52 protein-coding genes, 1 tRNA gene, 1 other RNA gene and 1 pseudogene (1 of these 55 cut by a window edge) are annotated in these 56,853 nt (G+C 67.8%); 41 read left to right on the top strand and 14 right to left on the bottom strand.

Annotation, left to right across the window (positions count from 1 at the left end):
• The 5 genes from ACIRON_RS27215 to ACIRON_RS27195 all read right to left on the bottom strand — a co-directional run.
• Window positions 1–380: the 5' portion of a hypothetical protein gene (locus tag ACIRON_RS27215; RefSeq protein ID WP_402997425.1), read on the bottom strand. It extends 154 nt beyond the left edge of the window; 380 of the gene's 534 nt are visible here — the first part of the coding sequence; the start codon lies at window positions 378–380; the stop codon falls past the left edge of the window.
• Between the two features lie 289 nt (window positions 381–669).
• Window positions 670–2,001: a hypothetical protein gene (locus tag ACIRON_RS27210; RefSeq protein ID WP_402997423.1), complete on the bottom strand. Its 1,332-nt coding sequence runs from the start codon at window positions 1,999–2,001 to the stop codon at window positions 670–672.
• Complete coding sequence (locus ACIRON_RS27205) at window positions 1,998–2,879, bottom strand: hypothetical protein (RefSeq protein WP_402997420.1); 882 nt, start codon at window positions 2,877–2,879, stop codon at window positions 1,998–2,000. The genes ACIRON_RS27210 and ACIRON_RS27205 overlap by 4 nt, the downstream gene beginning before the upstream one ends.
• Window positions 2,876–3,238: a hypothetical protein gene (locus ACIRON_RS27200; RefSeq protein WP_402997417.1), complete on the bottom strand. Its 363-nt coding sequence runs from the start codon at window positions 3,236–3,238 to the stop codon at window positions 2,876–2,878. The genes ACIRON_RS27205 and ACIRON_RS27200 overlap by 4 nt, the downstream gene beginning before the upstream one ends.
• 103 nt (window positions 3,239–3,341) lie before the next feature.
• The gene (locus ACIRON_RS27195) at window positions 3,342–4,517 is read right to left on the bottom strand and encodes a pyridoxal phosphate-dependent aminotransferase (protein ID WP_402997414.1); all 1,176 of its coding nucleotides are present in this window, start codon (window positions 4,515–4,517) and stop codon (window positions 3,342–3,344) included.
• A 129-nt stretch (window positions 4,518–4,646) separates the two neighbouring features.
• Between ACIRON_RS27195 and ACIRON_RS27190 the strand changes: the two genes are divergently transcribed.
• A complete protein-coding gene (locus tag ACIRON_RS27190) occupies window positions 4,647–6,137 on the top strand; it encodes a potassium/proton antiporter (protein ID WP_402997411.1) in 1,491 nt (496 codons plus the stop codon).
• Window positions 6,138–6,149: 12 nt separating this feature from the next.
• On the opposite strand, the gene ACIRON_RS27185 is transcribed toward ACIRON_RS27190, so the two are convergent.
• Entirely contained in the window at window positions 6,150–6,665 is a 516-nt protein-coding gene (locus tag ACIRON_RS27185) for a LytR C-terminal domain-containing protein (RefSeq protein ID WP_091043315.1), read from the bottom strand.
• Window positions 6,666–6,693: 28 nt separating this feature from the next.
• Window positions 6,694–6,987, bottom strand: coding sequence for a type II toxin-antitoxin system VapB family antitoxin (locus ACIRON_RS27180; protein ID WP_045551249.1), 294 nt, complete (start codon window positions 6,985–6,987; stop codon window positions 6,694–6,696).
• A gap of 50 nt (window positions 6,988–7,037) precedes the next feature.
• Here ACIRON_RS27180 and ACIRON_RS27175 point away from each other — a divergent pair, with 50 nt between their 5' ends.
• Window positions 7,038–8,600 (top strand): helicase HerA-like domain-containing protein, encoded by a 1,563-nt coding sequence (locus tag ACIRON_RS27175; RefSeq protein ID WP_402997407.1) that lies wholly within the window; start codon window positions 7,038–7,040, stop codon window positions 8,598–8,600.
• A gap of 54 nt (window positions 8,601–8,654) precedes the next feature.
• Complete coding sequence (locus ACIRON_RS27170) at window positions 8,655–10,148, top strand: amidohydrolase family protein (protein WP_402997404.1); 1,494 nt, start codon at window positions 8,655–8,657, stop codon at window positions 10,146–10,148.
• 82 nt (window positions 10,149–10,230) lie between these two features.
• Here the strand turns inward: ACIRON_RS27170 and ACIRON_RS27165 are convergent, their stop codons facing one another.
• Window positions 10,231–10,401 (bottom strand): hypothetical protein, encoded by a 171-nt coding sequence (locus ACIRON_RS27165; protein ID WP_168381080.1) that lies wholly within the window; start codon window positions 10,399–10,401, stop codon window positions 10,231–10,233.
• Between the two features lie 192 nt (window positions 10,402–10,593).
• Entirely contained in the window at window positions 10,594–11,481 is an 888-nt protein-coding gene (locus ACIRON_RS27160) for a spermidine synthase (RefSeq protein WP_402997402.1), read from the bottom strand.
• Between the two features lie 126 nt (window positions 11,482–11,607).
• Here ACIRON_RS27160 and ACIRON_RS27155 point away from each other — a divergent pair, with 126 nt between their 5' ends.
• From ACIRON_RS27155 to ACIRON_RS27070, 18 genes are all read left to right on the top strand, one after another.
• The gene (locus ACIRON_RS27155) at window positions 11,608–12,963 is read left to right on the top strand and encodes an RDD family protein (RefSeq protein WP_402997400.1); all 1,356 of its coding nucleotides are present in this window, start codon (window positions 11,608–11,610) and stop codon (window positions 12,961–12,963) included.
• 52 nt (window positions 12,964–13,015) lie between these two features.
• Window positions 13,016–17,521, top strand: coding sequence for an FtsK/SpoIIIE domain-containing protein (locus ACIRON_RS27150; RefSeq protein ID WP_402997398.1), 4,506 nt, complete (start codon window positions 13,016–13,018; stop codon window positions 17,519–17,521).
• Window positions 17,522–17,646: 125 nt separating this feature from the next.
• Window positions 17,647–17,934 (top strand): WXG100 family type VII secretion target, encoded by a 288-nt coding sequence (locus ACIRON_RS27145; protein ID WP_141791345.1) that lies wholly within the window; start codon window positions 17,647–17,649, stop codon window positions 17,932–17,934.
• 333 nt (window positions 17,935–18,267) lie between these two features.
• Entirely contained in the window at window positions 18,268–18,555 is a 288-nt protein-coding gene (locus ACIRON_RS27140; RefSeq protein WP_141791345.1) for a WXG100 family type VII secretion target, read from the top strand.
• 127 nt (window positions 18,556–18,682) lie between these two features.
• A complete protein-coding gene (locus tag ACIRON_RS27135; RefSeq protein ID WP_402997395.1) occupies window positions 18,683–18,985 on the top strand; it encodes a flagellar protein FlgN in 303 nt (100 codons plus the stop codon).
• Window positions 18,986–19,042: 57 nt separating this feature from the next.
• Entirely contained in the window at window positions 19,043–20,275 is a 1,233-nt protein-coding gene (locus ACIRON_RS27130; protein ID WP_402997392.1) for a hypothetical protein, read from the top strand.
• Window positions 20,276–20,425: 150 nt separating this feature from the next.
• Window positions 20,426–20,956, top strand: a complete 531-nt coding sequence (locus ACIRON_RS27125; RefSeq protein WP_402997390.1) for a hypothetical protein — start codon at window positions 20,426–20,428, stop codon at window positions 20,954–20,956.
• The gene (locus ACIRON_RS27120) at window positions 20,953–21,564 is read left to right on the top strand and encodes a protein TPRXL (protein ID WP_402997387.1); all 612 of its coding nucleotides are present in this window, start codon (window positions 20,953–20,955) and stop codon (window positions 21,562–21,564) included. The genes ACIRON_RS27125 and ACIRON_RS27120 overlap by 4 nt, the downstream gene beginning before the upstream one ends.
• Window positions 21,565–21,603: 39 nt before the next feature.
• Window positions 21,604–22,311, top strand: a complete 708-nt coding sequence (locus tag ACIRON_RS27115; RefSeq protein ID WP_402997385.1) for a hypothetical protein — start codon at window positions 21,604–21,606, stop codon at window positions 22,309–22,311.
• A gap of 39 nt (window positions 22,312–22,350) precedes the next feature.
• Entirely contained in the window at window positions 22,351–22,776 is a 426-nt protein-coding gene (locus ACIRON_RS27110) for a hypothetical protein (RefSeq protein ID WP_402997382.1), read from the top strand.
• A gap of 319 nt (window positions 22,777–23,095) precedes the next feature.
• Window positions 23,096–23,383 carry a WXG100 family type VII secretion target gene (locus tag ACIRON_RS27105; RefSeq protein WP_008356172.1) on the top strand — a complete coding sequence of 96 codons (288 nt, stop codon included), beginning with the start codon at window positions 23,096–23,098 and terminating at the stop codon, window positions 23,381–23,383.
• 337 nt (window positions 23,384–23,720) lie between these two features.
• The gene (locus ACIRON_RS27100) at window positions 23,721–24,008 is read left to right on the top strand and encodes a WXG100 family type VII secretion target (RefSeq protein WP_141791345.1); all 288 of its coding nucleotides are present in this window, start codon (window positions 23,721–23,723) and stop codon (window positions 24,006–24,008) included.
• Between the two features lie 102 nt (window positions 24,009–24,110).
• Complete coding sequence (locus tag ACIRON_RS27095) at window positions 24,111–24,467, top strand: flagellar protein FlgN (RefSeq protein WP_355232442.1); 357 nt, start codon at window positions 24,111–24,113, stop codon at window positions 24,465–24,467.
• Window positions 24,468–24,515: 48 nt separating this feature from the next.
• Window positions 24,516–25,616, top strand: a complete 1,101-nt coding sequence (locus tag ACIRON_RS27090) for a hypothetical protein (RefSeq protein WP_402997377.1) — start codon at window positions 24,516–24,518, stop codon at window positions 25,614–25,616.
• Window positions 25,617–25,637: 21 nt separating this feature from the next.
• On the top strand, window positions 25,638–26,309 hold the full coding sequence (locus ACIRON_RS27085; protein WP_402997375.1) for a hypothetical protein: 672 nt from the start codon (window positions 25,638–25,640) through the stop codon (window positions 26,307–26,309).
• Entirely contained in the window at window positions 26,302–27,000 is a 699-nt protein-coding gene (locus ACIRON_RS27080; protein WP_402997372.1) for a hypothetical protein, read from the top strand. Before ACIRON_RS27085 ends, ACIRON_RS27080 begins: the two co-directional genes overlap by 8 nt.
• Before the next feature lie 24 nt (window positions 27,001–27,024).
• Complete coding sequence (locus tag ACIRON_RS27075; RefSeq protein WP_402997370.1) at window positions 27,025–27,654, top strand: protein TPRXL; 630 nt, start codon at window positions 27,025–27,027, stop codon at window positions 27,652–27,654.
• Window positions 27,655–27,834: 180 nt separating this feature from the next.
• A complete protein-coding gene (locus tag ACIRON_RS27070; protein WP_402997368.1) occupies window positions 27,835–28,548 on the top strand; it encodes a hypothetical protein in 714 nt (237 codons plus the stop codon).
• On the opposite strand, the gene ACIRON_RS27065 is transcribed toward ACIRON_RS27070, so the two are convergent.
• Window positions 28,526–28,975, bottom strand: a complete 450-nt coding sequence (locus tag ACIRON_RS27065; RefSeq protein WP_402997365.1) for a DUF3592 domain-containing protein — start codon at window positions 28,973–28,975, stop codon at window positions 28,526–28,528. The two genes, ACIRON_RS27070 and ACIRON_RS27065, sit on opposite strands and share 23 nt — an antisense overlap.
• 24 nt (window positions 28,976–28,999) lie before the next feature.
• Entirely contained in the window at window positions 29,000–29,440 is a 441-nt protein-coding gene (locus ACIRON_RS27060; protein ID WP_402997362.1) for a DUF3592 domain-containing protein, read from the bottom strand.
• Window positions 29,441–29,611: 171 nt separating this feature from the next.
• Between ACIRON_RS27060 and ACIRON_RS27055 the strand changes: the two genes are divergently transcribed.
• The 5 genes from ACIRON_RS27055 (at window position 29,612) to ACIRON_RS27035 (ending at window position 38,016) form a co-directional block, all read left to right on the top strand.
• Complete coding sequence (locus ACIRON_RS27055) at window positions 29,612–30,826, top strand: hypothetical protein (RefSeq protein WP_402997360.1); 1,215 nt, start codon at window positions 29,612–29,614, stop codon at window positions 30,824–30,826.
• Window positions 30,827–30,962: 136 nt separating this feature from the next.
• The gene (locus tag ACIRON_RS27050; RefSeq protein ID WP_402997358.1) at window positions 30,963–31,598 is read left to right on the top strand and encodes a transcriptional regulator; all 636 of its coding nucleotides are present in this window, start codon (window positions 30,963–30,965) and stop codon (window positions 31,596–31,598) included.
• 239 nt (window positions 31,599–31,837) lie between these two features.
• Window positions 31,838–33,424, top strand: a complete 1,587-nt coding sequence (locus ACIRON_RS27045) for an ABC transporter substrate-binding protein (protein WP_402997355.1) — start codon at window positions 31,838–31,840, stop codon at window positions 33,422–33,424.
• Between the two features lie 57 nt (window positions 33,425–33,481).
• On the top strand, window positions 33,482–35,692 hold the full coding sequence (locus ACIRON_RS27040) for a protein kinase (protein WP_402997352.1): 2,211 nt from the start codon (window positions 33,482–33,484) through the stop codon (window positions 35,690–35,692).
• Window positions 35,689–38,016 carry a protein kinase gene (locus ACIRON_RS27035; RefSeq protein ID WP_402997350.1) on the top strand — a complete coding sequence of 776 codons (2,328 nt, stop codon included), beginning with the start codon at window positions 35,689–35,691 and terminating at the stop codon, window positions 38,014–38,016. The genes ACIRON_RS27040 and ACIRON_RS27035 overlap by 4 nt, the downstream gene beginning before the upstream one ends.
• A gap of 72 nt (window positions 38,017–38,088) precedes the next feature.
• Here the strand turns inward: ACIRON_RS27035 and eccCa are convergent, their stop codons facing one another.
• Window positions 38,089–42,120, bottom strand: coding sequence for a type VII secretion protein EccCa (gene eccCa / locus ACIRON_RS27030; RefSeq protein WP_402997347.1), 4,032 nt, complete (start codon window positions 42,118–42,120; stop codon window positions 38,089–38,091).
• Window positions 42,121–42,294: 174 nt separating this feature from the next.
• On the opposite strand from eccCa, the gene ACIRON_RS27025 reads away from it, so the two are divergent.
• From ACIRON_RS27025 to ACIRON_RS27000, 6 genes are all read left to right on the top strand, one after another.
• The gene (locus ACIRON_RS27025) at window positions 42,295–43,668 is read left to right on the top strand and encodes a hypothetical protein (RefSeq protein WP_402997345.1); all 1,374 of its coding nucleotides are present in this window, start codon (window positions 42,295–42,297) and stop codon (window positions 43,666–43,668) included.
• A 154-nt stretch (window positions 43,669–43,822) separates the two neighbouring features.
• Window positions 43,823–44,158 (top strand): WXG100 family type VII secretion target, encoded by a 336-nt coding sequence (locus ACIRON_RS27020; protein WP_091043262.1) that lies wholly within the window; start codon window positions 43,823–43,825, stop codon window positions 44,156–44,158.
• Window positions 44,159–44,205: 47 nt separating this feature from the next.
• Window positions 44,206–44,499 (top strand): WXG100 family type VII secretion target, encoded by a 294-nt coding sequence (locus ACIRON_RS27015; RefSeq protein ID WP_091043260.1) that lies wholly within the window; start codon window positions 44,206–44,208, stop codon window positions 44,497–44,499.
• Window positions 44,500–44,844: 345 nt separating this feature from the next.
• Window positions 44,845–46,215 carry a type VII secretion integral membrane protein EccD gene (gene eccD / locus ACIRON_RS27010; RefSeq protein WP_402997342.1) on the top strand — a complete coding sequence of 457 codons (1,371 nt, stop codon included), beginning with the start codon at window positions 44,845–44,847 and terminating at the stop codon, window positions 46,213–46,215.
• Entirely contained in the window at window positions 46,215–47,621 is a 1,407-nt protein-coding gene (locus tag ACIRON_RS27005) for a type VII secretion protein EccB (RefSeq protein WP_402997340.1), read from the top strand. The genes eccD and ACIRON_RS27005 overlap by 1 nt, the downstream gene beginning before the upstream one ends.
• The gene (locus ACIRON_RS27000; RefSeq protein WP_402997337.1) at window positions 47,603–48,748 is read left to right on the top strand and encodes a hypothetical protein; all 1,146 of its coding nucleotides are present in this window, start codon (window positions 47,603–47,605) and stop codon (window positions 48,746–48,748) included. Before ACIRON_RS27005 ends, ACIRON_RS27000 begins: the two co-directional genes overlap by 19 nt.
• Before the next feature lie 3 nt (window positions 48,749–48,751).
• Here ACIRON_RS27000 and ACIRON_RS26995 read toward each other — a convergent pair whose 3' ends face one another.
• Window positions 48,752–49,117, bottom strand: coding sequence for a winged helix-turn-helix transcriptional regulator (locus ACIRON_RS26995; protein WP_402997335.1), 366 nt, complete (start codon window positions 49,115–49,117; stop codon window positions 48,752–48,754).
• Window positions 49,118–49,194: 77 nt separating this feature from the next.
• On the opposite strand from ACIRON_RS26995, the gene ACIRON_RS26990 reads away from it, so the two are divergent.
• On the top strand, window positions 49,195–49,605 hold the full coding sequence (locus ACIRON_RS26990; protein WP_402997333.1) for a RidA family protein: 411 nt from the start codon (window positions 49,195–49,197) through the stop codon (window positions 49,603–49,605).
• Between the two features lie 93 nt (window positions 49,606–49,698).
• Here ACIRON_RS26990 and ACIRON_RS26985 read toward each other — a convergent pair.
• Window positions 49,699–49,786: transfer RNA gene (locus tag ACIRON_RS26985), tRNA-Ser, on the bottom strand.
• Between the two features lie 124 nt (window positions 49,787–49,910).
• Between ACIRON_RS26985 and ffs the strand changes: the two genes are divergently transcribed.
• From ffs to ACIRON_RS26945, 8 genes and pseudogenes are all read left to right on the top strand, one after another.
• An RNA gene (ffs, locus tag ACIRON_RS26980) (signal recognition particle sRNA small type) lies at window positions 49,911–50,001 on the top strand.
• 66 nt (window positions 50,002–50,067) lie between these two features.
• Window positions 50,068–52,182 carry a DNA polymerase III subunit gamma and tau gene (locus tag ACIRON_RS26975; RefSeq protein WP_402997330.1) on the top strand — a complete coding sequence of 705 codons (2,115 nt, stop codon included), beginning with the start codon at window positions 50,068–50,070 and terminating at the stop codon, window positions 52,180–52,182.
• A 10-nt stretch (window positions 52,183–52,192) separates the two neighbouring features.
• Window positions 52,193–52,588 (top strand): YbaB/EbfC family nucleoid-associated protein, encoded by a 396-nt coding sequence (locus tag ACIRON_RS26970; RefSeq protein ID WP_091043242.1) that lies wholly within the window; start codon window positions 52,193–52,195, stop codon window positions 52,586–52,588.
• A 33-nt stretch (window positions 52,589–52,621) separates the two neighbouring features.
• Entirely contained in the window at window positions 52,622–53,218 is a 597-nt protein-coding gene (gene recR, locus ACIRON_RS26965) for a recombination mediator RecR (RefSeq protein WP_008356228.1), read from the top strand.
• An 86-nt stretch (window positions 53,219–53,304) separates the two neighbouring features.
• Window positions 53,305–53,892 (top strand): DUF5063 domain-containing protein, encoded by a 588-nt coding sequence (locus ACIRON_RS26960; RefSeq protein WP_091043240.1) that lies wholly within the window; start codon window positions 53,305–53,307, stop codon window positions 53,890–53,892.
• Window positions 53,893–53,903: 11 nt separating this feature from the next.
• Window positions 53,904–55,205, top strand: a pseudogene (locus ACIRON_RS26955) (aspartate kinase); the annotation flags it as partial.
• Window positions 55,182–55,739, top strand: a complete 558-nt coding sequence (locus ACIRON_RS26950) for an ACT domain-containing protein (protein ID WP_371113327.1) — start codon at window positions 55,182–55,184, stop codon at window positions 55,737–55,739. The pseudogene ACIRON_RS26955 and the gene ACIRON_RS26950, both read left to right, overlap by 24 nt.
• Entirely contained in the window at window positions 55,736–56,779 is a 1,044-nt protein-coding gene (locus ACIRON_RS26945; protein WP_402997325.1) for an aspartate-semialdehyde dehydrogenase, read from the top strand. Before ACIRON_RS26950 ends, ACIRON_RS26945 begins: the two co-directional genes overlap by 4 nt.
• Window positions 56,780–56,853: the final 74 nt, after the last annotated feature.

Raw genomic sequence — 56,853 nt, 5'->3', positions numbered from 1 at the left:
ACATAGCGGTGTGTGCGCGTCGGCTTTCCGGTACAACGGATCGAGATCGACTCGGTCTTTGCGCTGCTGATCCCCAGCTGTCCCGCGACGAAGGCCACGCTGACGCCGGCGGAGACCCCGATCTTTCGGGTTGCGGATCTTGTCACGCTGATGCCGCACTCCACGGTGCTGCTCGGTGAGCCGCACGAGCCCAACTGCTCGCCGTACTGGGTCACGCCACGAGTGACCGACTTGCTGACGACGGTCACTTCGAATCTGTACTGGTCGGCAGAGGCCGACGGCGCGGCAGAGGCCGGTGCAGCCGGAGCGAGCATGAGCGCGACGGCGAGCGCACTGATGATGCCTGCTGCGCCGATGCGCAGGTTGCGTGTTCTTCTCATCTGGTTTCCCTTCGATTTCGGCGGGAGCACCTCAGGCGAAGAATCTGTGCCCCGCTCAGGGGAACGCTAGGGCGAGTGCCGGCATCGCAGTTCCCGTACTCGACCCGTACTCACCCGTACCAGCCGCAGGAAGCGTGGAACGGCGAAGACCCGGGCATGGGATGTTGTCCGAGCTGACCTCGAGCCACATCATCCGGCCACGTTTCTGCGCTCCTAGGCGCCACGCCGACGTGAAGTATCCCGTAGTCCGCCCGTACCTCTGTTCGCGGCCGGTTCCATCTGAGTCCGATTACGCGAGGTACCCCAGACTGCGGATCCGCCCGATCTCGTCCCGGAGCTCGTCGTGGCTGGCGTTGTCGGCGGCCCGTCCACCGGCCACGTAGTGACTCTCCTCCGCCGTGGTGCCGTCGTAGACGACCGTGAACCGGTGTCCGACGCCCGCGTTGATGAGCCCGCCGAGGAGCGCGACCGGGTCGGAGCGGTCCTCCAGCGACAACACCCGCGTGGTCTCCGGAACCCGCGGCGCTGCCGCGCCGGGAGCACCCACGGTGACCACCTGGTCCACGACGTACGCAGCCCCGGCCGTCGCCGCGATCGAGGCCGCCGCGGTGCCACCGGCAGCGGCGCCGACCAGCATCACGTGCGAGCCGGCCGCGACCGCCTCCTCGATGGTCCGCGACGCGGTGGCGATGTAGTCGGAGAGGTCACCCGAGACGAGCCTCAGGCGCCGGCTGCCGGCGTACGGACCCGGCAGATAGGCGATGTAGCGGCCGGGGGCCGTCTTCTGAACCGCGACGCCGGTCTCGGTGGCCTCGAGTGTGCGGATCAGCTCCTCGATGGTGGCCGGGGTGGCGGCGGTGACGTCTCCGGCGGGGGTGTCCTCCTCGGTGGCGGCCAGCGCCCCACCGACGTCACGCAGCGCGTGCCCGGCGTCGGTCGTGAAGGTGTCGATGCCGGCGGCACGCAGCGCGCCCGCGGTGGCCGCCCCGGCGTCGTCGCCGCGCGGGAAGTCGGCGGTGAGCAGCGAGCGCAGCTCGAGCGACTCGAGCAGCCCGCCGCCGGTGGCGATGTGGTCCATCAGCTCGGGATGACCCTGGGCGAGCTCGCCGAGATAGGCGGAGACGCCCTCACGGTCGAGCGCGTCGGTCTCGATCAGGCCGGCGGACAGCAGCGACCCGCCGAGCTCGACCTCGGGGGCGAGGTAGTCGAGTGCGTTGGCCGCGATGGCGCCCAGCGTGCTGCGGGCGGCGGCCTGGAGCTCGTCGATCCAGCGATAGGTCTGCACGGTAGCCCGCACCGAGAGCGCGTCGGCGTCGAGCGCCTGACCGAGCCCGAGGACGCCACCCTTCTCGGAGATCGCGGCCCGGATCTCCTCCTCGGCCGGCTCCCAGGTCTTCGCGGAGAGCTCTGCGGAGGAGGTGACGTCGTCGTCGGTCAGGATCTCGGCGCCGAGCTCGGCCCACTCGCGCAGCTGCGCGCCGGCGTCGCCGATGGAACTGGCAAGGCCGAGGATCTGCGCGTACTTGTCCTCCGGACCCGCGGGCGGAGGCACCGAGTCGGGGGCGCCACCCGGGACCGGTCCCAGGCGGTTGATCGGATCGTTGGACGACGTAGGGCTCATCGGGCCACCTCCGCGAGAACAGGGGCAAGGTCTGCGGCGAGCTCGGACGGCTCCACGCTGGTGATCAGCAGTGTCAGCTCGCCATCGAGCGACACCGTTCGCATCGAACGCCAGCCGTCGTTGACCAGCGTCCAGGAGACCGCGCCGATCAGCGGGTTCTCCGGATCGGCGGTCGTCGCGACGATGGCGCGCAGCCGGCCGTGGGACTCGGTGTGCAGCGCCTCGAGGGCCCTCGAGACGACCACGTCGCCCTCGGTCAGCACCGGCACCAGGTCGCCGCGCCCGGTGCGCAGCGCCTCGAAGACGGCGTCAGCGGTCGCGAACGGGACCTCCAGCTGCTCGGGCACCGCCGAGGTCAGCCGGGCGGTCTCACCCGGCACCGTCGCGGTGCGGCCGAGCTCGGTCGACCAGGCCGCCGAGGGATACCAGGAGAGCTCGAAGACGAGTCCGTCCACGGTGGCGAGCGAGGCGGCTGCCTCCCCCTTCTGCCGGTGCCAGGCGCGGCCGCGGAGGCCGTCGACGACGACATCGAGGTCGATGACCACCTCCGGGGTCGCCAGGAGCCCCAGCGCGCCGGCGATCCCGGCGTCGAGGGTCCCGTCGGCGTCGAGGAGGTCGCGGCGCCGCAGCGAGGTGCTGCCCTCGCCGAAGCCGGCGACGGCGCGGTCCAGGGCCTCGGCCTCGGCTGCCGAGCGGGTCTGTCCCAGGCGGGCGTCGAGCCCGTCATCGAGGTGTGTCGCCACCTCGAACGGGAGCGGAGCTCCGATGCTCTCGCAGGCGTGGGTGAGCTCGGTGAGGGTCAGGCCGACTCGGCGGGGCACCCCTGCCCACGGCTCGGTCGGCGCCGCCGGAGCGGGTCCCAGGTCGATCGTGGTCATCGGAAGGTGACCTCCAGCCAGTCCTTGTGGCCCGGCTCAGGGGCCTCGAATCCTTCGAGCGCGTCCTCGGCGATCAGCGTCTCGGCGCGAGCCTCCGCCTCGGCGATCTGCTCCTTGAACAGGTCGACCTGCTTGAGGTGCTTGGCCATGGCGTCAGCCGCGCGGTCATGCTGCTCGGCCGAGCTCCGCAGCGCAGTGGCACGCTCCTTCATCCGCCCACGGAGGGACTCTGCAGCCCGACCGTGCCATGGCACGGCCTCGGCCTGCACCACCAGCTTGTCAGCACTCGCGCGGATGTCATCCGCCTGCTCTCGCAGGCGGCTCACCCGACGACGGATCACGTCGCTGTCGCCGTACATATCCCTCCTCGGACAGGTCTCTGTGATGGTCCTACCCCGCTGGAGAGCTTCTAAACGTAAAATCGTGAACTTTCTCAAATTCCGTCCGTCTCGACGGCCTGGGTCAGGTCAGGATCGTCGAGAGACGATCGAGGGCCTGCTCGATCTCGGTCGCCGATCCGGCGAAGGAGAGACGTACGAAGCGGTGTCCGTCGACCGGGTCGAAGTCGACGCCAGGAGCCATCGCGACGCCCGTGCGGTCGAGGATCTGGTGGCACCAGGCCATGGTGTCGTCGGTCCAGCGGCTGACGTCGGCATAGACGTAGAAGGCGCCGTCGGCCGGGGCCATCTCGGTGACCCCGAGCGAGCGGAGGCCGTCGAGGAGCACCCCGCGGTTAGTCGCGTAGCGGGTCACGTGACCGTCGAGCTCGGCGTACGCATCCGGGGTGAACGCCGCCACGGCGGCGTGCTGAGCAAGGGTCGGCGGGCAGATGGTGAAGTTGCCGACCAGGACGTCGATCGCGCGGCGCAGATGCGCGGGCGCGAGCAGCCAGCCGATGCGCCAGCCGGTCATCGAGAAGTACTTCGAGAACGAGCCGAACACGACGGCGTCGCGCGAGGTCTCCCAGGCGCTGCGGCCACGGCTGCCGTCCCCGCCGTAGGTCAGCCCGTGGTAGATCTCGTCCGAGATCAGCTGGATCCCCGCCTCCTCGCAGTAGCGAGCCAGGGCGGCCAGCTCCTCGGGCAGCAGCATCGTGCCGGTCGGGTTGGCCGGACTGGCCACCACGAGCCCCTTCAGCCCGACGCGTTCGTGCAGCTCCTGCACCTGCTCCACCGTCGGCTGGAAACGCTCGGCCGCACCGGTCGGGATCTCCACGACCTCGCACCCGAGCGCCGCGAGCACGTTGCGGTAGCAGGGGTAGGACGGCCGGGCCATCGCCACCTTGTCCCCGACGTCGAAGGCGGCCAGGAAGCTGGCCAGGAAACCGCCGCTGGCACCGGTCGTCACGATCACGTCCTCGGGGGAGACGTCGATCCCGTGCCACGCCCGATGGTGCCCCGCGATCGCCTGGCGCAGCTCCAGGATCCCGGTCGACGGCGTATAGCCCAGCGGGTCACCGCTCTGCAGCAGTCGCACCGCCTCGGCGCTGACCGCCTGCGGCGCTCCCGTGGACGGCTGGCCCGAGGTGAGCGAGATGAGGTCGGCGTACGTCCGCTGCCGTTGCGCCGCCCGCTCGAGCATGTCCATCACGTGAAAAGGAGGCACGTTCGCGCGTTGGGCGACGGTCAGACGGTCCATGGAAGCAAACACTAGGATGCAGTCCCAGCGGTCAAAAGGGGGACCCGTGAGCGAGCGCCAGCGAGCGACAGTCCAGTCTCTCGTGCGGCTGCCACCGTATTCTCGCGCTTGCGCTACGGAGGCGGCCGCATGAGCTTCGACGTCCATCAGTTCGACCTGTTCGTGCTGGTCGGCTCCGTGGTCACGCTCCTGGCGATCCTCGCGGTGCGGATGTCGACGAAGGCCGGGCTCCCGTCGCTGCTCATCTACCTGCTGATGGGTGTCCTGCTCGGTGAGTCGGTGCTCGGGATCCGGTTCGACGACGCCGCCCTCGCGCACGCGGTCGGCTTCGGAGCGCTGGCGCTGATCCTGGCCGAAGGTGGTCTGACGACGTCGTGGAAGGACGTACGTCCCGCCTTCGGCCTCGGGCTGATGCTGGCCACGGTCGGGGTGGTGATCTCGATCGGGATCGTCGCGGTGGGTGCGCACTACCTGCTCGGGCTCTCCTGGCAGCTGGCGTTCCTGCTGGGGGCGGTGACCTCGCCGACCGATGCGGCCGCGGTGTTCTCGGTGCTGCGGGTGGTGCCGCTGCCCAAGAGGCTGACCGGTGTCCTCGAGGCGGAGTCGGGGCTCAACGACGCCCCAACCGTGGTGATCGTGACCCTGATCGCCAGCGGCGCGATCGCTGAGCACCCTCCGATCGTCGTCGCCGGGGTCGTGCTCGGCGAGCTGCTGCTGGGCCTCATGGTCGGTCTGCTCGTCGGGTTCGGCGGAGCATGGCTGATGCGGCGGGCCGCGCTGCCCTCCGCCGGGCTCTATCCGCTGGCGGTGATGACGCTGGCCTTCCTGGCCTACGGCGGAGCGACGTGGCTGCACGGGTCCGGGTTCGCGGCGATCTATGTGGCCGCGCTCGTGCTCGGCAACTCCGAGCTCCCGCACCGCGGCGCCACCAGGTCCTTCGCCGAGGGCGTCGCCTGGCTGGCCCAGATCGGGCTCTTCGTGATGCTCGGGCTGCTGCTGTCCCCGGGGCGCATCGACCTCCAGACGATCGGCCTCGCGCTCGTCGCCGGCCTGATCCTGACCGTCATCGCCCGGCCCGCCTCAGTGCTGGTCAGCACGGTGGTCTCCCGGATGACGTGGCGCGAGACCGCCTTCGTCTCCTGGGCGGGGTTGCGTGGCGCGGTGCCGGTCGTGCTCACCACCATCCCGCTCGCCGAGGGCGTCGACGGGGCCGAGGAGCTCTTCGACCTGGTCTTCGTGATGGTCGTCGTCTACACGCTGCTGACCGGCCCGACCCTGCCGTGGGTAGCCCGGGTGCTCGAGGTCGCCCGCCCCAACGACCCGCGCTCGCTCGATCTCGACGTCGCGCCGCTGGAGCAGATCGCGGCCGACCTGATCCAGCTCCGGATCCCGCCCGAGTCCCGCCTGCACGGCGTCGAGGTCGGCGAGCTCCGACTGCCCACGGGGTCTTCGGTGTCGCTGCTGATCCGCGACGGCCGCACCATGGTTCCGGAGAGCACCACCGTCCTCCGCGCCCGCGACGTCGTCCTGGTCGTCGTGCCCCGCCACCAACGTGAGCTCGCCGAACGACGCCTCGAGATGGTCAGCCGGAAGGGACGGCTCGCAGGCTGGCTGCGCTGATCGGGATGCGCCCTACTCGACCGGAGGGCTGCAGATCGTGGCGTCCGCTTTGGCGGTGACGGTCTTGTCGCCGCCGGTGACCTCGGGGAACCTCTCGCCGGTGACGACCACGATTCCCGGGAGGTCGGACTTGGTCTCGACGATCTTCGCGTCGCCGAGCCAGCTCGCGACGAGCGCGGCGGAGGGAGCGTTCTTGTCGGGCGTCCACACCTCGACGGTCTTCAGTTTGGTGCCGCTGGGCGCGTTGCCGGTGGACCCCTTGACGAAGCCCGCGTCGACGAGGTCCGTCATCGCCCGGGTGGCCAGCCCGGCCCGGGTGCTCGCGTTGAGCACCGTCACGACCACCTGCGACGGGTAGACCTCGGAGCCCTTCTTGACCGGCGCGTCCACGCACGGCCCGACATCGACCTTCTGCGGGAACGGTGCGGTCATCGCCTTCCATCCCCAGGCGCCGGCCAGAGCGACCGCGGCCGCGAGGACGGCGAGGATGACGAACGTACGAAGTCCCGTGAGGGCCGAATCGAGCATGGCGCCGAGCCTAACCGCTCGGAACGTCCTAGCCGAGGCTGTGCACGCGGGCGTGCAGCACGTTGCGCTGCTGGAGCGCCGCGCGGAGCGCCCGGTGGAGCCCGTCCTCGAGATAGAGCTCGCCGTTCCACTCCACGACGTGGGCGAAGAGGTCGCCGAAGAACGTCGAGTCCTCGTTGAGCAGCGCCACCAGCTGGAGGGTGTCCTTCGTGGTCACCAGCTCGTCGAGGCGGACAGTCCGAGGAGGCAGCGCGGCCCACCCCTTGGTCGTCAGACCATGGTCAGGGTAGGGGCGAGAATCGCCGACACGCTTGAAGATCACCCTCGTGACTGTATCGCCCCCGAACCAAATCCCAACATAGAGTCCTGGTCATGACGGATGCTGCTGCTCTCTCAGAAGCGGTCGGGCCCGGCTACCAATTCGAGGGTTCGGCCCTCGAGCTCGGGGGCCTGATGGCGGACGCTGAGACGTTGTTGGAGACGCCGATTCGCATTCCTCTGGGGATGTTGAACCGGCATGGGCTGGTCGCCGGCGCGACCGGCACGGGAAAGACGAAGACCCTGCAGCTGCTGGCCGAGCAGCTCTCCGCAGCAGGGGTCCCGGTGTTCGCAGCCGATATCAAGGGCGACCTCTCCGGTCTGTCCGCGCCGGGCGCGTCGAGCGAGAAGCTGACCGCGCGGGCAGCCTCCGTCGGGCAGTCCTGGCAGGCACGCGGGTTCCCGGTCGAATACTTCGCGCTGGGCGGCGAGGGCACCGGCATCCCGGTCCGGGTCACGGTCGACGCCTTCGGGCCGACGCTGCTCGCCAAGGTCCTGGATCTCAACGAGACCCAGGAGTCCTCGCTCGGCCTCGTCTTCCACTACGCCGAGAAGGCCGGCCTGAAGCTGGTCGGGCTCGACGACCTGCGGGCGGTGCTGCAGTGGCTGGTCTCCGACGAGGGCAAGGCCGATCTCAAGGACCTGGGCGGTCTCTCGTCGGCGACGACAGGGGTGATCCTGCGTACGCTCATCGCCTTCGCCGACCAGGGCGCGGACGAGTTCTTCGGTGAGCCGGCGTTCGCCGTCACCGACTTCGTACGCAACGACGGGGACGCCGGGATCATCTCGCTGCTCGAGCTGCCCAACCTGCAGGACCGGCCGGCGATCTTCTCGACCTTCCTGATGTGGCTGCTCGCCGAGCTGTTCCGGGCGCTGCCTGAGGTCGGTGACGTCGACAAGCCCAAGCTGGTCTTCTTCTTCGACGAGGCGCACCTGCTCTTCAACGACGCCTCCGACGCGTTCCTCGACCAGATCACCAACACGGTCCGGCTGATCCGCTCCAAGGGTGTCGGAGTCTTCTTCGTCACCCAGAAGCCGACCGACGTCCCCGACGACGTGCTCGGTCAGCTCGGCTCGCGCATCCAGCACCAGCTGCGGGTCGCCACGCCCAACGACGCCAAGGCCCTCAAGGCCAGCGTCAACACCTACCCGACCTCCTCCTACGACGACCTCGGGGCGGTCATCCAGACGCTCGGGATCGGCGAGGCGATCGTGACCGTCATGAACGAACGCGGCGCGCCGACGCCGGTCGCCTGGACGCGGCTGCGCGCGCCCGAGTCGCTGATGGGTCCGGCGGAGGCGGCGGCCATGACGGCTGCGGTGGCGGCCTCCCCGCTGGCGGCGAAGTACACCGCGTCCGTCGAGGTCGAGTCCGCCGCCGACCAGCTCAAGGCGAAGACGGACGCGGCGGCAGCTGCCGCGAAGGCCGAGGCCGAGGAGAAGGCTGCGCAGAAGACGGCTCAGAAGACCGCCCCGAAGAAGTCCTCGGGTTCGCGATCTCGGTCGAAGGACGACGACGACTCCGTGATCGAGACCGTGGTGAAGTCGACGGCCTTCAAGCAGGCCGCGCGCACCGCAGCCAGGGAGCTCGTCAGGGGAATCTTCAAGCGCCGCTGAGTCCGGCCGGTTTCTGATTGGCTCGGGCATGGGCAGAATCCTTATCGTCTGCTCATGCCCGACCTTCTCCTCCGGAACGTACGCATCGTTCCCCTGTCGCCTCGGGCGGACGTGCCCGCCGGGGTGGTCGACGTGCTCGTCGTCGACGGTGTCGTCTCGGCGGTCGGAGAGAGCCTGTCCCGACCGGATGGTGTCGAGGCGTACGACGCGGGCGGCCGCTGGGTCGTGCCGGGTCTGTGGGACGCCCACACCCACCTCGCTCAGTGGACCCTGCGGGCCAGCAGGCTTGACCTGCACGGCACCCGTTCGCCCGCCGAGGCACTGGCGCGCGTCGCCGCGGCCGCGCGCGAGATCGAGCCGGGCGAGGCGATCGTCGGGATGGGCCACTCGGCCGGCACCTGGGACCGCTGGGGCACCGTCTCCGAGCTCGACTCGGTCACCGGCGGCATCCCCGCGATCCTGGTCAACCACGACTTCCACCACGCCTGGCTGAACACCGCCGCGCTCGACGCCGTGGACCTGCCGCGCCGCGAGGACATGGTGCAGGAGACGGAGTGGTACCAGGCCTATCCGCGGGTCGCTGAGCTCTTCGAGACCAGCGGGAGCACACCGGCGGCCTACCGTCGGATGCTCACCCGGACCGCCGCTCTCGGCGTGGTCGGGATGACCGACTTCGAGGTCGGCGTCCGGCTCGAGGACTGGCGGTGGCGGTGGGCCTACGGCTGCGACCTTCTGCGCGTCCGGGTCGCGACGTACGCCGACCAGCTGGACGAGGCGATCGCCGAGGGGCGGCGCACGGGGGACCCGCTGATCGCGGGTGAGGACCGGCTGACGATGGGACCGCTCAAGATCATCAGCGACGGCTCGCTCGGCACGCGGACCGCGTGGTGCTGCGACCCGTACGCCGACGACCCGGACAGCTGTGGAGCGCCGAACCAGTCACCAGACGAGCTGCACGGGCTCCTGAGGAAGGCGCGCGCCGCCGGCCTCGAGGTCGCCACCCACGCGATCGGTGACCGGGCGGTGTCGGAGGCATTGGCGGCGTACGAGACGACGGGGGCGCGCGGGAGCATCGAGCACGCCCAGCTCGTACGTCGCGAGGATCTGCCGCTGATGGCTCGACTCGGGATCACCGCGTCCGTGCAGCCGGCGCACATCCTCGACGACCGCGAGATGACCGAGGACGTCTGGCCCGGGCGTGAGGACCGCTGCTTCGCGACCCGCTGGATGCTCGACGAGGGCGTGCGGATCGCGCTCGGGTCGGATGCTCCGGTCGCGCCGCTCGACCCGTGGCTGGCCATCGCTTCCGCCGTCGGGCGCTCGCGCGACGGAAAGGAGCCGTGGCACCCGGAGCAGGCACTCACCGTCCAGGAGGCGTTGGCGGCGTCGGTCGACGGTCAGCCCACGGTCGCTCCCGGATCACGCGGCGACCTGGCCGTGCTCGACATCGACCCGCTCCGGGCCTCGGTCGGGGATCTCGCCGCGATCGCCCACGGTGGGGTCGTACTGACCACGGTCGGCGGCCGGATCGTCCACCGCAGCTCCTAGACCCCTGAGAACAAGCCGAGGCCCGGCCGTCACGGCCGGGCCTCGCGCAACGGGATCAGTGGATCCCCCCATTAGCTGCTGGTCAGGCGGACCAGCGCACCGAGTCGTCGACGAAGTCGGCGAACACGTGAACACCGCGCAGGTCCTGGCGCTCATCCATGAGCTTCGTCAGGGCACTGGCGTGACGGAACTTGAGGCTGTGCTGCTTCGCGGCACTGTTGGCCTCAGGCTGGGTGGCGGTGAGTGTTTCCATCGAGGTCCCCCCTACAACGGATAGATGGTGTGCATCGTGGTTTGTCCTGCGCATCAAGCATCCCGCCCCCAAGTCGCGAGCAGGTTGTTTGAACGTTACAAGCCGGTTTCGGTAAAAGAAATGGCTGTCGATGCCTGATGCGGTATCTGCCGAGCGATAGGGCCGAATCTCGCTAGACAAAGACGATGGCCGTCAGTCCGCGGCGGATCTGAGCGTGTCGACCGCCTGGCGTGCCTGCTCGAGGAGTCGCAGCGCGGCGCTCGCGTCGGGAAGGTTCGGCTCCGGGGACCAGAGCTGGTCGGCATCGCTGATCGGGTCTGCTCCGTCGATGATCGGGTCGAGATCGGTCACCAGGGCGCCCTTCGACGGGTCGCCGGCGAGCGAGGCGCGGATCGCGCCGTGGTCGATCGGGGACGCCGAGGCGATCAGCGTGGCGTTGCCGAACCTCGCTCCCGCGAGCGCGGACCCCTGCACGATCATCGCGACATGCCCGAAGACCGTACGCAACGTGGCGAGCTCGCGACGGGTGAAGAGCAGCTCGGGCCCGGCGACGGAGTTCAGCACGAGCCGGCCCTCCTCGCTCAGCGCGCTGCGTGCCGCGGTGACGCACTCCAGCGACGTGAACGCAGGCGGGATCCGATTGCCGACGAAGACGTCGATGACGATGGCGTCATGCTCCGAGCCCGGGTGAGCCTCGAGCCACGAGCGTGCCTCGGCGGTCTCCATGGTGATTCCAGGAGGAAGCGGGAACCGTGACCTGGTCAGCTCGACCAGCGCGGGCTCCAGTTCCACGACCGTCTGCGTGGTCGCGGGCCACCGGTGGGCGACGGCACGGGGGAGGGCGAGCAGCGCCCCGCCCAGGTGGGCGGCGCTGCGAGGTGCCTGGTCCCCGAGCGCAGCCAGCATCCACCGGATCGAGGCGAGCTTCGGCGGCTGCGCCGGGTCTTCGCCGAGATGGGACTGCGCTACGCCGTCGATCTGGATGGCCCAGCCGTCCTCTTTGCGTACGAGATCTGCGGTGCTGCCGTCCGAGAAGACGATGCGCTCGAGGCTCCCTGATGGCCCGGAGGGTGTTGACATACGTCGATCCTGCCAGACACCATCGCGCCCGAGCCGGGACATTCCGGTAACCTGCTGGCGTCGTTGGTCAGCGCCGCAGTTCTCGGACGTCGGGACTCGGATATCGGGCGTGAGGGAGTTCTTGCGGTGGAGATATGGGAGGTCGCCGAACATGACGACCGGATCGAGGGTCTCACCGCCGACGGGAAGCCGGATCCGGCCTACGCCGCCTCGCTCGGCCTGAAGGACGCGCCGCTGGGCCGCCGTGCGGTCGCGGCCGCCGTCGACATCGTCTGCTTCCTGCTCCTGCAGATCCCCTATCTCGTCTTCACGCTCCCGCTGCTGCTGAAGCTGATCCAGGGCAAGTTCGGCTTCGCGCGGTTCCTGAGCCACCCCGACTTCATGCTGGCAGCGATCGCGGGTGGCGCGACCGTGCTGCTGAGCCTGGTCTACGTCATCGTCCAGATCGTCTTCCACGGCCGCCGCGGGGTCACGCTGGGCAAGTCTCTCGCCGGAGTCCGCTCGGTCAACGTCAAGACGCTCGAGCGGCCCGGTGTCGGCCGCGCCTTCCTCCGCGCCCTGGTGCTCTGGGGCTCCGGGATCATCCCGATCGCGCCGATCGCCTTCCTCGCCTCACCGCTGTTCGACAAGGAGGAGCGGGGCCGCGGCTGGCACGACAAGGTCGCCGAGACCTGGATGGTCGACGTCCGCGAGGGCCTCGACCCCTACGACGAGAAGCGGATGCGCATCGCCCGCAAGACGGTCGCGGCCGCGCCCGTGGCCGAGCGGAAGTCGCTGCCCTCGCTCAGCACGCCCAACGACCACGACGCCGGGAGCTACCGGCCCTCGGGACGGGTCAGCGCCGGCGTGCTCGGCGTCTCCCGCCCGAAGGCGAGGAACGACGAGCCGGGCGCCTCTCCTGGTGGCGCGCTCGCGACCCCGGCGTCGGGACCGGTGGCACCGAAGCCGGTGACCCCGGCGATCCCGCCCTCGCGCGCGGTGACGCCCAACCAGGGCCAGACGGTTCCCCCGCCGCCTCCGACCCCTACGCCTACGCCCTACCCGCACCCGGCGCCGACCCCGACGCCGCCTCCGACCCCGACGCCCACTCCCACGCCGACCCCGGCTCCGACGCCGCTGCCCACATCCGGCGGCCAGCAGCCTCCGGCGCAGCCGCGCGAGCGGGGCATCATGCTCAAGGTCGACTCCGGGGAGCGGATCCCGGTGACCGGCTTGGTGCTGGTCGGCCGTGACCCCGCCGTGACGGAGAACACGCTGGGGGCGCGTACGGTCTCGATCATCGACGTATCGGTCTCGAAGACCCACCTGTCCCTGCGCCCCAGCGGCGACGGCGTCGAGGTCACCGACCGAGGCTCGACCAACGGCACCGTGGTGACCCACGAGGGTGCCACCCGACGGCTGAACGCCTGGGAGCCGGTGCTGGCGCCGGTCGGCGCGATGATCCGCTTCGGCGACCGCTCTGCTCTGGTGCGTCGCGGGTGACCGCCGCCCCAGCCGCACGATCTTTTCTGAACGTTGACGAGGGGAACGAAGGATGAAGGTCAAGCTCACACTCCACCGGCCCGGTGTCGCGCCTGCGGATGTGATCGTCACGGCCGACTCGACCGCGACTGCGGGTGACGTCGCTCGGCACATCGCCGATGCGGACCCGGCTCGTTCGATCATCGCGGGGGAGCACGACGTCTTGACCCTGGCGGTCGCCCCGCCGACCGCGGAGCGGATGGAGCCGCTCCAGCACGACATCCCCATCGGTGAGGCTCCGATCGGGTCAGGCTTCGCCGCCGCGGTGGTCAACCTGGGACCGGATCATGAGGCGACCGGCTCACGGCGCAAGAGCGTCGGTGTGCTGCGCGCGATCGACGGGCCCGTGCGTGGTCAGGCGTTCCCGCTGGTCACCGGTCACGCCTCGATCGGTCGCGGTCCCGAGAACGAGATCGTGCTCGCCGACCCGATGGTCTCCAAGCGTCACGCCCGCATCGAGGTGGACCGCTCGGTCGAGCTGGTCGACCTCAACTCGGCCAACGGCGTCGTCGTCGACGGCACCCAGGTCTCCCGCGTACGTCTGGCGCCGGACACGCCCGTCGTCATCGGCAGCACCACGCTGGTCATGCAGCTCTCGGCCGACTTCCTCTCCGCCGTCGAGGACCCGGTGCTCGAGCGCGGTGGCGGCCTGCTCTTCAACCGCAGCCCGCGGGTCGACGTCCGCTACCCCGGCACCGAGCACCCGCCGCCGTGGATGCCCACGGAGATGCAGAAGAAGCTGTTCCCGTGGTTCGTGCTGATCGCGCCGATCATCATGGCGCTCTCGATCTACGCGATGACCGGCCGCGCCCGGGCGCTGCTGCTGGTCGTGATGACGCCGATGATGGCGGTCGGCAACTTCATCAACCAGAGCCGTCAGGCCGGAGCGAAACAGGACCACGAGATCCAGCTCTTCGAGCGGCAGTTCGAGAAGCTGGAGGAGACCTTCTACCGCAGCAAGCCCGAGGAGGAGCTGGCGCGCAACGAGGAGGTCCCACCGGTCGCGGAGGTCTTCGAGCAGGCGATGCAGCTCGGTCCGAGGCTGTGGACCCGGCGGCCCGAGCACTGGAACTTCCTGGCCGTACGTCTCGGCACGACCCGCGCCCCGTCGCGCAACTCGATCGCCGAGCGTGACACCCAGAACGGTCTGCCCGAATACATCGAGCGGATCGACCGGCTCATGGAGCGCTACAAGTACGTCGACGACGTACCGCTGCTGGAGTCGCTCCCCGCGGTCGGCTCCGTGGGTGTCGCCGGGCCGGCCGGGCCGGCCGCCGACGCGATGCGTGGGCTCGCGGTCCAGCTCTTCGGGTTGCACGCTCCCAACGAGGTCGTCACCGTCGCCTTCGCCGACCCGGACTGGGTCGAGGAGTTCGAGTGGCTCAAGTGGCTGCCGCACACCACCTCGGAGACCAACCGGTTCAAGGACATGCCGCTGGCCGACTCCGCGCCGACGGCCAACGCCCTGCTCAGCGCGCTGGAGGAATACATCATGCGCGCCGGCCGGACCGCGGAGCACCGTGGCCCGTTCGCCGAGAAGTGGAACCCGATGCAGTACGGCACCGACGTCGCCCGCGCCGGGGAGGAGACCAACGCCCGGGTGCAGGTCTCGATCGTCGTCTTCGTGACCAACGACGCTCCGGTGGACCGCGCCCGGCTGGTCCAGGTCCTCGAGCGTGGTGCCGATGTCGGCGTACACGCCGTCTTCATGTCCTCCACCGTCGAAGCGCTGCCGGCCGTGTGCCGCAGCTTCCTGGACGTGAGCAACGGCCTGGAGCGTGCCACCGTCGGCCTCGTCCGCAACGGTGACCTCCACGAGGGCGTCACGGTGGAGGGTGTCTCCAACGCCTACATGGAGATGTTCGCCAAGCGGCTCGCGCCGGTGGTGGACGCCAGCACGGTCGTCCACGACTCCTCCGACCTGCCCAACTCGGTCGGGTTCCTGTCGTTGGTCGGCAACGAGGTGGCCGAGGACCCGCACTCCGTGGTGGAGCGCTGGCGGCAGAACAACTCGGTCATCGACCGCTCCGACCGGCCGCGGCCGCGGCTGAAGAAGGCGGGTAACCTGCGCGCCATCATCGGTCAGGGAGCCTCGGACGCGATGACGTTGGACCTGCGTACGCAGGGCCCGCACGCCCTCGTCGGCGGCACCACCGGTGCCGGTAAGTCCGAGTTCCTGCAGGCATGGGTGCTCGGCATCGCCTCGGCCCACTCGCCCGACCGGGTGACGTTCCTCTTCGTCGACTACAAGGGCGGCTCGGCCTTCGCGGACTGCATCGAGCTGCCGCACTGTGTCGGTCTGGTGACCGACCTGAGCCCGCACCTCGTGCGCCGTGCGCTGACCAGCCTCAAGGCCGAGCTGCACTACCGCGAGCACCTGTTCAACCGGAAGAAGGCCAAGGACCTCCTCGAGCTGGAGAAGCGACAGGACCCGGAGTGCCCGCCCGCGCTGGTGCTCGTCATCGACGAGTTCGCCGCGCTGGCCGGTGAGGTCCCGGAGTTCGTCGACGGCGTCGTCGACATCGCCCAGCGAGGGCGTTCGCTCGGCATCCACCTGATCATGGCGACCCAGCGCCCGGCCGGTGTCATCAAGGACAACCTGCGGGCCAACACCAACCTCCGCGTCGCGCTGCGTATGGCCGACGAGACCGACTCCAAGGACGTCGTCGACGACCCGATCGCCGGGACCTTCCCGCCGTCCCTGCCGGGGCGCGGCATCGCGAAGACCGGACCCGGCCGCCTGACCCCGTTCCAGTCGGCCTACGCGGGTGGTTGGACACGCGACGACGAGGTCGTCACCGCCGACGTGAAGGTGGCCGAGCTCAAGTTCGGTTCGATCACGGAGTGGGAGCCGGAGCGTCCGCCGGAGAGCGACTCGCACGACGAGGACCTCGGCCCCAACGACCAGAAGCGGATCGTGGCCAACCTGATCAAGGCCTCCGCCACCGCTGGTCTGATGACCCCACGGCGACCGTGGCTCGACGACCTGGCGTCCGTGGTCGACATGCGGGACCTGCCGCTGGAGGGCGACGGACAGATCCTGCTGGGTCTCGCCGACATCCCGGAGCGTCAGCAGCAGAACGCGATCTACTTCACCCCCGACCGCGACGGATCGCTGCTCATCTTCGGGTCCTCCGGTTCGGGCAAGTCGACCATGTTGAAGACGATCGCGACCGCTGCCGGTGCGCGGCCGGAGCTCGGCCGGGTCCAGGTCTACGGCCTCGACTTCGCCTCCGGTGCTCTGGGTGCGATCGAGCGCCTCCCGCACGTCGGCTCGATCATCGACGGCGACGACGCCGAGCGTCTGCAGCGGCTGATGCGCACCCTCGAGCGGGAGATGGACCGCCGCTCCGAGCTGTTCTCCAAGGCCGCGGCCGCGAACCTCACCGAATACCGGGAGATCGCCGACCAGTCGATGCCGCGCATCCTGCTCCTGATCGACAACTACCCCGAGTTCAAGAAGGAGTGGGAGATCGCCGCCGGTCGCGCGCCGTTCTACCAGTCCTTCATGCGGGTCCTCGGTGAGGGCCGCCCGCTCGGCATCCATGCGGTGATCACCGCCGACCGCAGCGGCTCGGTGCCGACCGCGGTCTTCGCGAACATCCCGCGCCGTGTCGTCATGCGGCTTTCCGACCCGAGCCAGTACGTCCTGGTCGGAGCACCCAAGGACGTACTCAACGAGCAGTCGGTGCCCGGCCGCGCCGTCGTCGACAAGGCCGAGGTGCAGCTCGCCGTCCTGGGCGGCACGACCAACGTCGCCGAGCAGACCAAGGCTCTCGACGAGCTGGTCTCGCAGCTGCGCACCCTGGGTGTTCCCGAGGTAGGCGAGATCGGTGCCCTGCCGACGAAGATCTCCAGCAGGGCCATGCCGGCGCAGGCCAACGGGCAGCCCGTCTTCGGTATCGCCGACGACACCCTGTCCGCGCGCGGCTTCGACCCGATCGGCTCGTTCATCATCACCGGCCCGCCGCAGTCCGGTAAGACGAACGCCCTCAAGGCGCTCATCGAGTCCGTCGAACGCTTCGACCCCGAGGTGAAGCTGTTCCACCTCGGTAGCCGTCGCGCCCTGCTCGGCGACTTCCGGCCCTGGGTACGCAGCGCCACCCGCCCCGACGACGAGAAGGCGCTCGTCACCGAGCTCGCCGAGATCGTCGCCGACGAGTCCTTCCCCGGCCGCATCATGATCGTCGCCGAGGACATGACCCACCTGGCAGACGGTCCCGCCGACCGCCCGATGCGCGCTCTGCTGCAGGCGATCAACAACTCCGACCACCTCTTCGTCGGCGACGCCGACGTCACCCGGGCCGGCGGCGGCTCGGGCGTCATGGGTGAATGGAAGGCAGCCCGCCAGGGCATCGTGCTCAAGCCGGACACCTACGACGGCGACACGCTGTTCAAGGTTCCGTTCGGCAAGCTCAAGCGCACCGACTTCCCCACGGGCCGCGGAATCTTCGTCCAGGCCGGTCGTACGGTGACCATGCAGATGCCCCTGGCGAGCGACACCGAAGGCTCTGCATGAACCTCAGCACAATTCCGACAATGAAGCCGTTTTTACCCTTCACAACCTCATGAAGGGTGCCCTACGGTGGCGAGCGGCGTGCTCTCGTGCGTCACCTCATGAAATCCCGGGAAAGGTAATGAGCGATGAGTGATTTCGGCGCAACCTACGACGAGATGACCGGCACCGCCGACAAGCTCGACCAGGGCAAGGACACGATCGAGTCGGCGCTGGACGAGTGCCAGGGCTATGTGGACGAGCTGGTTCAGGACGGGTTCAAGACGGAGAAGGCGTCGGGCAAGTTCCAGGACGGCTACTCGGAGATGACCACGGGTCTGAAGGATGCCATTGCTGGTGTCGAGGACATGGCTCAGGCTCTGCGTGACATGGCGACCGCCATCCAGGACCTCGACTCGCAGCTCGCCGGCGGCTGAGCCACAACGTTGGTCACGATGGTGGGCTTGCTTCATTGGGGCCCACCATCACCCGTCTCGGCCAGATGCTGCGGTGTCGACTCCCGCTGGCGCGCTGTTGCGACCTCCTAACCGAGGTGAGCAGAAACCTTTACCTTCGGAGATGTTTAGAACCAGGCGTAGCGGGTAGAACTACCGCGACGACGTTGATCGCCTGGATCTCGGACCACGCCCGGGATAACGGTGTCGGCTCGTCGAGTTCACGCTTCTCGACCATGTGATGCGTGAGTGATGGTGACGAACGGTGCCGCAACGCGGTGTCGTGTAATGAAAATTGCGGAAAGGCAATGATCGATGAGTGACTTCGGGGCAACCTACGACGAGATGACCGGCACCGCCGACAAGCTCGACCAGGGCAAGGACACGATCGAGTCGGCGCTGGACGAGTGCCAGGGCTATGTGGACGAGCTGGTTCAGGACGGGTTCAAGACGGAGAAGGCGTCGGGCAAGTTCCAGGACGGCTACTCGGAGATGACCACGGGTCTGAAGGACGCCATTGCTGGTGTCGAGGACATGGCTCAGGCTCTGCGTGACATGGCCACGGCGATCCAGGACCTGGACTCGCAGCTCGCCGGCGGCTGAACAGCAACGCTTGCCAGATGGTGGGCTGGCGTCTGCTGGCCCACCATCTCTCCATTTTCTCTCGATCCCGCGCTGCGATGACCACACTCGACGGCGTGCTCAGTAACCACGCGAAAGGTGCACAGCCATGGCGGATATCTTGATCAAGATCTCCGAGCTCGAGAAGGTCAAGACGTCATTGGACTCGATCGTCGATGAGTTCGAGAACGCCACTGACAGCTCTGAGGATCTCGAGTCTGACATCGGCGACCCGTTCGACATGAGCGATCTGCGCGACAAGGCCTGTGACTTCGAGGAGCGCTGGGACGACAAGCGCAACGACCTCAAAGACAGCCTGAAGAAGGTCAGTGAGCACATCAAGGGCGTTATCGACGGGATCGAGGAGTGGGACAGCGAGACTGCCCTCCAGTTCGAGCCCAAGAAGAAGTAGAACCCACAGCCTTTAATCGCTCCTGACGGAAAGGACAACCCCCACATGTTCGGTGGCATGCAGGATTCCCCGAAGGGGCGCGAGATCAAGTCGGTCGAGGGTTCGCCCTCGGGGATCATCGCGCGCGGGACCGCGATCGAGCGGCTCGGCAAGATGATGGACGCCTCGGCTGACACGCTGCGCGACATCAAGGAGAACACCTTCGCCGGCGGCGAGCAGCAGGGTAAGGCCATCGAGAAGCTCCAAGAGACCATCGGAGACTCCTACAAGGTCCTCGAAGAAGCGGCTGACCTCTACAAGCCCGTTGGTCCGGTGCTCGTCACCTACGGCGAGATGCTGGAGACCTACAAGCCGCTGATCGACCGCACCGCGTCCTCGTGCAGCGACCTCTGGGACATCTACAACGCCCTGCCCGGTGACAAGGACGACAGCACGACCGAGGACGACGGCGGTTTTCTCGGCATCGGCGACACCGACAAGGAAGAGGCGGCCGACAACAAGGCCAAGAAGGAAGCCTACGACAACTGGGAGACCGAGGCCGAAGTCTTCGACACCTGGTACGACGTATGGGAGGACGGCTTCGACGCAGCCGTCAGCGGGATCTCCGACGGCCTTTCCGGATCCATCGAGGACGGCTTCTGGGACAACTACGGAGACTTCATCGACGCGGTCTACGAGGTCCTGACCTGGGCCGCTCTGATCATCGCTGTGGTCGCGATCTTCTGCACCGGTTTCGGTGCGCTGGCAGCCATCCTCGCGCTCGCCGCCTTTGCGGTTTCCGCCATCAAGTTCGCCTGCGGGCAGCAGAGTCTGGGGCAGTTGGCCCTCGATGCCCTGGCCATCATTCCGATCGGGAAGCTGTCGAACCTTTCCAAGCTCGGCCATCTGGCCAACATGGCGAAGGGCAGCAAGCTGACCGCTCTGTCCAGGACCTGGGGTGCCATGAGCAAGGGGCCGATCGGCGATCTGACCAAGGCAGCCCGACTCAAGGACGCCTTCAAGGTGAAGAGCGGCGCCGAGGTTCTCGAGGGCCTGATCGGTAAGCCCTTCAAGGCGTTCCGGACCGACAACCTGAAGATGTACATGGGCAACCTCGACGCTCTCAAGGGCGGTCTGGGAGCGTTCCGGGGCATGACGAAGATCGAGTTCGGGGTGGCCCGGTTCGGCGCGACGCTCGGCACCATCGGCAATGCCGGGAAGCTCACGCAGGGAACGGATCACTTCGACCCCATCCCGATCGACATCCCTGAGATCAAGGTCCCGGGCATGCCTGCCTGGCTTGGTTTCTAGGTTCGGTTCAAGCGCAACAAACGTCTGAGGTGCAGAGTGGCGAAGTGGGCAGTAGAGCTGGTTGACGACCTGGATGTTCCGGGGTGGCTTCCTGTTCCTGAAGGGTTGACGCCTGCGGAGCGTGAACGGTGGGTCGACGAGACCTCGAGCATGCTCGATGAGCTGGTCGGTACGCCGCGTTGGGATGGTGAGGCGACGACGATCGAAGACATCCGCGGGCTGCTGCAGATGGCCCTCGACGAGCGCGAGACCTCTGAGGCGTACGCCATGTTCCAGGTGTGGCCGGTCATGTCGGCTGCTGCGGTGATGTGCCACCTGCATGTGGTGGAGAGCGAGTTGGTCCCGGACATGTCTCAATGGGACGGCGTCGTGCACGCGGCCGAGGCCGATCACATCGGTCCCGGCGCCCAGCTGTCTTCGCGCAAGGAGCTGAACTTCGAGGGTGGGTCGGTCATCATCGAGTCGGTGAACTTCGCGTTCAGCGATGGTGAGGCTCTCCTGCTGCTCGGCGTGGACGAGTGCATTCCGCAGCTGACGACCGCGGTCGTTCGCGGACTGGTGGCGCTCAAGGACATACTTCGGATGGTCCGTGAGGACGGGAAGGTGTTCCAGTCGGTGCCTCTGCCCGGTGTGCCGGTGGACGAGTCTTGGCCGATCGCGACGAATGGGGCGACGCTGTGAACCTACGTGAGCAACTTGGCGTACGTAAGACCGTGGACTTCGAGATCGACCTTCCGCGGGGCTGGGCTCGTTTCGACATCGATGGTGGCCACGATGAGCTCCTCAACGGGATGAAGAAGCGGTTCATGGAGGCTCACCGTCCCGATCTGTTCGTCGAGGCGAAGGCCATGTTCGACAAGGCATTCGGCGGGATGCGGAAGAACGACGTCTTCGCCTTCTTCGCGCCGGCAGGCGAGCAGCCGGACGACGCCGTCGTCCTGCCGGCCTCGATCAACGCCTCGATCCGTACGGGCGAGCCCGGTCAGTCATTGGACAAGATGGCCCACAACGCCATCCAGAAGTACGGCGCGAAGCCGCTGTTCGGCGACCCGCGCACGTTGCGGTTCGAGCGGGAGCGGACGATCGACCTCGATGGTGAGCCCATCATCAACCACTCCCTGATCTACTTCACCCCGGTCCCCGGCACCCAACGGCGTAGGGCGCTGCAGCTGGTGGCAGCCTTCGCGCGTACGCCGGACGTAGCACCTGACGCACCCGCGCTGGTGGCGACCCGCGCGCTCCTCGACGCATGCGTCGCTACGCTTCGGTGGAACCGCGGCACCGCGTGACCCGGAGACTGATTCCTATCGATTGTGGAAGGCCTGAACTTGCTGTCCTTTGACAAGGGCCCGTCGGCACGTGAGTGGGCACGGTCGGCCAACGTCGCCACCCCGGTCAAATGGGGTGACCTGGAGAAGCAGATCATCTCGGAGCGGCTCACCCCGAGCGGAGACGACGGTGGACCGAACTGGACCCTCGGCGTAGTCATGGTTGCGATGATGATGGCGCTCGGTGCGTTCCTGCTGGCGCCGGCGCTCGCGGCCGGTCTGGTCGCATGGGCAACCACGACGGAGGATGCCTCCACCCAGGATGATCTGACGCTGATCGCGACTTTCCTGTTCATCATCTCCATCGTCGTCTCGGCGACCTGGCTCAGCATGTGGTGGCAGACGCGTTCCCGGTCGGCGATCGCGATCGTGTCCGGTCTGGTGGCGACAGTGTCGGTCGTGGTCACCTTCGTCGTCGGGAAGTCCTACGACGGCGATCTCCCCGGCGACTGGCTCGAGTGGTCGGCGTTGGTCGCCGGCGTGCTCGGTCTCGCTCTGACGATCCTCCAGTTCGTGTCGAAGTCGGAGCATCGTGCAGGAGTGCCGAAGAGCGATCGTGCGCAGCGGCGCTACAGCGCCGCGCGCGAAGAGGTCCTCGACGTGCTCAGTGAGCGGGGGATCGTGGAGCTCACCTCGGATCAGCGTCATCGGATGCGGCGAATGCGCGTCGGAACGTGGCACAAGTTCGATGCGCAGGGTCGCGTCTAACTTCACGGCTTTCATCCATCTATGTAGCAAAGGGTTCACATGGGATCGGAACGAGCGAGAAGTGCTGACGTCGACGTCACCCCAGAGGCGGCCTTCCAGGCTGCTCTCGGCGTTGCGCAGCACGAGAAGAAGTACGAGATCCGGGCCGTGCACAATGAGGGCCAGGCCCTGATCATCAGGCAGAAGACCAAGGCCCTGTCGTGGCCGAAGGTCATCATGCTTCGAATCCACCGGAACGGGTCGGGGTCGTCGATCAACGTCCTGGTCCAGAACATCCCAGGCGGACCGACTGCCCTGCTCGACGGTGTCTTCAATGGAAAGATCGCTGAGAAGTACCTCGGCGGCATCCAGGGCACGTTGGACGGAACCGTCACCGCTCCGGCGACCGCAGTGGCCTCCCACTACGTCCGTGACGACGGCTCCGAGCTTCCGTGGGGCGACCCGGACGAACTCCCCGAGTTCTGAGGGCCCCCAACTCCGTGACTCGGGACGCGCACATTGGCCTGTCGCGCGATCGATGTGCGGTTGCCTAGGTAAGGTGAGCGGCTGGTTCTGGTCGCCCTTATCCCGTGCTCTTGTGTGCCTTACGGGATATCTCGGTCGGGTCGCGACAGTCTCATCGGTGACCCAGCGGATGCCGCTGGCGGGCGGCAACGAGAACTGTGAATGAAGATGACAACGAATCCGTTATTGCGCTTCACAAGCCTGTGAGGCGTGGCCTACGGTGACCAGCGGCTGCCCAATGGGGCACCGTGTAATGAAATCGCGGGAAAGGCAATGATCGATGAGTGACTTCGGGGCAACATACGACGAGATGACCGGCACCGCCGACAAGCTCGACCAGGGCAAGGACACGATCGAGTCCGCGCTGGACGAGTGCCAGGGCTACGTTGATGAGCTCGTTCAGGACGGGTTCAAGACGGAGAAGGCGTCCGGTAAGTTCCAGGACGGCTACACGGAGATGACCACCGGCCTCAAGGACGCCATTGCTGGTGTCGAGGACATGGCTCAGGCTCTGCGTGACATGGCCACGGCGATCCAGGACCTGGACTCGCAGCTCGCCGGCGGCTGAGTCACAGCGTTGGTCAAGGTGGTGGGTCGGCATCTGCGGGCCCATCACCTATCCATCTCGGGCATCGGTCAGGTGCAGCGGTGTGTCGACTCCCGCTGGTGCACTGCTCGACCTCCAATCGGGGCCCGCAGAATTTTACTTTCGAAGATGTTTAGAACTCGACGAAGCGGGTAGGACTACCGGGACGACGTCGATCGCCCGGATCTCGGACCGCGTCCGCGATGACGGCATCGGCTCGTCGGGTTTGCGCTTCACGACCGTGTGACGCGTGACTTATGGTGACGAACGGCCCCACAACGGGTGTCGTGCAATGGAAATCGCGGGAAGGTAATGATCGATGAGTGACTTCGGCGCAACATACGACGAGATGACCGGCACGGCCGACAAGCTCGACCAGGGCAAGGACACGATCGAGTCCGCGCTGGACGAGTGCCAGGGCTACGTCGACGAGCTCGTCCAGGACGGCTTCAAGACCGAGAAGGCGTCCGGTAAGTTCCAGGACGGCTACTCCGAGATGACCACCGGCCTCAAGGACGCTATCGCTGGTGTCGAGGACATGGCTCAGGCTCTGCGCGACATGGCCACGGCGATCCAGGACCTGGACTCGCAGCTCGCTGGCGGCTGATGAATCGCGGCCGGGGCGGGGTGAAAGACATTCGCCCTGCCCGCGGCGATAATTCGGCACTTTGACCGGGCAATTTGACGGAAGTTCGAAGGGGAACGGGCGATGGCGGACGTCAAGATCAAGATCGAGACACTCTCCAGAATCCAGACGCAACTAAACGCGATTGTCGACGAGTTCGAGAATGCGACGGGCAATTCTGAAGCGCTCGAGGCAGCGATCGGCAACCCGTACGGCCGCGGTGAGCTACGCGACAAGGCGCAGGACTTCGAGGAACGCTGGGACGACAAGCGGGACGAGCTCAAAGAGGGCCTGAAAGAGTTGCATGACCACGTCAAGGGCGTAGTCGAAGGCTTCGAGAACTGGGACAGCGAGACCGCTCTCCAGTTCCAGTCGAACTCCTCCGTGCAGGCACCGGGCGCCCCAGGCGGGTCGGCCCCGAGCTCACCCGCCGCGGTTTGAGCGCACGCATCCCCAGACTCAAGTCTCGAACGAAGGAACGCATCTGCGATGGACTCGTCTCCCAAGGGTAGGGAAATCAGGACGGTCGAGGGTGACCCCTCCGCTGTCATTTCGCGCGGCAACTGGATCGAAACCCTGGGCGGGATGATGGAGGATTGCGCCCAGGAGCTGCAGACGATCGCCACGCACGACCTCGCGAGCGGCGAGATGGACGGCAAGGCGGTCGAGAAGCTTCAGGACAAGATCGGCGACTCGTGGGAGACCCTCCGCGAGGCCGCGCAGTTGTACAAGCCGGTGGGTCCGATCATCGCAACCTACGGCGAAGAGCTCCAGCAGTGGCAGCCTCTGATCCGGTCGCAGGTCGACACCTGCGAGGACCTGTGGGCCAAGTTCGACAGCATGGAAGGTGCGCCGACCCATCTTCCGGGCGCCGGTCCGGAGGAAGGCAGCCCGGAGGCGCAGCAGGAGGAAGACGCCGAGGAGGCGAAGGACCAGGCCCGCAAGGACTGGGAGAACGCCGCCGAGACCTGGGACGGCTACTACGACTCCTGGGAAGACGCGTACGACGCTGCGGTCAGCGGGATCGGCAACGAGATGTCGGGCAAGATCGAGGACGGCTTCTGGGAAGTTCTCGACGACATCATCGCCGTGCTGGAGATCGTGGCGCTCGTCGTCCTTGTTCTGGGAATCTTCCTCACTGGTCCTTTCGCCGCGATCGCATTCGCAATTTCCGCCGCGGTTTTCGCCATGCGCGCGGTCCAGTACTGCGCCGGTGAGTGTTCCCTTCTAGAACTTGGGCTGGCCGCTCTTGATGTTGTTCCATTCGGAAAGTTCGGGGCGATGGCGGACGCGATGACCGATTTGGGTGCGAGTGCCACAAAGTTCGCGAAGTTCTCGGCTGCTTTCAAGGCTGGGTCGGGATTCGGAGATATGGCATGGGCGGGGCGAAAGGCCTTCCCGGACATGATGACGGCACTCCACACCGGTCTCGACATCAAAGACTTCGAGCGAATTGCAAGCAATCCCAATTTGTGGGCAGCTGCCGGCGAAGTTCAGGGTGCGCTGGCAAAGTACGGCAACTCCTTCTACAGCAGTGTCCAGACTGTCACGGGGATGTTTGAGGGTTCGTTCGTCGACGTCGTCAATTGATGTCGTCGTGAACTCTGTCGAATGAGTGGCTTGAACAACGAAAAGAGTGTAACGGTGGACGAGAATTGGCGCATCGAAGGAGTTTATCCGGAAGACGGGTGGACTTATGCGGCGTGTGACCTCGAGACCGACATCAACCAATGGGTCGAGACGGAAGAGAAGCGTCTACGCAACTGGTGGGGCGAGGCATGGGCCCAGGACGAGGCCGCCAACGACTTGAATAGTGCGGCGCTGAGGGATGCGTACAACGCCGCTCACGTGCCAGGGACCCTGATCGCCATGTTGCACTGGCCGCTGCCATTGCCGCTACCGAGCCGGATTCGTGTTGAGCTCGCGTCTGGACCTCCCGTTACGGTCCAGGCATGGCAGGATGCAGGGTTTGGCGTCGACGAGTGGAGCGGGTCGGCACTTGGTCCCGGTCTGAAGTGCATCGCCGCGCGCGACGAGGTGATCGACGGCGTCGCCCTGCATCTTTCTACCGCAGCATACGTATTCGCGAATCAGGACGGTGGAGTGATGGTCACCGTGGAGTCGGGAACACGTGAGGTGTTCGATCTCACGTTGGCGAAGATGCCAGCTATCTTGTCGACACTCACGTTGTATCTTCCGGGCGGTGTGCGATTCGTTGCCTCCGATGTGAAGGGTATGACACGAAACGCGATGGACGAGTGGGAGAAGGTAACTGATGCCTAAGGCTGCGGCGCCTCGGCCAGCCGAATGGGCGAATCGTAGGGATCGGCACGAGCCGTTCGACCTCGACGAGCTGAACCGGGTTGTGTTGGATCATGCTTACATCGACTTGGAGGCGGCCCGTCGGCGTCGTGGGAATCCCTTGATGCGAATTGGCGCAGCGTTGATGTTCTGGGTCGCTGCGCTGGGAACGGCTGGGCCACTGTTTGCTGCCGGCGTGTTCGTGAGCGGTGGCGGATATCGAAAGTTCTCTGAAGACTTTTCTGCAGGCTTCGAGGTCCAGTGCATCTATATCGGGTCCATTCTAGGAAGCGTTGCTGTCCTTTACTTCCTTGTGCCCTGGCTCAGGGCGTCACATCGGCAATGGAGCGGGACGCTCGCCGCGATGTCGGTTGCAGTCGCCGTGACGACCCTGATTCTGCTAGTCCTCATCTACACGAGCAATGCGGACATCTATCCACGTCTTCCGATGGTCATCCCCGTGTGGATCACGTTCGTCCTGGCGATCGCTGCCGTGATTGCTGACTATCGCCTGCACTCGAATGTGAAACCCCCCGAGGTCGCAATCGATAGCCTGTCTGACGAGGACATCGAAGTCTTGCGCGCCAGTCGTCGGCAGGCGTTGAGGATCTTCCGGACGCAGGGGCTCGTGGGATACGGGGAGTTCACTGACTTCGACAAGAGTCCACTATGACCCGATTGGATCGAGGTGTCTGACATGGTCGGAAGCGACGGTGTTTCGCTGCGTGACATGCTTGGCGTTCAGAAGGATCCAGAGTTTCATCTGAAGCTGCTGGACGGGTGGGAGAGGCATATCCCGGATGATGCACGCCGGGAAGCGATCGATGCCGAGCTGAAGCGGCGTTTCATTGCCGCCAACAGACCAGATCTACATGCGATGCTGCGTGCGCAGATGGATCAGGCCTTTGCCTTGATGAAACAGCAGAGCGTCATCGCCTATTTTTCTGCAACAAACGAGACGGCGAGCAAGGCTTACATTCCTGGGACGATGTTTGCGACCGTTCGGCGGACGCCGAACGGTGAGACCCTCGATGGGTACGTGACTCAAGCGATCCGCGAGTACGGCGCAAAGCCACTGTACGGTGACAAGCGCTTCATTCGCTTCGAACGCGAGTCGACGAAGACGTTCGAGGGCGGTTCGATCGTGATGACGTCGATTGTCTATGTCACGCCGATCCCAGGTTCGAACAGGCGCCGCGGTCTCCAACTGACGGCGTCAATCGCTCGTCCAGTGGAGATGTCCGCTGAGGACCCGAAGTTCGTCGGCTGGAAGACCGCCTTTGACCTATGTGTCTCGACGCTTCGCTGGGCGCCGCCGGCGGCTTAGTCGCGAAGCGTTGACCGATCTCGGGTTGGAGTACTGATGGCCGCGCCGAAGGTACTGATGGAGTGGGCTCGCAAGACCGATGAAGCCCGCGAGGAGTGGGCTCGCGAGGCGGTGGACGGGTAGGCGCGTACGGAGCGGTTCTCGCAGCCGATCAGCTGGGGCGAGGCCGAGGCCGCGGTGTTGGAGCGGAGCTACCCACCGCTTCCGGGCCGGTTCCTGCTGAACGCCGTCAGCTTGCTCGCCATGGGGCTGCTCGCGCTCATCGCCCTTCCACTGCTCGGTTCGTCCGTCGTGGGGTTGGTGCTGGTTGCCCTCGCCAGCCGTCAGGAGACGGGCGCGGAGGGACTGTTGTGGCTGGCGCGGATCGCCTTCTGCGTTGCGGTTCTCGTCGCGAGCGCAGGGCTTTCCGTGTGGTGGCAGACGCGACGGCGCAGCGTGGTCGGCGTTGCGTTGGCCGCGATCACCGCGATCGCGTCGGCGGCGACGTACGTGTTGCTGCTGGTCTTGGATCAACCCGCGATGCCATGGCTGTCGGTCCTGGTCATCGGCGCTGGGACCTTGGGGTTGGCCGACCTGGTCCTGGAGCTGGTGTCCAAGCCTGAGGGTCGGTCAAAGAGGCGGAAGCCGCCGCGGCGTGGGCCGAAAAGTTCGGACAAGCGACACCGGGCGGGCGTCGCGCGGGATCGTCTGCTCGACGTTCTCATCCATCGCCGTCTGGTCGATGTCGACGAAGGCGATCGAATTCGACTTCGGGAGATGCCACTGGGTACTGGTCCGAGCTCGACGGACTCGATGAGCGGGAGTGGCGTCGGGTTCTCGAGTATCGCCACGTCGGCTGGCGCGAGTTCGATGAGAAGGACAAGCAGGTGTGCTAACCGATCAGGTCGGCGATGATCACGATCGCCGCGGCGAGGCAACTGATTGAGAGGACCGCTCCGAAGACCGCAAGGACCCCGAACGCCAAGGGGAAGAACGACCGCGCGAAACGGGCCATGGGGAGTTCGTTGTTGTATGGAGCCTTGGGGTCGTACATCACCTCGATGCCGTCTCCGGTCTCGACGCCCTGGGGGCCGTGCTCGCTGTGGCCGTAGTAGCTGCCGCCGGTTTCGGGCGCCGTGAACGTGTAGTTGACGTGGTGCGTCATGTCGCCGGCGGCGCCGCTGACATCCTGCTTCCACGCCTTGGTGACGTGGGCGCTGGTTCTAGACCAGCGACGACTGCCCCGCGCTCGTTTCTTGGCGCTACGGAAGTTCAGATAGCCCGAGACACAGATCAGGACGCCGATCGTTGCGACAGCGATTGCTCCGAGGAGATCCTTCATCTGCGAGAAGTCCGGTCTTGACCGCTAGGCCGATACCACGCCGAGGGACGCGAGGATCACGAAGATGCCGCCTCCGCCGAGCACGATGAACACTGCGCCGTAGTTGATGATGCGACCGACGACGGAGCCGCCGGCGACGGTGTCGCTCGAGCTCGGGTCGTCGGGGTCGTACATGATCTCGATGACATCGCCGACCTTCGGGCTGTGGAGGTGGTCGACCTCGCCGATGTGCTGGACACCGGCGGCGTCACGATATTCGTAGCGGGCCTCGTAGGACGTCTCGGTCGTGGTCGTCCCGGTGGCCGACGAGTTGTGCTTGGTCTTCCGTACGTGGCGGATGGTCGCCTGCGCCCGCGACCAGGTCGCGAGGCGACGCCAGCGGCGGATCAGGTACCACGCGAGCCAGGCTGGGAGGGCAAGCATCGCGATGCCGATGAGGAGAGCGGCGACGACGCCAAGGCTCATGATCACTCCGTTCCCGAGATTGAACGCCCTCACCCTAGCCGCGAGGGCCGGGAGCCCGAGCCGGGGCGGTGGGGTGCAACGGAGGGCTGTGCGCGTACCGTATCCCCGCTCGGAATCTCGGGGGACTCCGCTGTGGCGCCTCCTGACTCATCTACTGACGGGATGTGTGCGTTGACTCGACGCGTGGTGGCGATGGCGGTCGCTTCGGCGGCTCTGCTCTCCGGGTGTGGCCAGGTGGGCCCGCCCCCGAAGGATTTCGCGACCGAGGACGCCGTGGTGGCGTTTCGGGTGACGGAGGGAGGGGAGGACTCCAGCTACCTCGTGCTGGTCTCGCCGGAGGGGAAGACTCGGGCGATCGAGCTCGAGGAGGTCGAAGGTGCCGGGATCTCCTGGACGGAGCACGGGATCACGACGTCCGACACGGCGCACGACTACGTGATCGACGAGTCGGGGCTCACCGACAACAAGCGCACGAGCGACGACAAGTCCCTCGAGACGATGCACGAGTGGTACCGCGTGCAGGTCGGTGAGGGGACGTTGGTCGGGTTCAGCCCCGCGGATTCGTCCGAGGATCCGTTCGTGACCTACATCGATGGGGACAGCGGCAAGGCGACCACCCGGGTGTCTCCGTACGGTCAGACGACGACGGCCGCGGTGTGCGGCGAGCGTGTGTTCGCGCCGGGGAGGGGCACCAGCACCAAGGCCTTCGAGGAGGACAGCGAGTCGATCCCGGAGGACCAGTGGGACCTTGCGGCGTTGACCTCGGCCTATCCGCATGACGGTACGGACATCCTGAGCACCTTGGAGCCCACCAGCCCAGGCAGCACATCGCCCTGCGTCGACGGGATCGTCTATGAAGGGTGGGAGAACGACGACGACCAGCACTTCTTCCGCACCTGGACGACTGTGAAGGGGACGTCGGCGGACAAGGCTGCTGTGGACCACGAGATCGTCTATCCGGAGGACGCCTCCTCGCAGATCGGTGCACCCTCGGCGGTGACGGTCGCAGGCGGTCAGCTCGTCTGGGTCGTCGAGAACACCATGTGGAGCGCCCCACTCCCGACCAGCGCGACGGCACCGGTCCAGGCGCGCGAGGTCGGTTGGGTGGAGGGATACATCGGGCTCGACGCGGAGGTGCTCACCTACTCCTCCAACGCCGCGTACACGATGACCAACGAGACCGACCTGCACAAGCGGTTCACCAAGCGCCGGAGCGACCGGGTGTGGACCGAGCTGACAGCGCTGAGCCTCGTACGCACGGACCTGGCGACAGGCAAGCCTTCGATCGCCTTGGAGATCGATGTGGAGGACGTCGACTTCCCGACCAAGGACGCTTCGGTGACGGCCCTGGCGGTCAACCCGGAGTGGGTGGCCGAGAACAGCTGAGAGGCGAAGGCCAGGCGATGTCGTTCGGATCACCGCGACACGCCGAAGTAAAGAACGACCACCAGGGGCTCGGGTTGCCAGGGTGGCGCCATACCTCTCGATCTCGGGAACAGTCACTGTTGAAAGGAACTTCTCCATGCGCACTCGCACCACTCTCCGGGCCTATCGATCGGCCGCCGTCGGCCTCAGCCTCGGCCTCGCACTCGCGTTGACCGGCTGCGGCTCCGAGGAGACCGACTCGGATGCAGACACGGTCGCCGAGGTCGAGTCCAGTGCGCCGGCCTCCGAGTCTCCGTCTGCGGCTCCTGCCGCCGCCGAGAAGGAGGTCAAGATCGGGAAGACGTTCAAGGACCCCGACATGGGCGACACGATCGAGGTCGTCTCGGCCGTCCGTGACTTCCCGTCGACGGAGGAGGCCGACCTCATCGCCGAGGGTGGCGAGGTCGTGCTGCTGCAGGTGAAGATCAAGCCCGGCACGGAGTACGGCGGCCGTATCTCGGAGGGGAACTTCGAGATCTCCTGGGACCAGGGCGCTGACTTCGAGGGCTCGGACACCCGCCTGATGACCGAGGAGCTGACCGCCGCGAAGCGTACGCCGCTCGAGGACGTGCAGCGGCGCGACGGCGGCGAGCACACCGGCTGGATCGCCTTCCAGGTGGAGGAGAAGACCGACACGTACCTCGTCGAGTACGAGCGTGACGGCGCGAAGGTGATCGGCTCGGACAAGACCATCGCCGAGTTCACGGAGCAGGTGGAGATCCCCGCCTCGTGAGGTGAGGACACCCCGTCGGCGGAGACCGGCTACGTCGGTAGCAGGTCTTCGCCGAGGCTCGTTAGGATCTGGGGCGTCCGTTGTCTCGGAGAGGGGACTTGAAGGTGCATCCTGGGGCACGTCGTCGAGCGGGAGTCGTTTCCGTTGCCAGTCTGGCGCTTGTTGCAACCGCCTGCTCGGGTGATCTCCCGGCCTCGGTGGAGGAGGGGACTGAGGTCGCCGTCGCATGGAACGAGTCGTTGACGAGCACCAACCCGGCGAGCGCGGCGAGCGTGACCGATGGAAACCTCGACATCGCCTCGCTGACCCGTGGAGCCTTCGGCACCCTGGTCAACGACACCGTCGAGATGGACGAGACCTTCGGCGAGGTCACCATGGAGGACGGCGAGCAGGCCCGGGTGCGCTACGACCTGGCCGAGCCGTCCTGGTCCGACGGGGTGCCGATCGACACGGCCGACCTCATGCTCGCCTGGGCGGCGACGTCGGGCTACTTCCGCACCCCGAAGGAGGGGAGCCCGGACGGCGGGGTCGACTTCGGCGGGGTGCCGACCGGGCTGACCAAGAGCGCCTACATCCCTGAGGTCGACGAGGGTGCACGCGCCATCGAGGTGCCGCTCGTGGTGCCGGTGGTCGACTGGCGTACGGCCCTGGACGTCGCCGTGCCGGCGCACGTGATCGGGCAGAAGGCGCTGAAGATCGAGGACCCGATCGAGGCCAAGGAGGTCGTCGAGACCGCGATCGAGGAGTCCGACACCGCGAAGCTCACCAAGATCGCGGAGGCGTGGAGCTCGACCTTCGCGATCGCCGAGAACGGCAAGGCCTCCGAGGAGGCGCTGCTCTCCAGCGGGCCCTACCGGATCTCGAAGATCTCGGCCGGCGAGGGCGGCCAGGAGGTCGATCTGGAGGCCAACCCGGAGTACGCGGGCGAGGCCAGGCCGACCTACGAGCAGGTACGCCTCACCCCGGCCGGCGCCGACGCGCTGGACAGCCTGGGGGAGAAGGTCGACGTCGTCCAGGTCAGCCCGACCAAGGCCAACCGCAAGCAGGTGCGCGACCTCGAGCGCCGCGACTACGGCGTCGCGAACGCCAACGACGGCACCATGTGGGCGCTGATCCTTCGTACCGACCGCGGCCTGTTCAAGCGCAAGGACACCCGCACGGCCTATCTGCGGGCGGTGCCCCGCGGCGACATCGCCGAGGGCGGCGCGGGCGAGTGGGCCGAGGCGTACGAAGCCACCGACGTCGTACTGTTCCCGCCGGGTGGTGAGGGCTACCAGATCGCGACCGAGGACTCCGGGTTCTCCACGAAGTTCAAGGCCTCGGAGGACGCGACGGCCCCGCGCGGCGCCAAGGTGTGCATCTCCTACGACAAGTCGAGCGCGTTCGCCGCAGGCGCCTACGACACCATCTCGAACGTCGTCGACGACGAGGGCTGGAGCACCGCCGACTGTGGTGTTTCCTCGGCCGACAAGCTGCTCGCCGGCAACAGGTGGGACGCCGTGCTCGCCCGGATCCCGGTCCCGCAGACGCCGGAGGAGATCTCGGCACAGTGGGGTGCCAAGGGCAGCCAGAACGCGACCGGTGGCGGCGACCGCGACCGTGACCGCCTCATCGGCGAGCTGGCCCGCACCGCGGATCCCTACGAGGCCCGTGACGTACGAGTCCAGATCGAGAAGACGCTGGTCCGGGACTCGATCGTCGTGCCGATCGTGATGAACCCGACGGTGACGGTGATCGACAAGAAGGTCGACAGCGTACGTCCTCGCTCGGGACGGGTCGCACCGCTCGTCTCGACCATCGTCGAGTGGTCGCCGACGAAGAAGTAGACGACTTTTAGCGCATTGGAGTGGTTGGGTTCCGCCACCCTTGAATAGGGTGCGGGCATGACGACGCTTCATCCCGGGGCAGTGTTCGGCCACTACCGCCTGGATCGCATTCTTGGCGAGGGTGGAATGGGCGTGGTCTATGACGCCTTCGACACCAAGCTCGAACGGCAGGTCGCCCTGAAGATGGTGCATGCCCACCTGGCCGACAGACAGTTCATCGACATGTTCATCCGCGAGGGGCAGACCCTGGCGCAGATCAGGTCGCCCCACATCATCGCGATCTACGACATCGGTGAGCAGCAGGGCAGTCCGTTCATCGTCACCCAGTTCATCAAGGGCGGTGATGTGACCGGACTCGTACGCAGCAGCGGACCGTTGGCGCCGCACCTGGCGTGCCTGGTGAACGCCCAGGTGGCGGGGGCGCTTCACGACGCCCACCAGGCGGGGATCATCCACCAGGACGTCAAGCCGTCGAACGTGCTCGTACGCAACCCGGCGAGCCCTCTGGACCCGTTCGCGTTCCTGTGCGACTTCGGGATCGCGACCTCGTCCTCCGACTCGCCTGCCGGCGGCATCACCGGCACCTGGAACTACCTGGCGCCCGAGTACATCCGCGACGAGCGTGACGCGCAGGGCCAGCCGATCTCGCCGGAGCCGTCACGAGACGTCTACGCGGCCGGCTGCATGCTGTGGTTCACGCTGACCGGCAAGATCCCCTACTCGGGTGCGGCCGTGCAGGTGGCGATGGCCCACCAGAACGCGCCGATCCCGCAGTTCGTCGGCACCGATGACTGGACCAAGGCGGCCAACCGGATCCTGCAGCTCTCGATGGCGAAGGACCGCCGGAGCCGCTATCAGAGCGCCGCTGTCTTCAAGGACGACCTGCTGAAGCTGCGCGAGATCACCGCGCCCGCTCAGCTGGTGCCCGCGCCGTCGTTGACCGACCCCAACCCGGTGCCGATCCCGGTCGCGGCCGTGCGGGCGCCCTCCGAGAGCGAAGCCATCCTGATCGAGGAGGCGCAGCGGCCGTCCAAGATCACTCCGCTCCGGGTCGGCGCGGCGATGGTCGGGGTGGCCGCCCTCGGGGTCGGCGGTGCCCTGGCGATCACCCAGCCCTGGGTCGAGCACGGGCCCGAGCCCATCGTGCCGACCGTGAAGGGGGCTGCGTTCGCGGATGTGAACGGGGACAAGTTCGGGGACGTGATCACCAACGTCCAGAACCCCGACGGCGAGGGCGTGGACGTCGTCACCTGGAAGTCGGACGGCCGCACGTTGAGCCCGTCGAAGCCCGTGACGTACAACGACCCCGCGCTTCCGGCCGACAACGACGGGGGCGAGGTATTTCCGCTCTGCGGTGACTTCACCGGCGACGGGAAGAACACGCTCGTCACCTTCGTGCGGAGCGAGAAGGGCTTCGAGTTCCACGGTGATCTGGAGGGGACCCTCAAGGCTCCCGCGGGCGTCGTCGAGCAGGGCAAGAAGATGACTGGCTCGAACTTCTACTACGACCTCGGCACCGACGACTTCGACGGTGACGGTGTCGCCGATCTGTTCATGAGTACGCACTTCGGCAACCCGAACCCCGACCTCGACACGCAGGGGAGAAGGGCCGGTGACGGCACGGTCTGGGTCTACCGAGGAACTGGGTCAGGGTTCGAGGAGCCGACGCTCTTCGCGTCCTATCCGGCCGTACCGGTGGAGCAGATCTCGGTGGGCGAGTTCACCGGCGACGAGAAGGCCGATCTGGTGGTCCTGAACCGGGTCGAAGGTAGCCCGGAGGACATGACCCTCACGTCTGGAACCTCCGACCTGGACCTCTACCAGGGAGAGGGAACGACCGTCGCTGCTGCGAAGCCGTTCGCGTTCAAGCATCAATCGATCAGCTCGATCGTCGCCGGTGACGTCAACGGCGACGGCCGCGACGAGATCATCGCGGCGGAATCCGGTCGTGGCGAGGGCCAGTCGATCACCGTCGGCACGTTCAGCGAGGACCTGACCCAGTTCTCGATCGCCAACCGCGGGAAGCTTCCCAAGCCCCGCAACACCCTCAAGACCACCAGCAGGTATCCCGTCACCGTCGCCGACGTCAATGGTGACGGACGTACCGACATCGTCGCGGTGACGCAGGACACCAGCGAGAGCCCCTACGCCTTCTACGTGGCTCTGGCCTCGAAGACCGGGACGTTCCCCGGTCACATGATGGCGACGTGGGAGAAGTCGCCCGACGATGTCCGCCGCTACAACCTGATGGGAGGAACCCTCGGATGAGCGATTCCACCGGAACCCCTGACAACACACCGCGGGGGCCGCAACCCTCGTTCGAGCGTCCCCCGGTCGACGACCCCGACAAGACCACGATCAGGCCACGGGTCGCTCGGCCCAGCGGACCGTCTGCGACGCCGCCACCGCCGCCTCCTCCTCCGCCCACCCAGCCGCCCACGCAGCTGCCGGCCCAGACCCCGCCGCTCCCGCCACCGCCTGTGCAGGACCCGCTACCGGCGACCGTGCTGAAGGCGGACGCCCCCGGCATGATCGGGCCCTACCGGCTCGAGCAGCAGGTGGCGTCGAACGAGATGGCAGTCGTCTACAAGGCCACCGACACCCGGCTCAACCGAGCGGTCGCCCTCAAGGTGCTCCTCGGACGCAGCGCCCGTGACCCCGAGTTCGTGTCCCGGTTCGACAAGCAGGCCACGCTGATGGCCAAGCTGGACTCGCCCCACATCATGGGCGTCTACACCAACGGCCGGACCAACGACGGCGCCCCCTACCTGGTCTCCCAGTTCGCCGACGGCGGCGACCTCGGCTCGCTGCTGAAGGCCCGCGGCCGCCTCCCCGGCCCGCTGGCCGCCGACATCTGCGCCCAGATCGCCGACGGTCTGGCAGCGATCCATTCGCCCGAGGTCGGCGTCGTGCACGGTGACGTGAAGCCGTCGAACATCCTGCTGCGCGACGGCAACAGCCCGCCGTACGCCTACCTGTCCGACTTCGCGGCGGCGCGCGCTGATGACTCCGCGACCGCCAGGCCCGGGATCCACTCCGGTGCGTGGAACTATCTGGCGCCCGAGCGCGCGATGGGTGCGCCGGCGACTCCGGCGAGCGACCTCTACTCGCTGGGCTGCCTGTTCTACGAGCTCGTCACCGGGACCGTTCCCTTCACCGGGGCGAACGACGTCGAGACCGCGATGGCCCACGGATCACAGCCGATCCCGACGCTGCCGGGCCGCGACGACTTCACCCTGCAGGCCAACGACCTGCTCTCCGGCGAGCGTGGTCTGCTCGCCAAGGATCCGGCGCAGCGTACGAACGAGGCGGTTCGGGTCCGGGACCGTTTCGCGGCGATGTCCGGGCGACAGATGGGCTTCGCGTCCGGAGCCACCGTCACCCTCAAACGCGCCAAGGCCACGTGGTGGATCGCCGGCGCGGCGGCGCTGGCGGTCCTCGTTGCGGGTGGTGCCGCAGTGGGTGTCACCCTCGCGACCACGGAGAACACTCCCGCCAAGCCCAAGCCGGCGGTGACCGGAGACATCGACGGGGACCGGCTGGGCGATCTGGTGCTCGGTGCGCCGTTCGGCGACGTCAACTACAACTGGGACGGCAATGCCGCGACCCTCTTCGCCTCCACCGGCAAGGGGTTCGAGTCCGGCACCACCGAGGGCCTCAAGTTCGGCAACCTGCTCGGGGACCTGGACGCCGACGGGCGGGTCGACGTGGTGCAGGTCTCCGGCATCGGATCCTCGTTCAACGTCGACTCGAACGCCAAGGACCAACCCGACGGTGCCATCCAGGTGCCCGCATCGGGCAAGCGCCTGGCCATGTTCTGCGCCGACTTCAACGGCGACGGCCGCGACGACATCGGCATGATCTCCGTCGGCAACGGGACCAAGCTGCCCGAGGAGGACGCCGACCTGGCCAAGCTCAAGGACCTCGAGTTCCATGTGACGGTCATGCTGAGCAAGGCCGACAACACCTGGGCGAAGAGCGCCGACTGGTACACCGGTCCCTGGCAGGGCGCCACGTTCGACGTCAACTTCGACGTCGGTGACTTCGACGGCGACAAGCGAGCCGACGTCATCATGGGTGCCAGGGAGGCCTCACCGGCCGCAGTGGTCCTGCTGATGAGCAACGGCTCGAAGCTCACCAAGACCGACCTCGAGGTGCCCGGACCCGACGGTGATCGGGTCGCCGGGTCGTCGAACTTCGCCGACGTCACCGGTGACGGGAAGGACGAGCTGATCACCCAGGAGATCGCGGACCAGAAGTGGGCCATCCGCGTCTACTCCTACGACCCCGAGGGCAAGAAGTTCGTTGCCGAGCCGTCATGGAACATCGACGACCCGGTCAAGAACGACGACGCCGTCAGCGGGTCTCAGATCCCCGCGGTCGCCGACGTCAACGGTGACGGCAGGGACGACCTGGTCAACCCGTTGCGCGCCGGCGACGGGGACTACGAGTATCTCAACAAGGCCTCGGTCCTGATCTCCGGCAAGGACGGGTTCACCGCCGAGACGTGGGAGATGCCCGGAGCCGACCAGTTCGAGACCCACCCGCCGTTGCGCAAGGCATCCAACAACAACGGCACCGGGACGCTCTGACCGGAGACGAACGACGAACGGCCCGCGACCTGGATCAGGTCGCGGGCCGTCTCTCGTTCGAGAGGTCGAGGGCTACACCGTCGACTCGCTCCACGCCAGCTGGATGACCTCGATGCCACGGTCGCGGGTGACCAGGCGGCCACGACCCGGGAGGGTCGGGACCGGCTTCAGGTTGCCGACGAGCGGGCCCTCGTCCGGGTTTCCGGAGAGCAGCAGGCCCGGCATCGCCAGGTCACGCATCGACTGGATGACCGACTCGTAGAGGGCGCGCGACGCACCACCGGAGCGGCGAGCGATGACGACATGCAGGCCGACGTCGCCGGCCTGGGCCATCAGCGGCTGCAGCGGAGCCAGGGGTGAGCCCTGCTGCGTCGAGACGAGGTCGTAGTCGTCGACGAGCACGAACAGCTCCGCGCCCGACCACCACGACCGGTTGCGCAGCTCCTCGGGCGTGACGTCCGGGCCCGGGATCCGCTTGGTCAGGTACGCCGCCAGGTCGCTCAGCGTCGGGTTGGCCTGCGTCGCCGAGGTGAGGTAGCCGACCAGGTAGTCCTCGGGGATCTCGCCGAGCAGCGACCGCCGGTAGTCGACGACCGCGATCTGCGCCTCCTTGGGCGTGTGCGTCCGCATGATCTCGCGGGCGATGCTGCGCAGCATCGAGGACTTGCCGGACTGGCCGTCGCCGAAGACGAGCAGGTGGGGCTCGGTGTCGGGGTTGAGACCGACCGGGGCCAGCTCCTTCTCGTTGATACCCAGAAGCAGTCGCTTGCCGGGCTTCTCCGGGGTGACCCCGGCCTGCTCGCGGATCCGCTCGATCGTGATCCGCTCGGGCAGCAGCCGCAGCTTCGGTCCGGCAGGGCCCTGCCAGGCCGCGGAGATCCGGGAGATCAGGTCGTCGACGCCATCGCCCAGCGTCGCCGCCGAGCCGTCGCCGTCCATGCGGGGCAGGGCGCTGAGGAAGTGGAGCTTCTCCTTCACGATGCCTCGACCCGGGCGCCCGGTGGGTACCAGGGCGGCGAGCTTACGGTCGAGCTCGGAGTCCATCGGGTCGCCCAGACGTAGCTCGAGCTTGGTGCCGAAGACGTCGCGCATCGAGGAGCGGAACTCGGCCCAGCGGCCGGCCGCCGCGACGATGTGGACGCCGAAGGTCAGGCCGCGCGGAGCGATCTCCTGGATGGCGTACTCGAGGTCGTCGAAGTCGGCGCGCAGCGTGCCCCAGCCGTCGATGACGAGGAAGACGTCGCCCCAGCCGTCGTCGGCCTGGCCGCGAGCGCGGCGGGTGCGGTAGGTCTCGATCGAGTCGATGCCCTGCGCCCGGAAGTAGGCCTCGCGGCGGTCGATGATGCCGGAGATCTCGGCCAGGACGCGGCGTACGACGTCGGGCTCGGAACGCGTGCCGACACCGGCGACGTGCGGGAGCTTGGCCATCGGTGCGAACGTGCCGCCACCGAAGTCGAGGACGAAGAACTGCACCTCCTGCGGCGTCATGGTCAGCGACATCGAGGTGACGATGGTGCGGAGCGTGGTCGATTTACCGGTGCGAGGTGCGCCGATGACCGCGACGTGACCGGCGGCTCCGCGCAGGTCGACCGTGAGGGTGTCGCGCAGCTGCTCACGCGGCTTGTCGACGATGCCGAGCGGCACCACCAGTCCACCGAGCCGCTTCCAGGCCGGCGAGTGCAGGCCGAGCTCGGGCGAGGTGGTCAGGTCGGGCATCAGCGTGTCGAGCGTGTCGGGGATGTCGAGCGGCGGCAGCCAGACCTGGTGGGCCGGGCTGCCGTAGCCGGTCATCCGGTCGACGGCGATGTCGAGCATCGACTTCTCGACGCCGTCCGCGCCCACGACCGGGGTGGCCGGACGCTCGTCCTCCTCGACCGGCATCGCCAGCTGCTTCACCTCGGCGATCGAGAACGGGAAGATGCCCTGCAGCTTGCCGCCCTCGTCGCGGCGGATCCGCGAGCCCGCGGCCGGCGGCCCCGAGACGTACGCAGCCCGGAACCGCTGCATGTTGGTCGGGTCGGGCTTGAGGTAACCGAGGCCGGGAACAGCCGGGAGCTCGTAGGCGTCCGGCACACCGAGCACGGTCCGCGACTCCTGCGCGGAGAAGGTGCGCAGACCGACGCGGTAGGAGAGGTGCGAGTCGAGACCGCGCAGGCGGCCCTCCTCGAGGCGCTGCGAGGCGAGCAGCAGGTGGATGCCGAGGGATCGGCCCAGACGGCCGATCGCGACGAACAGGTCGATGAACTCGGGCTTGGCCGAGAGCATCTCGGAGAACTCGTCGACCACGATGAACAGCGACGGCAGCGGATCCATCGAGGGATCCTGCGTACGCGCCTTCTCGTAGTCCTTCAGCGAGGAGAAGTTGCCGGCCTCGCGCAGCAGCTCCTGGCGGCGCGTCATCTCACCGGAGAGCGCGTCCTGCATACGGTCGACCAGGGTGAGCTCGCCCTCGAGGTTGGTGATCACCGCGGAGACGTGCGGCATGCCCGCCATTCCGGCGAAGGTCGCACCACCCTTGAAGTCGACCAGCACCAGGTTGAGGACCTCCGGCGGGTGGGTGAGCACCAGACCGAGGACGAGGGTGCGGAGGAACTCCGACTTACCGGAACCGGTGGCGCCGATGACGAGGCCGTGCGGCCCCATGCCCTGCTGAGCCGACTCCTTGATGTCCATGTAGATCTGCTGGCCGGCCTCACCGACGCCGACCGGCACGCGCAGCCGGTCGCGGTTGGCGCGGGGACGCCAGGCGACGTCCGGGTCGAAGGAGCGTACGTCGCCCAGACCGAGCAGCGCCATGTAGTCCTTCGGGGCCGCGATCTCGGTGTCCTGCGGGGTCTCGGCGGCGGCGTCGGAACCCTCCGGAGCCACGGTGTAGAGCGCGGTCAGGCGGCGGGCGTAGGCCTCGGCGTCGGCCATGCTCATCTGGTCCACCCGCAGGCGGACCGGGTCCATGCGTACGCGCACCTGGTAGCCGGAGACCGTGCTGTTCTCGTCGGGCTCCTCGTCGTCGATCAGGAATCGCACCCGGCTGGAGTCGAACAGCTCGTCCCAGTGGGTCGGCAGGTCGATGACCGTGACGCCCTGGATGCCGTCGTCGGGGAGCACGTGGTTGCCCGGCGGGACGGAGCCGCCGTCGACGATGACCACGACCTGCGGCGACGGGATCCGGTCGTCGGTGCCCCAGCGGGCGCGCTCGCCGACCTCGGTCGGCAGCAGGGCGCCCAGGTCGTTGATGTTGGTGACCACCATGCGGCGCGGCCCGACGGCGTCGACCTCGCGGCCGCTCTGCGCGTGCGGGAGCCACTTGACCCAGTCCCACTCGGCCAGGTTGCGCTCGGACGTGAGGACAGCGACGATCAGCTGCTCCGGCGAGTGGAAGGCCGTCATCCCGCAGATCAGGGCGCGGGCGAGCGCCCGGGCCTGGTCCTCGTTGCCGCAGATCTCCATCTTGTCGAAGCCGCGCAGGTTGGTCGCGGCCGGCAGGTCGGGCTGGACCCGGTGGACCGTCAGGAGCCGGTGCAGCGCGCTCGCCGAGGCGGGGTCGACCTGGTCGATCGGGGTCTGCTGGGGCGGCACCAGGGTCAGGGCGAGGGGCTGGTGCGCGACGCCGTAGCGGACGTCGAGATAGCGCTTGTGGGTGTTCGAGCGCTCCCACAGGCGGCTGCGCTCCTCGGCGATCGCGGGCAGCGAGGACGGCGCGGGATAGTGCCAGGTGAGCGCCTTGCGCTGCTGCTCACCGGCCTTGCGCGCCGACTGCCGGATGCCGGCCAGGTAGCGGAGGTAGTCGGTGCGCTGCCCGCCGACCTGCTTCTGCTTCTGCTTCCGCTGCCTGTCGATCTGCACGAAGATGAAGCCGAGCGTGGCGAAGAGGAACATGCCGGCAGCGATGTAGCGCTGGATCGGCGGGGAACCCCCCGTGCCCGACTGCATCGTCGCGATCAGCACGATCGATCCGAGGCCACCGAGCATGGGGATGGCGTTCATCAGGATGCCACCGACGCCCTCGCCCTCTTCGATAGCCGGCGGAGCATTCAGAGCCAGCTCCCCCTCGGGGACCTCCGGCTCCTCGGTGCGGGTACCGCCGGCTGTCGCAGCGATGGTCACGTGTCCCCCTGAGACTGGTTCAGTGCCCCGCGGGCCCGGATGCCGCAGGTGGTCAGGATCTTAGAGTGCCCGCCACCCGGCTACTACCCTTAACCGTGCCGGTCGGGTAAAACGGGCGGTGGAGCTTCCGATGTGGAACTCTGTCACAGGGTCTTCACGCATCCGGGAGGTGTCATGCCCACTCAGACGGCCGATGCCGTTGAGCCGGCGCTCGCAGCAGGCGGCCTGGCGGTCACGGTCCACGGCACCGCCGGAGTGGTCGACATCGTCGTCCCGTCCGATGCGCACGCCTCGGACCTGGCGAGGGAGTACGCGACGGCCGTCGGTCTGCCCGCGGCTCCGGTGCTGCGGGACCGTCGTGGCGAGGTGATCCAGCCCGACGCATCGCTCGCCTCACGCGGCATCACCTCGGGCGCGCTGCTCGCCGCCGACTCGCCGCCGACGCAGGCCTACGCGCGGCGCGAGGTCGTCGAGACGGCCGCCGCGGTCCAAGCAGGCAGCTTCTCGTTCTACTGGGTCGGTCTGGCCACCCTCCTGGCGGTCGCCGCGGCCGGGTTCGGCGCCCAGGCCGACGGCTGGCAGCGACTGGCCATCGCCGGTCTGCTCGCGCTGGGCGCGTTGATCGGCATCATCCCCGCCGGGGCGTACGCGGCGCGCCGAGCGATCGCCGCTCCGGCCTTCGCCGCCGGCGCCGCCTTCGTCATCACCGCCGACCCGGTGCCCGAGACGCTGCCGATGGCGGTCGGAGTCGCCGGGTTGAGTGCCGCGGTCGTCGCGACGATCTCGCGCTCCCTCGTCGACACCGTGGACGAGAGCCTGAAGATCTGGACCACGACCGGCGTCATCGTCTTCGTCGTCACCGCGCTGTGCGCCCTGCTCGGCACCTCGCCGCAGGTGCCGTGGTCGATCCTGTTCGCCGCGGCCGCGCTGGCTGCGCGGATCGTCCCGTCGTACGCCGTCGACGTCCCGGACTCCTATCTCCTCGATGTCTCCAAGCTCTCCGTGACCGCCTGGTCGGCACGGGCCAGGACGACCACCGGCAAGGCGACGGTCCCGATCGACGAGGTCACCGAGGTTGCCGAGCGCGGCGCCCGCACGCTGGCGGCGGCCTCCTGGGCGGTCCTCGCCGTGGTCGCGGTGAGCGGACCGGCGCTGGCGGCGACCGTGACGGACGACCTGGACCGGATCGGTGGCTGGCTGATCCTGCTGGCCGGCGCCTTCGTGATCCTGCTCTCGGCGCGCAGCTATCGCTACTGGCTGCCTCGTGGCGTACTCCGGGTTGCCGGGGTTATTGCGCTGGCGGTCGGGGTCCGTGCCTTCGTAGGCTGGGTCGACCCGGAGCTGGTCTCCTGGTTCGGTCTGGGAGTCGTGGTGATCGGGTTCGCCGTCATCATCGCGGCGATCGCGACCGGCCGGGGCTGGCGCTCGGCGAAATGGGCGTCTCGGGCCGACTGGGCGGAGTCGCTGTGCGGCGCCGCGGTCATCGCATCGTTCGTGGTTTCCTCAGGCTTCTTCCGTCACCTGTGGGAATCGGGTTTCAACAGCTAGACAGCAGGGCTGAAAAAGTTCAGAGATTTGTGTTTAGAACTCCGGAGACGGGGTAAGAACACATTGTCCGGACCTCGGGGGAGCCCAACGGGAGCCGGGCTCCAACAGGTATCTAACCTAGGAAAACCGGTTCCGCCGGTGGAAGGACAGCACCATGAGCAGTGAGATCAAGCAAGGCCAGGCGATCAACACCGCCGTCAACTTCATCAACGAGACCAAGGCCAAGCTGCAGAGCGTCAACAGCCGCACCGTCTCGGAGGCCCAGGCGGAGGGCGCATCGGGCTGGAAGGGTGCCGGCGGCACCTCGTTCCAGCAGCTGATGAACACCTACAACGAGAAGTCGCGCGAGATCACCAACGCGCTCGACGAGCTCACCGCGGGTCTCGAGAACGCCCGCAAGGTCGGTAGCCAGGCCGACGAGGATGTTGCCGGGCAGTCCAGCTCCGTCACCTCCAGCATGGACAGCATCTCGTACAAGATGGGTGGCTGACCACCCGGTCAGGCCGCATTTCAAGCAGAGGACTGGAAGGAACTGACATGGGTGAAGAGATTGTCGTAAACCACGGGAAGATGGGCTCCATCACCGACGTCCTGCTCAAGGGCGTGGCCGACATGGACCGCGAGCTCGACGAGCTCGAGCGTCACATCCTCGGTCTCCAGGAGAACTTCACCGGTGAGGCGGCCGACGCCTACAACCGGGCCCAGGCCAAGTGGAACCAGAGCATCCGCGAGCTCGGCATGGCTCTGGACCGCGGCAGCAAGTTCGTCAACGAGGCCAACGCCAACATGCACGACGCGGACCGTCGCGGTGCCGGCGGCTTCGGCGGCTGAGTTCTTCAGCACACAGGCAACACGAGGGGATCGGTGCGGGGCACCGGTCCCCTCGTCGTTGCGGCCCCGTGTACGACAGCCCGCCTGCTGCGCGGCGCGATACGCGCACGCTGGCGGCGTTGCCGCTCCTCCACGGTCAACCAGGCCGCGTTCGGAGCGGCGCCTAGCCATCGCACGCGTCTCGCGCCGCTCGCGACGGCGCTCTGTCGTACACGGGGCCGCGGTTTTATGGCAAAGTCAGCGCTGATGTTCGCTGTCTGATTCAGCGAGCGCGAGGTAGGTCTAGCTCTCGGGACATTCGGTCGGTTCGTCCCGGGCACAGGCACGACGCGAGGAGTTCGTGAAATGACGCAGGCGCAGGTGGCGCCCACTGGGCTGGTCCGGGTCACGGTCGCCTCCGGCACACGTCGGATGGACCTGGTGCTGCCGGGCTCGGTGCCGGTGGCGGAGCTCGTGCCGGAGCTTGCGCGAAGCGTCGGGTTGCTCGACCCGCAGACGGCCTACGCCGGCTACCGCGTCGTGCTCGCCGACGGCCGCAAGCTCGCCGGTGACCTCGGTCTGATCCCGCAGGGTGTCGAGGACGGCGGCGTGCTCACCGTGAGCGCCGGGATCGACGACAAGCCGCCGCGGGTCTACGACGACGTGGTCGAGGCGATGACCGATGTCGTCGAGAGCGAGATGGCCCCCTGGAAGCCGGAAGCAGGACGGCGTACGTCACTGCTGGCCGCCGCGCTGCTGCTGCTCCTCGGCGCCGGCGCGCTGTGGACGCAGGCGCCGTCGATGCTCGCCGGCGTCGCGGCCGGGGTGATCGGCATCGTCCTCGCCGGAGGCGCGATCGTGCTCTCCCGGCTCGAGGCCGAGAACGACGCCGCGATCGCCGCGGTGTGGATCGGTGAGGTCTACGGCGCGGTCGCCGGGTTCCTGATCGGCTCGGCCTCGCTCGGCCCCGACGGAGGCGTCGGGATGCCGCTGGCCTTCGCCGGCGCGGGCGCGATGCTCGCCGCCGCGATCGGGTTCCTCGGGCTCGGCGAGGCCCGGATGCTGGCGATGCCGGGCGCCCTCGTGGGTGGCGTCTTCCTGGTGGCCGGCATGCTGCTGAGCATGACCGGCTGGAAGGCCGGTGTGGTGCTCGGGATCGTGATGGTCGTCGTCGTGCTGGCCGGCAGCTTCTTTCCGTGGCTCGCGCTGAGTACGACCAAGACCGACGTCCCGCAGCTCTACTCCGACGAGGACATCAACCTCGACCCCGACGAGATCCGTGAGGACCAGGTCCGGGTCGACGCCAAGGTCGCCCACGAGATCCTGGTCGCGATCTCGCTCTCCGTCGGTGTCCTGGTCGTGCTGACCGCGCCGTTCGTGGTGCGGCTCGGGCTCTTCGGCACGCTGCTGGCTCTGGCGGCGTGTGTGGTGCTGATGCTGCGTACGCGGCAGTACCGGACGGGTTCTGAGGTGCTCGTCGGCCTGGTCTCCGGGATCGCCGGGCTGCTCGCGATCGGTGCCGCGTTGCTGGTCTACCACGAGTCGTGGCGGCCGACGACCGCCGTCGTGCTGGCGGCCGCCGGGGGCGTACTCCTGGTGCTGACGCTGGTCCCCGACGTCGGGTCGATCCGGCGCGGCCGGCTGGCCGACGTCGCCGAGACGATCTGCCTGCTCGCGATGCTGCCGCTGATGGTGCTCGCCTCGGGCCTCTTCGGCGCCGCGGTGGCTGGTTTCTGATGGCCAGCAAGAAGGACCTCGTAGAGGCGCATGCCTTCAGCCGTCGCCGACTGGTCTCCGCGTTCCTCTCCGGCGCCCCCGGTGGGCGTGAGGTGGAGCCGGCCCGTCCCGGTCGCTCGGTCTTCGGTGGCCTCGTGCTCGCGGTGCTGCTCATCGCCGGTGGCGCCGTCGCCCACTTCCTCTCGCCCAAGCCCGCGACCGGCTGGGCCGACACGGACGGCCTGATCGTCACCAAGGGCGGCGCGCGCTACGTCGTCACCGGTCCTGACAAGGACAAGGAGCTGCACCCGGTCGTCAACCTGGCCAGCGCCCAGCTCATCCTCGGACTCGACCTGGAGAAGAATTCCAAGGTCATCGACCAGGAGGAGATCGACAAGGAGTTCCCGAAGGGGACGATCGGCCTCTCCGGTCCCAAGGTCCCCGAGGAACTGCCGCTGAAGTCCGACTTCATCAACACCGGCTGGACCGCGTGCACCGCCAACGGCGCCGGCACGTTCCTGAACATCTCCGAGAAGCCGGACGTGAAGTCGGCGGCGGACACCGGTTTCATGGTGCAGACGGAGGACGGCAACTACCTCATCGCGGAGCATCAGAGCACCGAGGGATACGCCCAGGCCTACAGCTACAAGATCGAAGGTGACTCGGAGACCTACGCCGACCGGACCTTCAACGGTCCGGTCTCGACACCCACGGTGCCCCAGGCGTGGGTCAACCTCTTCCCCACGGGGGCGCCGTTGTCGGGCGCGTCCTTCGGGAGTGCGTTCACCAAGGTCGGCGGGACGGTCGAGGGTGAGGAGTACCCGATCGGCACCAAGGCCAACTACCAGGCCAACAACTATCTGATGACCGAGTCCGGCTGGATTCGGCTCGATGACTTCGCCAGCGAGATCTATGACGTCGCCTTCGGCAGCAAGGCCAACCAGCAGTCGCTCAGCTCGCAGCCGAACATCGACGGCGAGCGGCTCGAGACCTCCTGGCCGAACGCGACCCTCGAACCGGGCACCGGCAGCGTGTGCGCCAAGCTCGAGACCAAGGACAAGACGACGGTGCGACTCGGCGTCGAGCCGGGCGAAGAGGCATGGCCGACGTCGGAGCCCCCTGCGGCCGGTGACTTCACCGCTGCCCGGGTCGATCCGGGCAAGGGTGCGTTCGTCTTCGCCGCCAACGGCGAGGAGCTCCAGAAGCAGAGCGCGACGCCCTACCTGATCGACGCCCGCGGCACCGCCAACGTCCTGGATGGCAAGCTCACAGTCGAACGGCTCGGCCTGACACCCGACTCCGGTCCGATCGTGCCTGGCACGTGGCTGCAGCTGCTCCCTGAGGGCGCCGCGCTCTCGACCGAGCTGGCGCTGTGCCCGCCTAACACCGGAAAGGTTGAGGAGAGCAAGTGCGTGTCGACCCAGTGACGCTGGTGCGAAGCGGTATCGCGCTCGCCGCCGTCGTCAGCGGGTTGACGCTGCTGGGCAGTCCGAGCCCGGCGTACGCAGCCGAGGAACGGCCACTCTGCAAGGTGTACGAGAAGAACCTCGGCGGCGGTGCCCCGCAGAAGGCGGAGACCCAGACGGCGCCGGTGCCGGATACGGTGGCCCCGTTCGCGATCATGCGGATCGCCGAGGCGCAGAAGGTGAGCAAGCAGGGTCAGGGGATCCGCGTCGCCGTCGTCGACTCCGGCTACAGCGCCAAGGCGCAGGACTACCACGGCACCGTCGCGGCCGGCCTGATCTCCGAGATCGCACCCAAGGCGAAGCTCAGCGACCACCCGATCCTCAAGGTCGGCCAGGAGAAGTCGACGATCGACGCCAAGCAGATGGTGGCCCAGCTCAACTCGCTGGCCAAGGGCAACGCGAAGGGGCTGATCGTCGACATCGGCCTGCCCGCGACGGAGGCGGCGTCGGGCCTGGACACGGCCGTCGACACGCTCATCAAGAAGGGCGCCATCGTGGTGATGGCCGCCGACTGGTCCGGTGTCGCCACCGGCACGGACCGGGACATGGGGCCCAAGGTCTTCCCGAACGCCAACGACTCCGTGGTGACGGTCAGCGCTTCCGGCACCTGGGCTTCCGACCCCGACTCCGCGGTGCTGCCCAACTCCAACACCGATGTTGCCGCTCCGACATACGGGGCGCCGTCGAAGACGCTCTTCGGGCAGCCGTGCTGGGTCGACTCGATCTCGACGTCCTTCGCCTCCGCCGAGGTCTCGGCGGTGCTCGCGCTGATCTGGTCGACCAACCGTGGCTGGAGCGCCGCCCAGGTCATCGACCGCCTCTACAGCACCACCTCGGGTCGTGAGGGCCAGGGCGGCCGCTTCTGGGGTGCCGGTGTGGTGAACGCGTACGACGCCCTCACCCGTCCCGCCGTCGAGGAGGCCGCCGAGCCCCCGGAGGTGGAGCAGGCGCCGATGGCGCGGGAGAAGGTCGACCCGCTGGCCACCGTCCGTGAGAACGCCATCTGGTGGGCGATCGGTGGTGGTGGCGCGCTCGGGCTCGGGCTGGTCCTGCGGCCGTTGTTCTCGCGGCGCAAGGGCTCGATGTAGCCCTCAGGAGTCGCTATCGAAGGCTGCGCGTGCGGCCTCGACCTCGGGCAGCGTGGTGGTCGTCCAGTGGTAGAGCCGGTCGATGAGGTCCTGCAGGGTGCTGCCCAGCGGGGTGATGCGGTACTCCACCGCGACCGGACGGGTGCTCAGCACGATCCGGGCGACCACGCCGTTGCGCTCCAGGCGGCGCAACGCGGTGGTGAGTGACTTCTGGGTCACCGCCGGGATCGCCTGACGCAGCTCGTTGAACCGTCGCGGCCGCTCGCAGAGCGTGTCGAGCACCTGGAGTGACCACTTGTCGAGGAGCTGGTCGAGGAGCTCGCGGTGCTCCTGGGTGAGTCGCAATGGCTCGGGGACGGTATCGGACATGACACCTAGTCTCGTTGAAGTGTCCTCTGGATACCAAGTACACATGAGAAACCTTGACGATCGGAAGGAATCTCATCGTGTCCGTCGAACTGCTCACCCCTGAAGGCATGTTCCAGCCCGTGCCCTACCACCACGTCTCCGTCGCCACCGGCATCCGTCACGTCCATGTCGCCGGACAGATCGCCCGGGACGAGCTCGGTCGCGGTGTGGCGCCGGGCGACCTCGCCGGCCAGCTCGCTCACGCCCTCCGCAGTACCGCCCGTGGTCTGGCCGGCGCCGGCGCCACCTTCGCCGACGTCGTACGCCTCCGGTTCTTCGTCACGGACTGGTCCCCGGACAAGTACGACGCGTTCGTCGCGGGTCTCGAGAGCGTCGTCGACGAGCTCGGCATCCCGCAACCCCTGCCGCCGCTGTCCGCCATCGGTGTGGACTATCTCTTCGAGCCGGACGTGCTCGTCGAGGTCGAGGCGTACGCCATTCTGGACTGAGCCGCGCGGGACTGATCGAGGAAATGAAGAACGCCGATCCGGAGCTTGCGCTGTCCGGATCGGCGTTCTTGCAGGTCAACCAAGGCTTCCTGCTGGCGGATCTGGGGGGATTCGAACCCCCGAGGGCGTTAACCCAACACGGATTCCAGCCGTGCGCCATAGGCCACTAGGCGACAGATCCGTGAGGGATCCTACGCGGCTCCGTGATCATGGGGGAAATCGGCGGAGAGCCAGCGGGCCGCCACCTCGACAAGCTCGGTACACCGCTTTGGGATCGGCGAGCCGACTCGTCTAGACTCTTTGGCAACCCCCCATGTGGTGACATCTTGTCGAACCTCCCCAGGGCCGGAAGGCAGCAAGGATAAGCGAGCTCTGTTGGGTACGTGGGGGGCCTTTTCTATTTCCTGACGGCGTGCCCTGCGCGGTCGCAAACTGTCGGTGCGGGCGGATAGGGTCTACCGGGTGGACGCACCGCTAGCTCTCTACCGCCGCTACCGGCCGGAGACGTTTGCCGAGGTCATCGGCCAAGATCACGTCACCGGCCCGCTGCGCAATGCGCTGGCGGGAAATCGGGTCAACCATGCGTACCTCTTCTCCGGTCCACGTGGCTGCGGCAAGACGACCTCGGCGCGGATCCTGGCGCGGGCGCTGAACTGCGAGAAGGCGCCGATCTCGGATCCGTGCGGAGAGTGCGAGTCGTGCCGGGACCTGGCGCGCGGCGGGCCCGGCAGCATCGACGTGATCGAGATCGACGCGGCGTCGCACGGTGGTGTGGACGATGCCCGTGACCTGCGGGAGAAGGCGTTCTTCGCGCCGGTGAAGAGCCGCTACAAGGTCTACATCATCGATGAGGCCCACATGGTCTCGACGCAGGGCTTCAACGCTCTGCTCAAGCTCGTCGAGGAGCCGCCGGAGCATCTGCGGTTCATCTTTGCGACGACCGAGCCGGAGAAGGTCATCCCGACGATCCGGTCGCGCACCCATCACTATCCGTTCCGGCTCTTCCCGCCGAAGCTGGTCTCCGACTACATCTCGACGCTGTGCGAGAAAGAGGGCATCGACGTCGCGCCGGCCGCGCTGCCGCTGGTCGCACGCGCGGGCGCCGGGTCCATGCGTGACAGCCTCTCGGTGATGGACCAGCTGCTCGGTGGCGCGGGGCCCGAGGGAGTGACGTACGAGCTGGCCGCGGGGCTGCTCGGATACACCCCCGACGCGCTGCTGGACGAGGTCGTCGACGCCTTCGCCGCCCATGACGGCGCCGCGGTCTTCGGCGTGATCGACAAGATCATCGAGACCGGACAGGACCCGCGGCGGTTCACCGAGGACCTGCTGCGGCGACTGCGTGACCTGGTCATCGTCAAGGCGGTCCCGGACGCGCCTGCGACCGGGCTCATCGACGTCTCCCAGGACGGTGGCGAGCGTTTGGTGGCCCAGGCCGGACGCTTCGGACCGCACGATCTGTCCCGGGCCGCCGATGCGGTCGCGACCGGTCTGACCGAGATGCGCGGCGCCACCGCCCCCCGACTTCTGCTCGAGCTGATCTGTGCCCGGGTGCTGCTGCCCGCAGCCGACGGTGCCGACGGTCTCGCGGCCCGGCTGGATCGCCTGGAGAGGCGGATCGAGATCAGCGGTACGCCGACAGTGTCCGCCCCTCCGGCGGCGGCCGCCCCCGCCCAGGACCGGCCGGTGCTCAAACCTTCCGTCGGTGCGCCGGGGCACGAGACGGTCGCTCCCGCGTCACCGCAGCCCGAACCAGTCCAGGCCTACGCGCCGACCCCCGAGCCGGCCGCTGAGCCGGTCCGTGAGCCCGCGCCGGCCGCGGAGATGCCTCCCCAGCAGGCGCCGGCTGCTCCGGAGCCGCCGAGCCAGCCTCAGCCACAACCTCAGGCTCAGTCGCCGGGCGGTATGGGCAACGTGGACGTCCGCCGCCTGTGGGACGACGTGATCGCCCAGACGAAGGGTCTGCGCCGGGCGACCTGGTCGCTGGTGGGCCAGAACGCCCAGGTGGTCGACTTCCGCGACGGCGTGCTCACCCTCGGGTTCGCCTCGCCGGGCCTCCGCGACCGGTTCGCGACCGGTGGACACGAGCCGATCCTCGGGCAGGCGCTGGTCAACGTGATCGGCATCCAGCCGAAGATCGAGGCGATCGTCGCGGGCGGCGGCCAAGGGGCCCCGCAGCGGCAGGCCTCGCCTCCGCCGCAGCCGAGCGCGCCCCAGGAGCCCGCCCAGCCGCAGCAGCCGCCGGAGGCCTCCTGGAACGAGCAGGCGCCCCCGCCCGACTGGGCCGCCGAGCCGCCGCCCCCGGACCAAACCCCGGCTCCGCCGGAGCCGTCCGCGCCGTCCGCGACGCAGCCTGCCGACCCAGGTGCGATCGCGCTGGCTCGGGAGGCGATCCGACCGACGCGGGCCGCGGACTACGAGCCTCCGGTCGACGACTCCGTGGCCCGCCTGGCCGAGGCTGACGCCGCGGTCAACCCCGACGACCAGGCCTACGACGGGCCGGCCGCGATGGGCGCCGAGGCCCTGCTCGCTCAGGAGCTGGGTGCAACGATGATCGAAGAGATTCCTCACAACTAGGACGGCACAGATGACGAACCCACTCGAAGGCCTCGGCGGCGAGGGCGGCTTCGACCTCAACGCGATCATGCAGCAGGCCCAGGCGCTGCAGAGCCAGATCGTCGACGCCCAGGAGAAGCTCGCCGAGACGATCGTCGACGGCACCGTCGCCGGGGGCGCGGTGACGGTCAAGCTCACCGGCACCGGCGAGCTGGTCGGTGTGGAGATCAAGCAGGGCGAGTTCGACGGCAGCGACCCCGACGACCTCGAGGATCTCGGCGCCGTGATCGTCGCCGCCTACCGCGAGGCGAAGGGCAAGGCCGACGCCCTCGCCGGTGACGCGATGGGCCCGCTCGCGGGCGGCCTCGGCGGCGGCCTGGGTGGTGCCCCCGGCGGCGGCGAGCCGCCGTTCAAGCTCGGGTTCTGAGATCAGCACAGCTAGAGACAGGCGATAACCAAGTTGTACGAGGGTGTGGTCCAAGACCTCATCGACGAGCTGGGACGGCTGCCGGGCGTAGGTCCGAAGAGTGCCCAGCGGATCGCGTTCCATCTGCTCCAGGCTGATCCCGCCGACGTACATCGGCTGGCCTCGATCCTCAACGAGGTCAAGGCGAAGGTGAAGTTCTGCTCGGTCTGCTTCAACGTCTCCGAGGAGGAGACCTGCCGGATCTGTCGCGACCCACGTCGCGAGCAGTCGGTGCTGTGCGTGGTCGAGGAGTACAAGGACGTCGTCGCGATCGAGCGCACCCGCGAGTTCCGCGGGCGCTACCACGTGCTCGGCGGCGCGATCAGCCCGATCGACGGGATCGGTCCCGACCAGCTGCGCATCCGTGAGCTCGTCCAGCGGCTCAACGACCCCGGGATCACCGAGGTGATCCTCGCCACGGACCCCAACCTCGAGGGCGAGGCGACGGCGACCTATCTGACTCGTCAGCTGAGCCCGCTCGGACTGAAGGTCACCCGCCTGGCCAGCGGTCTCCCGGTCGGTGGCGATCTGGAGTACGCCGACGAGGTCACCCTCGGCCGCGCGTTCGCCGGGCGCCGGGCGGCTGAGTAGTACCTAAGAGCCGAGTCTTTACCCTCGTCAGGCCGCGACTTCGGCGGTAGCCTGACGATTCAAGGGACCTCGGGAAGGGGGCCGTCATGACGAACGACTTGACCGGCAAGGACTTCGCCACCAGCATCGCCGACTCGGTGGAGAGCTTCCTGCTCTCGGTGCGCGCGATAGCTGCGGACGGCGACGGTGGCAGCGCTGTCCCGATGCTGCTGCTGGAGGTGAGCCAGATCCTGCTGGCGGGCGCGCGACTGGGCGCCCAGCAGGACTTCGAGCCTCGGGAGGAGTTCCAGCCCGACGTGGGCATGGAGGCCGACGTCGACGAGCTCCGGATGGGGCTCGCGGAGATGTTCGGGGACATCGACACCTACAGCTTCGTCTTCGATCCCTACACTCCGGACGTGGTCGACAGCCAGATCTCCGACGACGTCGCCAGCCTGGTGACCGATCTGGAGTACGGCCTGCGGCACTACCGTCTCGGCGACGTCGACGAGGCGCTGTGGTGGTGGCAGTTCAGCTACGTCAACAACTGGGGCAACCTGGCCGGTGCCGTGCTCAACGCGCTGCTCACCGTGGTCGCTCACGACCGCCTCGACTCCGAGCCGTTCACCGGTGAGGACGAGGACCTGGCTGCCGCTGATGAGATGCTGGAGAAGACGGCCTCATCGGCAACGTAGACTTTCCCGCCGTGGGAATCGTCGTTCAGAAGTACGGTGGCAGCTCGGTCGCGGACGCTGCAGGCATCAAGCGCGTCGCTCAGCGAGTGGTCGCGACCAAAGAGCAGGGCCACGACGTGGTCGTGGCCGTCTCCGCCATGGGCGACACCACCGATGAGCTGATCGACCTGGCCAACAAGGTCTCGCCGGACGCGACCGCGCACGCGCGTGAGTTCGACATGCTGCTCACCTCCGGCGAGCGGCAGTCGATGGCGCTGCTCGCGATGGCGATCAACGACGTCGCGAACGAGCGCGGGCTGGCGTACGAGGCTCGGTCGTTCACCGGGTCGCAGGCCGGTCTGATCACCGATGCGCAGCACGGGCGCGCCAAGATCCTCAGCATCACGCCGGAGCGGATCCAGGCGGCGCTCGGCGACGGTGCGATCGCGATCGTGGCCGGGTTCCAGGGCGTCTCCAGGGACACCAAGGACATCACCACGCTGGGCCGTGGCGGCACCGACACCACCGCGGTCGCGCTGGCGGTGGCGCTGAACGCCGACGTCTGCGAGATCTACACCGACGTCGACGGCGTCTTCACCGCCGACCCGCGGATCGTCCCGACCGCCCGCAAGCTGAGCTCGGTCGCCTTCGAGGAGATGCTCGAGCTGGCGGCCTCCGGCGCGAAGGTGCTTCACCTGCGCTCGGTGGAGTTCGCCCGCCGCCACAGCCTCCCGATCCACGTACGCTCCTCCTTCTCCACCCTCACCGGCACCGTGGTCAAGGGCAGCATCGACGCGGTCTCGCCGACGGTCGACGAACCCGGAGACGGCGTCGGGATGGAGGCGCCGATCGTCGCCGCCATCGCCTCCGACCGCAGCCAGGCCAAGATCACCGTCGTCAACGCGCCCGACAAGATCGGCGCGGCCGCGAAGGTCTTCGAGATCATCGCCGGCGTCGGGATCAACGTCGACATGGTGGTGCAGGACGCCTCACCGTCCGGCACGGAGCGTACGGACATCACCTTCACCATCCCGCGCGACGACGTCGAGCGTGCCGTGAAGGCGCTGGAGCCGGCGCAGGCCGAGCTCGGCTTCGAGCGGGTAAGCAGCGAGCCGATGATGGGCAAGGTCTCGTTGATCGGTGCCGGGCTGCGCACCCAGCCGAAGAAGATCGCCGACTTCTTCTCCGCGATCGCCCAGGCCGGGGTCAACATCCAGATGATCTCCACCTCCGAGGTGCGGGTCTCGGTCGTCGTCGCCGACGACGAGGTCGACCGGGCGGCGCAGGCCGCGGCCGAGAAGTTCAGCGACGTGGACGTCGAGAAGGTCTCCTACGGCGCCGAGCCCAACGGCGATGTCCCGGAGATCGTCGGCATCGCCCACGACCGCAGCGAAGCCAAGATCACCCTGGTCGGCGTCATCGACGAGCCGGGCGAGGCGGCCCGCGTCTTCGACACGCTCGCCGATGCCGGCATCCACATCGACATGATCGTCCAGAACGTGTCGGCCGAGGAGACGCGGCGCACCGACATCTCGTTCACCCTGCCGCGCAGCGACGTCAAGCTCGCGCGCGCGGCCCTCGGCGACATCCAGAGCGAGATCGGCTTCGCCGACCCGATCGCCGACGAGCAGATCGGCAAGCTCTCGATCGTCGGTGCCGGGATGCGTACGCATCCGGGGATCACCTCGCGATTCTTCGCCGCGCTCGCCGCCGAGGGGGTCTTCATCCGGATGGTGTCGACCTCGGAGATCAGGGTCTCGGTGCTCGTCAGCGCCGACGACCTCGACCGCGCAGTGCGCGCCACACACAGAGCATTCGGCCTCGACAGCGACGTAGAGGCCATCGTCTACGGAGGGACCGGCCGATGAGCATCAACCTGGGAATCGTGGGAGCGACCGGACAGGTGGGCGTCGCCGTACGCCAGATCCTGCTCGAGCGCGGTTTCCCGCTCGGCGAGGTCCGTTTCTTCGCCTCGGCGCGTTCGGCCGGCAAGACCATCGAGTTCGGTGACCGTTCGGTCGTCGTCGAGGACGCCGCGGTTGCGGACCCGGCCGGCCTCGACATCGCGATCTTCTCCGCCGGTGGCGCGACCTCGAAGGCGCTGGCGCCGAAGTTCGCCGAGGCCGGCGTGATCGTCATCGACAACTCCTCGGCCTGGCGCAAGGACCCGTCGATCCCGCTGGTCGTCTCCGAGGTCAACCCCTCGGCGATGGACGGCGTCATCGCGGCCCGCCAGGGCATCATCGCCAACCCCAACTGCACCACGATGGCTGCGATGCCGGCCCTCAAGGCGCTCCACGACGAAGCCGGCCTCGAGCGGCTCGTCGTATCGACCTACCAGGCGGTCTCGGGTTCCGGCGTCGCCGGCGTCGAGGAGCTGGTCAGCGAGGTCGCGGCTGCCGGCGACAAGGCCCGCGAGCTCGCCTACGACGGGTCCGCGATCGCTTTCCCGGAGCCGGACAAGTACGTCGAGACGATCGCCTACAACGTCCTTCCCTACGCCGGTTCGCTGGTCGAGGACGGGCTCAACGAGACCGACGAGGAGCAGAAGCTCCGCAACGAGTCCCGCAAGATCCTCGACCTGCCTGACCTGCGTGTCTCCGGCATCTGCGTCCGCGTCCCGGTCGTCACCGGTCACTCCCTCGCGGTCAACGCCGAGTTCTCCTCGCCCCTGACCCCCGAGCGCGCCATCGCGATCCTCTCGAACGCCCCGGGCGTCGAGCTCCGCGACGTACCCACGCCTCTGTACGCCGCCGGCAAGGACCCCTCCTACGTCGGCCGCATCCGTCAGGACGAGGGCGTACCCGACAACCGCGGCCTCGCGCTGTTCATCTCCAACGACAACCTCCGCAAGGGCGCCGCGCTCAACACCGTCCAGCTCGCCGAGCTGGTCGCCGCCGCCCTCTGACCCCTCGCCGAATCCGCACTTCTAGCGGGCCGAATCAGCAGTTGTGGGCGACGAAACTCTCGTTTCGTCGCCCA

The organism is Nocardioides sp. NPDC101246 (assembly GCF_044767415.1).
Taxonomy (GTDB): Bacteria; Actinomycetota; Actinomycetes; order Propionibacteriales; family Nocardioidaceae; genus Nocardioides.
This window is presented reverse-complemented; position numbering and strand designations above follow the sequence as displayed.

Bases quoted from the DNA above. Each gene is read 5' to 3' on its own strand.
- ACIRON_RS27165 (WP_168381080.1), bottom strand. From the start codon at position 10,401: ATGGAAACACTCACCGCCACCCAGCCTGAGGCCAACAGTGCCGCGAAG.
- ACIRON_RS27205 (WP_402997420.1), bottom strand. From the start codon at position 2,879: ATGACCACGATCGACCTGGGACCCGCTCCGGCGGCGCCGACCGAGCCG.
- ACIRON_RS27040 (WP_402997352.1), top strand. From the start codon at position 33,482: ATGACGACGCTTCATCCCGGGGCAGTGTTCGGCCACTACCGCCTGGAT.
- ACIRON_RS27170 (WP_402997404.1), top strand. From the start codon at position 8,655: ATGCCCGACCTTCTCCTCCGGAACGTACGCATCGTTCCCCTGTCGCCT.
- ACIRON_RS27005 (WP_402997340.1), top strand. From the start codon at position 46,215: ATGGCCAGCAAGAAGGACCTCGTAGAGGCGCATGCCTTCAGCCGTCGC.
- ACIRON_RS27110 (WP_402997382.1), top strand. From the start codon at position 22,351: ATGGGATCGGAACGAGCGAGAAGTGCTGACGTCGACGTCACCCCAGAG.
- ACIRON_RS27145 (WP_141791345.1), top strand. From the start codon at position 17,647: ATGAGTGATTTCGGCGCAACCTACGACGAGATGACCGGCACCGCCGAC.
- ACIRON_RS26970 (WP_091043242.1), top strand. From the start codon at position 52,193: ATGACGAACCCACTCGAAGGCCTCGGCGGCGAGGGCGGCTTCGACCTC.
- ACIRON_RS27065 (WP_402997365.1), bottom strand. From the start codon at position 28,975: ATGAAGGATCTCCTCGGAGCAATCGCTGTCGCAACGATCGGCGTCCTG.
- ACIRON_RS27035 (WP_402997350.1), top strand. From the start codon at position 35,689: ATGAGCGATTCCACCGGAACCCCTGACAACACACCGCGGGGGCCGCAA.
- ACIRON_RS27195 (WP_402997414.1), bottom strand. From the start codon at position 4,517: ATGGACCGTCTGACCGTCGCCCAACGCGCGAACGTGCCTCCTTTTCAC.
- ACIRON_RS27025 (WP_402997345.1), top strand. From the start codon at position 42,295: ATGCCCACTCAGACGGCCGATGCCGTTGAGCCGGCGCTCGCAGCAGGC.
- ACIRON_RS27050 (WP_402997358.1), top strand. From the start codon at position 30,963: ATGCGCACTCGCACCACTCTCCGGGCCTATCGATCGGCCGCCGTCGGC.
- ACIRON_RS27130 (WP_402997392.1), top strand. From the start codon at position 19,043: ATGCAGGATTCCCCGAAGGGGCGCGAGATCAAGTCGGTCGAGGGTTCG.
- ACIRON_RS26995 (WP_402997335.1), bottom strand. From the start codon at position 49,117: ATGTCCGATACCGTCCCCGAGCCATTGCGACTCACCCAGGAGCACCGC.
- ACIRON_RS27060 (WP_402997362.1), bottom strand. From the start codon at position 29,440: ATGAGCCTTGGCGTCGTCGCCGCTCTCCTCATCGGCATCGCGATGCTT.
- ACIRON_RS27090 (WP_402997377.1), top strand. From the start codon at position 24,516: ATGGACTCGTCTCCCAAGGGTAGGGAAATCAGGACGGTCGAGGGTGAC.
- ACIRON_RS27150 (WP_402997398.1), top strand. From the start codon at position 13,016: ATGAAGGTCAAGCTCACACTCCACCGGCCCGGTGTCGCGCCTGCGGAT.
- ACIRON_RS27190 (WP_402997411.1), top strand. From the start codon at position 4,647: ATGAGCTTCGACGTCCATCAGTTCGACCTGTTCGTGCTGGTCGGCTCC.
- ACIRON_RS27085 (WP_402997375.1), top strand. From the start codon at position 25,638: ATGAGTGGCTTGAACAACGAAAAGAGTGTAACGGTGGACGAGAATTGG.
- ACIRON_RS26945 (WP_402997325.1), top strand. From the start codon at position 55,736: ATGAGCATCAACCTGGGAATCGTGGGAGCGACCGGACAGGTGGGCGTC.
- ACIRON_RS27160 (WP_402997402.1), bottom strand. From the start codon at position 11,481: ATGTCAACACCCTCCGGGCCATCAGGGAGCCTCGAGCGCATCGTCTTC.
- ACIRON_RS27125 (WP_402997390.1), top strand. From the start codon at position 20,426: ATGCTCGATGAGCTGGTCGGTACGCCGCGTTGGGATGGTGAGGCGACG.
- ACIRON_RS27200 (WP_402997417.1), bottom strand. From the start codon at position 3,238: ATGTACGGCGACAGCGACGTGATCCGTCGTCGGGTGAGCCGCCTGCGA.
- ACIRON_RS27075 (WP_402997370.1), top strand. From the start codon at position 27,025: ATGGTCGGAAGCGACGGTGTTTCGCTGCGTGACATGCTTGGCGTTCAG.
- ACIRON_RS27210 (WP_402997423.1), bottom strand. From the start codon at position 2,001: ATGAGCCCTACGTCGTCCAACGATCCGATCAACCGCCTGGGACCGGTC.
- ACIRON_RS27080 (WP_402997372.1), top strand. From the start codon at position 26,302: ATGCCTAAGGCTGCGGCGCCTCGGCCAGCCGAATGGGCGAATCGTAGG.
- ACIRON_RS27175 (WP_402997407.1), top strand. From the start codon at position 7,038: ATGACGGATGCTGCTGCTCTCTCAGAAGCGGTCGGGCCCGGCTACCAA.
- ACIRON_RS27135 (WP_402997395.1), top strand. From the start codon at position 18,683: ATGGCGGATATCTTGATCAAGATCTCCGAGCTCGAGAAGGTCAAGACG.
- ACIRON_RS27015 (WP_091043260.1), top strand. From the start codon at position 44,206: ATGGGTGAAGAGATTGTCGTAAACCACGGGAAGATGGGCTCCATCACC.
- ACIRON_RS26960 (WP_091043240.1), top strand. From the start codon at position 53,305: ATGACGAACGACTTGACCGGCAAGGACTTCGCCACCAGCATCGCCGAC.
- ACIRON_RS27140 (WP_141791345.1), top strand. From the start codon at position 18,268: ATGAGTGACTTCGGGGCAACCTACGACGAGATGACCGGCACCGCCGAC.
- ACIRON_RS27020 (WP_091043262.1), top strand. From the start codon at position 43,823: ATGAGCAGTGAGATCAAGCAAGGCCAGGCGATCAACACCGCCGTCAAC.
- ACIRON_RS27185 (WP_091043315.1), bottom strand. From the start codon at position 6,665: ATGCTCGATTCGGCCCTCACGGGACTTCGTACGTTCGTCATCCTCGCC.
- ACIRON_RS27095 (WP_355232442.1), top strand. From the start codon at position 24,111: ATGGCGGACGTCAAGATCAAGATCGAGACACTCTCCAGAATCCAGACG.
- ACIRON_RS27105 (WP_008356172.1), top strand. From the start codon at position 23,096: ATGAGTGACTTCGGGGCAACATACGACGAGATGACCGGCACCGCCGAC.
- ACIRON_RS27100 (WP_141791345.1), top strand. From the start codon at position 23,721: ATGAGTGACTTCGGCGCAACATACGACGAGATGACCGGCACGGCCGAC.
- eccD (WP_402997342.1), top strand. From the start codon at position 44,845: ATGACGCAGGCGCAGGTGGCGCCCACTGGGCTGGTCCGGGTCACGGTC.